Below are 57,671 nucleotides of genomic sequence, written 5' to 3'. Positions count from 1 at the left end.
TCTCCGATGACCCATGATGATATCGTTCAATGGACGGCTGAACTGGGCCTCGAAATGAGAGGCGTTACCGGCATTCGTGTTTTTCATGATTATCTTAGAGAAAAACACCCCACCGAAGATGATCTGGAAATGCTGAGGCAGTTGGAGTTTGCATATTGTCGTAAAGAGCCATATTGGCGTCTGGGGCGTTATCTCCATTACACACTGTATCGTCCACTGGGTTAGGTTCTGTCAGTAAACTTGCTTGAATCTTTCGGCTATTTAAAAGATTGCCTTTATATGCCGATAGTATTGTTCACGTGGGCGAATGAGTCGTCACGTGATTCATCGTATAAAAAAGGATATGTCGGTGAGAACCGATAAATCGTCAGTCAGGAGTTCTCATGAGTGTTGCCCCACCTGTTTGTCAGTTGCTTCAGCGTCAGCCTACCAACCGGTATGACGAGTGGTTGCACGTTGCGCTTCCCAGGGATGCTGCTCAGGCTTTGGAGGGTGTATGTTCCTGTTGGGTGACGGATATCACCATAGCGGAAACTCTTTCCACACGTCATCAACATGTTCATCTGGGAATCGAACCGCCTGAAGCATTACCTCACGGGGCTCTATTGTATTGGCCCAAAAGTCATGCCTTGGGGATCTGGTGGTTGGAAACACTTTGTCACTGGCTTCCCGAAGGGACACCTATTGAAATCGTGGGTGAACACCACGGGGGAATCAAACGGGTGCCCAAGGTTTTAGCTGCTGCTGAGCTCCCCTGTTCTCGGGTTGATAATGCTCGTCGCTGCTCCCTGTTCGCGACGACAGCTTCTCCACATGTTCCACTTACCCTGGGATGGGGTGAGTATCAGGTTGGAAATATCCGATTGGCATCGCACCCGGGGGTGTTTGCCAACGGCAGGTTGGATGCAGGCACTGAAATCCTGCTGGATCAGCTCGCGCCCGTATTTGATAAAAAAGAGCCGAATACAGCCTTGGATGCGGGCTGTGGAGACGGCATCATTAGCGTGTGGTTGGCACTCAGGGGAATTGACGTTAGTGCTTTGGATGCTGATGCATTTGCTGTGGAGGCCACTCGCCGTAGTTTGGCACTGAATGGTGTGTCAGGGGACGTCGAAATACATGACATGTTGTCCGGTATCGATCGAAAATTCGATGTAATTGTGTCAAATCCCCCATTTCATCAGGCGCAGGATATTGATTACGGGCCAGCTCGCAGGCTGATTCGTGATGCAGTACGCTGCCTGATGCCCAAGGGGCAGCTGTTTATTGTGGCGAACTCCTTTTTGCCTTATCGCGCTCCTCTGGAAGAGGTCTTTAGGCAAGTTGATGTGCTAGTGGACAATGGGCGTTATCGCGTGTATCAGGCTTCTCAGCCTAAACCAATACGTTAAGGTGCTTTTATGTCGAGGTATTTGGGCAAGAGACAGGAGAAGGGGAGCTCTTTGACTGATTATGTCGCACAATAGCCCTCATCCAGCTGATAGTGGCTAGGTGAAATGGAGGGATTATCGGTGTTGTGCTGCTTATACTCATGCGGTCTTGGTCTTTCAGGTATGAATAATACGTGATTCCAGCAAGCTAGCTGCGTATGTTTTGATGGTGAAAAGCAGCGCTTGTTCCTGACGAGGGAATGAGATATAAACATAGTCAGGTGTTACCCGTGCCTCCCCCCTCCCTTGGGAAAGTAGTTTTACGCATGCAGGGCAAGTCCCCACGAATGATCTATTTCGAGCGGCACATAAGGAGGGATTGTGTAATCAGCTCGTTATGGAGCGTTCACAATGAAGACCTCTATATCACTATATCAGTTGAAACGGCGTGCCAAAGGTTTGGCGCGTGAGCAACATATCCCTTTGCATGAAGCCCTTGATAGGGTCGCCCGCCACGAAGGCTATTCACGCTGGAGCCTGTTGGCCAGTAAACATCCGCAGCACTCTGTTCCCGAAATTTTTTCCCGCTTGAATGATCACGATATGGTTATTCTTGGCGCGCGTCCCGGCCATGGCAAAACGCTGCTAGGTATCCGCTTATTGCTGGATGCCATTCAAGCGGGGTGGAAAGGGGTGTATTTCACGCTTGAATGGACAGAAAAAGAGACTCACAAACGGATCCGTGCACTAGGAGGTAACCTTCATTGCGATGCTCTTCTACCCACGGTCGTTACTTCCGATAAGATCAGCGCTTCTTTCATGATCGACTATTTAGAGCATTTTCCTCGTAAAAGTGTGATCGTGATAGATTACCTACAGTTATTGGATCAGCAACGGCATAAGCCGATACTCTCCATTCAACTTGCCGAGTTGAGAGCTTTCGCAGATGAAACTGGTTCGATCATTGCCATTATCTCTCAAATTGATAGAACCTACCGACCCGAAACCAAATCCGTGCCTGATATGAAGAATCTACGCTTGCCGAACCCTATCGATCCGGGGGTGTTTACGAAAGCCTTCTTTTTGCATGCCGGTAAGCTAGGGATCCGAAATATCCCCTGATCATGGCGGGTGAAGCCGAATGTCTCCAAGGCGCAATGCATTGGCTTGTTTGATGATGTTATGAGGCGGCTGCCAACTACTGTCGTAGTGCCTGATGGTTGAACAGCGTTCTATGGCGTGTTCTCACATGATGCGGGTTCGATAAGGGCTATGCTAAGAAAATGGCCTGATATTCTCAGGCCATTGTGTCGGGAGTAGGCAGTTGGCTTTCTCCCGACGGTCATTCTTGACGAAGCAAGGTCGCGAAATGTCTCTAGGGCGGTGGATACTTGGAGAGAACGCCCTGTACCAGTTCAGCAATGACTTTACTTCTTTGTGCAGGGTCTGAAGGATCTCCCGACGGCTCCGTTGCTCGACCACGCCATACCAGTCTTCCATCATGCGTGTCATACATGTCCAACTGGAGTACGGTGCTCATGTATTGGACGGTCGAGGTGCCATAATAACCGCCTCCCCACGGCCCCCATGGCCCGCTGCCCCATCCCCAGGGACCATAATATCCCCACGGGCCACCACCCCAAGGGCCGCCCCATGGCCCCCCATCATAATAATTGGGTACGTTGTCGGTAGTTTGTACGTTAGCCAACGTTACCTGCAATGTCAGGTCCGAATGCGTACCTGCTGGCGCAAATGAGAGGCCTTTGCCTGGTAACTGTGCCTGTAACGCAGTATTAATGCGTTCGGCGGTCAGTCCACTGCGGGTAAGTGAGTTGTCAGGTGTAAACAGCACCGGCGTTTTTGCCCATGACCACGTATGGTAATCGGCAAAGTTGCGGCTTGGGTCATAATCTTGCTGTGTTACCATACTGCTGCATGCTGATAATGAGAACAGCAGGAACAGTACGCTCAAGTAGCGCAAATAGCCGAGCGCTTTGAATTTTGTAGGATTGTTCATGCAAGGCTACTCCAAAGCGATATAAATGATATGAGTTATCATTAAACCCTATATTCCATACTATCACCAGAATACGGTGTTCGGTTAGGTAATAAATAAGGAAAACACGGCATGTACCATGCATTATGGTGCGTATTCTTTATTGATCGAATGCTCGGTCTCAATAATGAATAGCGGTCACAATATAGTGCTGGTCGCCTCCCGGCGCTTCGAAAGTAATGTCGTCGTCCAAACGTTTTCCCAAAATAGCGCGTGCAAGAGGGGAATCCACGCTGATCCACTTTTTGTCTGGCGCTGTTTCGTCGGGGCCCACAATGCGGATATGCAATTCATCACCATTATCATCCTCAAGGCAGACATACGCTGCAAAGAACACCCTATTTGGATCATCTGGCAAGCGATCAACCACCTTGAGTTCATCCAGACGTTTTTCCAGATACCGAATGCGGCCAATGGTTTTGTTAAGTTCCCGCTTGCTGTAAGTGTAATCAGCATTTTCGCTCCGATCTCCTTGCGCAGCTGCTTCTCCTACCTTGCGTGAAAGCTCCGGGCGTCTTACGCGGGAGAGATGCTGATGAAGCCCTTGCAGGTGTTCATAACCGGCACGGGTAATGACATTACTTTTGGCTTCCTGACGTGGATCCTTCGCTGGATCACGCCAACGCGTCATGTTGCGACCTTTCATTACGGGTTCTCACACGTTGAGTTGATGACGTGGTGCCTGTTCCATCTCATTCAATAATCCTCCAGGCAGAGAGGCGCATCGCTGGCCCATGACCTTTCGATTGTCACATACTGGCGATGATGTGCCTGATATGGATAGGTGGGCATGTGCCATGAATAGGCAATATATGTCATGAATAGGTGTTAAAGTGTCCTTAAATGCTTGAATTATGACTATTCAGGCGCCACCTAAAAAGCTATCTTTAATGAACTGTATCGAAAGCGGGATGATGCAGTAAACACGGTTCGTTTTACAAGGAGTTTACATGAGCGATTACGACAACCAGTGCCCGGATACTGAAAATCCAGAGAGTACGGGGCATGGAACGCTTTGCTTTACTCCTGCGGATGTAAAAATAGAAGCGGTAGAACCTGTCTATCAGGGTTTTTTTACGTTCGAAAAAATTACCTACCAACACAAGCGTTTTGACGGAAAATGGAGTCAAAACGTTGTTCGTGAAGTACAGTTGCATCAGGATGCTGTTGGTGTACTTTTATATGATCCTGATCGTGATAATGTCGTGTTGGTAGAGCAGATACGAGCAGGTGTGGTAGCGCGTCAGGATCAAAGTTCTCCATGGCTGCTTGAAGTTGTTGCTGGTTTGATTGATACCGACGAAACTCCAGAAGAAGTGGCCAGGCGCGAAGCCATGGAAGAAGCCGGATGTGAAATCCGTGAGCTTTTCCCTCTGTATTCTTACTATCCAAGCCCTGGTTCTTATACCGAACGCGTACACCTCTTCTGTGGGCTGCTGGATAGTACCAATGTAGGTGGAGTACATGGGTTGGAAGAGGAACAGGAAGATATTCGTGTACATGTCATTCCGTTTCCGCAGGCGCAAAAGCTGTTGCAGGACGGTAAGATGGACAATGGAATGATTATGATTGCCATGTTGTGGCTGATACAGGAGCGGGCCTCCCTTCGTGCCCGGATGAATCATGATGCATAAGCGGACGCCTAGAAACGCCTATGTTACCGATCTCAAAAGTTTACAGGCTGAGTGCACGAGTAATTTCGTGCGGCTCTCACGCTTGGTACAAGGTCGTTCAGCCGGTGAACAGATCGATATAGAGCTGGGCGAAAGTGATCGTGTTTTTGGTCGCCTGCACGTGGAAATTGCGGATCAGGCCCCTTACACGACGACATTGAATGTTACCCAAAGTGGTGTTCTCGAATCGTTGATCGAGTCCCCACGCATGCGGGTTCATTTGTATCATGATGTGCGTATGGCGGAAGTGGTTGATTTTCAACGCCGCCGGCATTTTGAAGGGCGGTATCGTTATCCGAATGCCCAAATGCATCAGCCGGATGAAAAACTTCAGCTTAACCGATTCCTCGGGGAATGGCTGGACCATGCCTTGGCGCATGGGCACTCCTCTGATGTGTCGTCTTCTCTGTAAAAACACACCACGTTTCACTAACAGCCTCCCTGTAATTTCTGATTTCTTCCGAATGGTTGGAGTACCCTTTCCATGACTCGGCTGATCCAGCTCGGTGATATTCATTTGTGTGCGAATCCCAAGGCATTGATTCGTGGGCATTCGCCTCAACAGCGTTTTGATGCGGCCATGCGAGTCATTGCCAACGAAGCGTTCGATTATCTGTTGTTGATAGGGGATGTGAGTGATGACGGTTCTATCGCCAGCTATCAAAGGGTGATGGCCGCCTGTGATGCGTTGGGTGTCGAATGGGGCTGGATCCCGGGAAATCACGATAACCCTAGTGTGATGAATATGCTCAAGCCCTTGCTGCGACATAAGCATTTTGACGAGCGCGTTTTATTGGGCCTTGATAGCTGGGTGGAGGGTTGGGATGGTGGTGAGGTGGGTGCCAGGCAACTGGCGCAGTTAAGAGGTCATTTACATACTACCGAGCAGCCGTTGTTGCTCGCCATTCATCATCCTCCTCTTGATGGATTACCCGCGTGGATGAGAACAATTTCCCTACGTGATCAGCACGATTTACTGGCTGTCTTGAGTGAATCCGCCATTCAGCCCGTAGTGCTCAGCGGGCATATTCATCATGCTGTTGATAGAACTCATGATGGTATTCGAGTGCTGACATCCCCAGGATGCATCGATCAGTTTTCGTTGACTCAGGATGATTTTCACACCGAAAACGCGTTGCCCGGTTTTTTAAGGCTAACGTTGGAAGTGGATCATGTTCATGCCGAGGATATAAGGTTCGACATTGCATCATGACGTATCAAAAAGCATATGAACGATTGTTCAGTTTTAGATAGCAGTGCCTAAAGAGTGGTCCCACAGATCGATGAACGGGGTGTTGTGATCATCCACGGAAGTACCATGACGGGCCGTTAAATGACTTTCTGATGGTATAGGTTAAAACTTTAGGGACTAAGACATTCCTGTCCGTTATAACCAGAACTTTTTAATACATTCGTGCTGATTCTTTGACGTTATGAAATGGTGCTTATAGGGTATAGGCATTTCCCCGTTGTCCTGTTGGGTATTCGTTGTGTGAAACAGGCGCTTTGTTATTGCTGCTACTGTGATATCGGGGGCTATTATTATTTTACGAGGTTAATGCATGACTGCTGATGCTAATAGTGCTCAATCGATGAGGCCGTCTCCTGAGAGACTGACGCACCTCAAGCAACTTGAGGCTGAATCCATTCATATCATTCGTGAAGTGGCGGCTGAATTTTCCAATCCAGTCATGATGTACTCGATTGGAAAGGACTCGTCAGTCATGCTCCATTTGGCGCGCAAGGCTTTCTATCCTGGTGTTCCGCCTTTCCCGTTGATGCATGTCGATACGACATGGAAATTCCGTGAAATGTACGAATTTCGTGATCGAATGGCGAAAGAATCCGGTATGGAACTGCTGATCCACGTCAATGAAGAAGGGCGTGCGGCAGGCATTAATCCGTTTGATCACGGGAGTGCCAAGCATACGGATATCATGAAAACTCAAGGATTGAAGCAGGCATTGGACAAGTACAAGTTTGATGCCATGTTTGGTGGCGCGCGTCGTGATGAAGAGGCTAGCCGTGCCAAGGAACGTATATTTTCATTCCGTGATCGACACCATCGCTGGGACCCGAAAAATCAGCGTCCGGAGCTGTGGAACCTTTACAACACCCGTGTCAACAAGGGTGAGTCCATTCGTGTATTCCCGCTTTCCAACTGGACGGAGCTAGATATCTGGCAATATATCTATCTGGAAGATATTCCGATTGTGCCGCTTTATTTTGCGGCGCCACGTCCGGTAGTCGAGCGGGACGGCATGCTGATCAAAGTGGATGATGACCGTATGCCGCTGGAAGAAGGGGAAACGCCCGAAGAGCGTTGGGTCAGATTCAGAACACTGGGCTGTTATCCGTTGACAGGCGCAGTGGAGTCTCACGCTAGTACGTTGCCTGAAATTATTCAGGAAATGTTGTTGGCAAAAACATCCGAGCGTGCCGGGCGCGCAATAGACCGTGATTCATCCGGCTCGATGGAGAGGAAAAAACGAGAAGGGTATTTCTAGCCATTATCTTTTTTCATGTCTGTGAAGGCAGGCCTTTTTCTGCATCGAGTGTTGAGGAATATCTGAGTTATGTCGAACGAATCAGAACTAATCGCAGCGGATATCGACCGCTATTTGCGTGAACAGGAGCAGAAGGGCCTTCTGCGGTTTATCACATGTGGTAGCGTGGATGATGGTAAATCGACATTGATCGGGCGCCTGCTTCATGATTCCAAAATGATCTTTGAAGATCAGCTGGCCGCCATTACACGTGACTCCCGTACACGGGGAACAACGGGGGATCGTGTCGATCTGGCATTGCTGGTAGATGGTTTGCAGTCCGAGCGAGAGCAAGGTATCACCATTGATGTGGCTTACCGTTTTTTCTCGACCGATCGCCGCAAATTTATCATTGCAGACACGCCTGGTCATGAGCAATATACGCGCAACATGGCAACGGGGGCCTCTACTGCTTCATTGGCAGTTATTCTGATAGATGCACGTTATGGGGTACAAACCCAAACGCGTCGCCATAGTTTTATTTGTGATCTTCTCGGCATTCGTCGTTTTGTTATTGCTGTGAACAAGATGGATCTGGTCGATTTTGATCAAGCCCGTTTTGAAGAAATTCAAAAAGAGTACTTGGCCTTTGCCGAAAAACTGAATGTACCTGACATCAGTTTTATCCCACTTTCCGCATTGGAAGGCGACAACGTTGTTGACAGAAGCGATAAAACGCCCTGGTATTACAAAGATCCCGATGCAAAACCACTGCTGGAATTGCTCGAGACCATTGATATCGAGAGCGATAAAAACTTCGATCAGACGCGTTTGCCAGTACAGTATGTGAATCGTCCCAATCTTGATTTTCGGGGCTATGCAGGCACGATTGAAGCGGGCGTACTGCGTCCGGGGCTGCCTGTCAAAGCGCTGCCTTCCGGCCAGCATTCTACGATCAAAAGTATTGTAACTTACGACGGGGATCTTGAGCGTGCCTATCCCGGTCAGGCTATTACAGTAACGCTGGATGATGAAATCGATGTCTCCCGCGGGGATTGGCTGGTAGGTGCTGATGATGAAGTCGCCCTGAATGATGCCTTCGATGCCGATCTGGTCTGGATGAGCGATCAGCCTTTAACACCCGGCAGGCAGTATGATCTTAAACTGGCGACGCGGGATGCCACAGGTGAAGTCAGTGACATCCTCTACGGTATTGATGTAAATACGCTAGGGCATTATGAGGCTGACAAACTGACGTTGAATGATATTGCGCGCGTACGTGTCGGGCTGACGCAAACATTACCGTTGGATCACTACCGGGCAGTTCCCGGCACTGGCAGTTTTATCGTTATTGATCGCTTGAGTAATATTACCGTTGGCGCCGGCATGATTCGTGATGTCGATGTTGTTGCGGAAGGGGCAGCCACAAGTGTTGATTGGGCCGGGTTTGAGATGGAACTGAATGCGCTGGTGCGTCGCTACTTCCCGCATTGGGAAGCCAAGGATATTACCCGTGTGTTGAAAGATGCTTCAGAGGCTGGTCCATCCACAGACAAAGCGGAATAATCCATTTCGTGGCAGTCTAAAAGTGTCAACTGTCCACAATAGTGGTTTAAAGGTGAAAAAGGGGCTTTCAGGCCCCTTTTTCATTGTATATTTACTTTACTTTTTCTCTTGAAAAACAGAAAAATGCTACCCATACACGCTCATGGCATTCATGGTGCTAACGGGCATGGGTTGATGGATGGCTTCGGATAGCCCGCTGATAAAACGGCCATCCTTGCTGAATGCTTCCAGCCGAGTCGTTACCCCCTCCTTGCATGGTAACGTTACCAACCACGTCTCCGCGATGGCCTCTCGATCAATCGCCAGCATTGCTTTTTCACCGGCAATTTCAATCTTTTGATGACGTTCACCCACGTGGCCAAATAGCCCGGAATGCTGATGAACAGCGCCTGCGTTGGCGATGCGCAGCCGGATCGGACTGTTGGCTTTGGCTGCCCGTTCCAGTGTTGATACAAAACAGCGTGATGACATGCGCTGAGTAAAACGATTTTCAAGTGCTTTATAGGCATCCACACGGCGCAAATGATGTTTTTTCAATAGATGACTGACTTCTGATTCATTCGTGACAGAGCGCCAGCCCGCTACAAGAGCATCCCACCCTCGTTGTTTGGGGGCTGTACTTTCGTGTACGACATCGACCAATTCCGTGAAGGCGGGTGGGCGATCAATCGCCAGTTTTTCCAAGCGTTGCCACCCTTTCCCCAAGGGTAATTCTGGGCTGTTTGAAATACAGTGCAACAGGCGTCCATAACGGTCGAAAATTTCGATCTTGTGTTGCTCGTCGTGACTCATGCATGCCCAATACCAGTGCGGAAGTAGCATACGTAAAGAGAGATTATTCGAATCCTGCCCGGCAATTTGCAGTTGTTCGGTTTTACTTAGCATATGAGCATGTGAGGAAACGGTCGAGATTTCGAGGGCTCCCAATGAAGGAAGACGCATTACCATGTCACATGGTGTTAATGCCAAACCTGTGACGCCGGAACCCAGTCGTGCAGCCTGTACATGTCCATGGCTCAGTTGCATGGTTTTTGCAAGGGCATGAATGCTGAAGTTGGGCATGCGTGTGCGGGCTTCCCGATACGCTTCCAGAATGGCCTGTTGAGGGTACGTTGTTGTGGATTTATTGCGTGATGTTGTCATTACCGGCCTCGCTTTCCTTTCAGGCCCTGAATATTGCTTCTTGTACGCATTGGTTTTGTGCTGAAGTTTCAAACTCCACAGAAGCTCAGGTTAAGGCGAATATCGTTACCGTGTTTAGAAAGTCATTACATCCGGAAACAGTGACAATTTCGCGACGAGATGTAAGTAGAGTCTTTGAGTATCACCTTATCTGCCTAAAAACACCGCCATCTCGGCTTGGACTGTTTATGTTGGATGATATTTGACTGTGGATGTTAATGAGAATATTTACTATTTGAAGGAAGGGCAACATTTGAGCCAAGATTTAATTGAAAAATTTTTTATTAGACTAAAAGTATCAATTACCAACAACTATAGTGAGACGTGAATGTGACCGCTCAACGCAGACCGAGTATTTATAATCATCGTTGATGAAAAGGGGAGAGGACTTCCATTTCAGTGAATGAACACAATATGAATGTTGAATGGGACTACACACAATGTGGTAGCCCGCTTTCTGTTATCTACACCATTCCCATGCTTTAACGTGCACGTTCCGCAATCAACACTGCTCTTCGTGGTGCCGGGTAACCTTCCAATGTAAGTGAGTGGTCCTCCGGATTCAGAAAATCTTCTAGGGATTGGAACGTCATCCACTCCGTGCGGCGTTGTTCCTCAAGGGATGTGGTCTCTTCATTAATGATACGAATGTTTGTGAATCCGCATCGTGCCAACCAGTGCTTCAATGCTCTGGAGGAGGGCAGGAAATAGACATTGGGCATGCAGGCATAACGTTCTCCAGGCATAAAAACAGTTTGCTCATCACCGTCTACAACGAGTGTTTCGAGTACCAGCTCACCGCCGATGCGCAGGGTTTCTCTTAATTGATCAAGATGCTCTAGGGGGTCCCTACGGTGATACAACACGCCCATGGAGAAGACAGTATCAAAAGCTGCAAGTTTTGCAGGAACGTCCTCAATTCCGACGGGGAGATAATGAGTCGTTTTCGCATGTTCATCACCGATAAAATGGCGCACCGCGTGGAATTGGAAGTAAAACCGTGGGGAGGGATCAATGATTATGACAAATGAGGCGCCTGCACCGGTCATCCGCCATCCGTGATATCCGCTACCCCCTCCTACGTCCAGAACGCGACGCCCTCTGAGCGGCGCGATATGAGGTTCAATACGTTGCCATTTCAGATCAGAGCGCCATTCGGTATCAATATTAATACCGGCCAGAGAAAACGGACCTTTTCGCCACGGCATCAGGTGGCGTAGCAAATTGGTTGCTCTGGCTGTTTCACCGCTTGAGAGGGAGGCATCCACGCGAAGCGTATCTTCATTCAGAAAGATCTGACGATTTTCCGGCAGCTTAGGCAGCTTTTCCACTGCACTTCGCCAGCCGGGAAGGTCGCCAAAGCGCTTCGGGTCGAGCCCTGCTTTCAACTGTTCGGGAAGTACGGCTACCCAACGTTCCAACCCCTGATCGATAAGGGCATGGTACAGCGCTTTATGCTCTGGATCATATTGTGACACCTAGGCATCCTCGCTCTTGAAGGCGATCATGGAAGCGAAATTCAGATATTCAAACCATGTAAAATGGGTCGAAAAGCCAGCCTTTTCCAGACGTTGATGATGTTGTTCCAACGTATCGGTAATCATGTAATTTTCCAGCGCGGAACGCTTTTGACTGATTTCAAGTTGTGAATAGCCATTGGCACGCTTGAAATCATGGTGCAGAGAAAAGACTTCCTCTTCGATGGCGCTCGTTTCACGTGTAATTTTTTCTGATAGTACCAATACACCACCCGGCTCAAGTGCATTGAAAAGCCTTTTTATTAGCGATTCACGTGATTCCGGTGGAAGAAACTGTAACGTAAAATTCATGAAAATCATGTTCGCCGGTTGATAATCCAGTGCCAGCACATCGCCTTCAACAAGAGTAATATCCTGCGTGCGTTGCCCAGGTACATATTGCCTTATATTGGCTCTGGCATGGTTCACCATGGCAGGTGACAGATCCACCGCGCTGACAGTGAAAGGGCGTTCAGGATTTTGTTGCAGAACAGATAGCGTGACAGCACCATGAGAACACCCCAGATCATAGATATGCCCGCCTTCAGGCAAATAGCGTTTAGCGAACAGGCCGCACATCGACACAATCTGGGAATAGCCCGGTACTGAGCGGTTGATCATGTCCGGAAAGCAGCTAGCCACACGTTCATCAAATGAAAAACGGGCTATCTTGTCGTGAGGTGTGGAGTAAATCTGGTCCTGTCGGGTTTCTTTCATTAGAGCCACTACTTGGTTGAAGCTTATGACGGCGAACATTTGCCGGGCGAAAATCCGTAGTAACATGTTCACGCCACTGGCAATGTGCAAGCATCGTAGTCAGCAAATATTCGTAAGTTGACAACGCCTCTGCGGGCTGACAAACATCCCGTCCGATGTTTCTTTGGCAGGAATGTATGCGCCTTTCGTCGGATAACCGCTGTCAATTCGATTGCTTTTGGTTACTATTGCTACCAGGCAATGGGTAGTTATTTTGCAACCTGATGCTCATGACGATGGTGTATTTTACGTTTTTAGAGCCGATTGCTCTAGTAAATTTGCGCCGGGTTGCAGCCACGATGAATGGAATTCCTGATTCCCGTTCTCTGGCGATACAACGAATTATCGGGATATTGATTCCAATACAATTGATATCGAATAAAAAGCCAACGTTTGTGTTGGCGCCACCTGCATCTGCCACGTGGTAGGTGCCTATCAAATAAATCGGGAGAGGCAGTACCATGTCGATCACACAATCAAACGCATGGAAAGCGCTTCAGCAGCATCTTGAAAGCGGTATGCGTGATGTTCATCTTAAGACTCTGTTTGCAGAAGACGGTGAGCGTTTTGGAAAGTTTTCCCGTCAGGCGGCTGGACTCACCCTTGATTTTTCCAAGCAGCGCATTACTCAGGAAACCGTCGACAAGCTTTTGGCTCTCGCTGAGGAAGTAGGTCTGGAGCAGGCTATCGCGCAGCAAATTCGTGGCGACAAGATCAATGTGACGGAAAATCGCCCGGCATTGCACACCGCATTGCGTTTGCCAGAGAGCGATGAGCTTGTGGTCGACGGCGAAAATCTTGTCCCTGAAGTGCAGGCATCGCTGGCACGCATGGGAGAACTTGTCGACAAACTGCATTCAGGTAACTGGAAGGGTGCAACTGGCAAGGTTGTCACCGATGTCGTCAACCTCGGTGTAGGCGGTTCTGATTTGGGTCCGTTGATGGTATCCAATGCACTGGCAGGCTTCCGCGTTGATGGCGAACATGCCGTGAAGGTGCACTTCGCCTCTACTATTGATGGTACTCAGCTGGCTGATATTTTGCCGCAGCTCAATCCTGAAACCACCATTTTTATCTACTCTTCCAAGTCCTTCACAACGATCGACACCAAAGCCAATGCTGATACGGCCATGACGTGGCTGAAGTTGGCAACCAAAGCTTCCGAAGAAGAGCTGAAGGCGACACATTTCATCGGTGTTTCGACTCAGTCTGACAAGATGGATGAATGGGGCTTTGCGAAAGAGCATCAGGTACTTTTCTGGGATTGGGTCGGTGGGCGTTATTCCCTGTGGAGCGGCATAGGTTTGGGCATTGCCATAGAAATTGGCCTTGATAACTTCCGTCGCCTGCTTTCCGGTGCGCATCGCCTGGATGTGCATTTCCGTGAAACACCGCTCAAGGATAACCTGCCCGTGCTGTTTGCCCTTGTGGGTATCTGGAACGTTGATTTCCTCGACATTCCCACGCTGGCTGTTCTTCCTTATGATGGGCGTCTGAAATTCCTTCCCAGCTACTTCCAGCAGCTCGAAATGGAATCCAATGGTAAATCCGTGACAAATGCCGGTCAGAAAGTGGATTACTCTACTTGCCCAATTATCTGGGGCGAAGTGGGACCGAATGGTCAGCATGCGTTCTATCAGCTCCTTCACCAGGGAACGAAAACCGTTGCCTGTGATTTCATCGCACCGTTGAAACGTTACGATGAGATTGAAAACGAAGCCCTGCGTGATAGCTTCAAGACACAGCAGCGTTTGGCATTGGCTAACTGCTTCGCACAGTCTCGTGTACTGATGTTGGGTGATGATGCGGTGAAAAGTGAGCAAACACCGCCTCCCTACCAGCGCTATGCAGGTAACCAGCCTTCATCCACTATCCTGGTCGACTCTTTGACACCTGAAACTCTGGGTGCTCTCGTTGCATTGTATGAGCAGAAAGTATTTGTACAGGGTGTCATTTGGGATATCGACTCCTTTGACCAGTGGGGTGTCCAGTTAGGCAAGAAAATTGCCACTGAAACCGAAGAAACACTGATCTCCGGTAAAGGGATTGATGAACTCGACGATTCCTCGCGCCATTTGATCGAATTGGCGCGCAAGGCCAACAGTTAAGGTTGAGTTAGGTTTTTTAGTAACAAATAACTGTAAATAAAAACAGTATTTTGCTATTATTTAGTAATTGCTGCTTATGCAGGTCGCTACCTGTCGTGGTGAATATTTTCCACGGTTGGTGGGCGGCCTGTTTTGTTATAAGCATGCAGAGTAATAAGCAGCTGGCGTTTAAAAAGTCTATCGAGTACCAATGTGTACAGATGCCAAAGTATCAGATGCCAAAGTGTCAGATGCTGAAGCGGACGAATATAGCCGATCCACTACTCGCCCTGGTTTCATTACTTGTCATAGTCCCATTACTTGTCATAGTAATGTTGCGATTACTTTTTACTTAGTACGTCATTGCGATGTGTGGTTACGGTCATTTCCAAGAGGTCGGTACAGTGCCCTTTTCGAGTTATCCTGCATTAGGTATATTGCCGAAAACCGTACTTTATTTGCATGGTTTTAACAGTCATCCTGAGTCTTACAAAGCGCAGGTAACTCGCCAAGCCTGTCTTGAACATTCGCCGTCACTGGAATTCGTTGCACCTCAGCTGTTTTCTGATCCCATGGACGCCTATAAACAGGTGGTGGAACTTGTGGATTCTCTGGGGGATGACGTGATGTTGATAGGTAGCTCCTTTGGTGGTTTTTTGGCAACGGTGATAGCTGAAAAGCGTGATATTGCGCAGGTTGTTCTCATCAATCCGGCCATTAATCCTGTCCCTTTGGCACGTACCATGTTGAATCAGGATCATGTGAACCCGTCGACAGGTAGCACTGTGCGGATTCAGCCACATTTTATTGATGAACTGGAAGCGCTGGAGCCTCCCGTACCCCGTCAGCCTTCGCGCTATAAAGTATTGTTGGGCGGGAAAGATGAGCTTCTTGATCCACGGGATGCCCTTCGTTTCTATCGTGGCAGTCGTATCCTGATGTTACCTAATGAAGGTCATGCGCTGGACAGTTATTCGTTATTTATTCCGCGTATCTTCGATCGCTCCGCAGCTATTGCTTGAATATCAGTGATTTCGGGCCATGCCTATACTCAATACTACGCTTTTAAAGCGGATATTCGAATCTGGCGGAAGACCGGTTGAAGAAGAAAACGGTTCAAGAAGTATATGCATATGCCAGCGTATATGTGGCTTGTAAGAGAAACGATATACAGCAGGGTGCGTTAATGGGTGGGAGGAACCACGATGTTTGTATATTTCTCTCTAAATGCTGATAATGCCCGAACGGTCATTACGTACCACAAGCATTGCAAGGTATCGCAATGTACCTATGACAGTTTTCAAGATTCATTCATTGAGAAGAGTGAGTGAATCCATTTTAGTAATTTTAGTGGCACTGAGGGCGATGCCCCACATTGCCAATGCCTCTGGCCTGCGCCAGTATTCAATGTCCTTGTTTATTGATTGTTCTGACTAAATGAGCCAATACAGCGCCAGTTCCATAGAAGTTCTCTCCGGTTTGGATCCCGTCCGTAAACGTCCCGGGATGTACACCGACACCGCTCGTCCCAACCACTTGGTTCAGGAGGTTGTCGATAACAGTGTCGATGAAGCCCTGGCCGGATATGCCCATGCGATAGTCGTCAGGCTGCGTGAAGATGGCGGTATCGAAGTGGAGGATGATGGCCGTGGTATGCCGACGGATATTCATCCGGAGCACGGTGTATCCGGCATCGAGCTAATCCTTACGCGCCTGCATGCGGGTGGCAAATTCTCCAATGATAACTACCGTTTTTCCGGTGGTTTGCATGGTGTTGGTGTCTCTGTCGTTAATGCCTTGTCGACCCGTTTGGAGGTTGAAGTCTGGCGTAGTGGTATCGTAAGTGCGATTGCCTTTGAACATGGTGAAAAGGTAGAAGAACTTCATGAGATAGGTACGGCGCCGAAGAAGGCAAGCGGTACACGCTTGCGCTTTTGGCCCGATGCCCACTATTTCGATAGTGCCAAGGTATCTGTTGTGCGCTTGCGGCACTTGCTACGTGCCAAGGCGGTTCTTTGTCCCGGTTTGAAAGTCACTTTGATCGATACCGATGGTTCGGAAGATGTCTGGCAATACGCGGATGGCTTGAAGGATTATCTTGTTCAGTCCCTCGATGGCTATGAACTGCTGCCGGCTACGCCTGTGTTGGGGCATGCCGAAGATGATGAGCACCATGTGGACTGGGCTGTGCAGTGGCTTCCCGAAGGGGGGGATGGGCTACAGGAGTCCTACGTCAACCTGATCCCTACACCATTGGGGGGAACGCATGTTAATGGCTTGCGTACAGGGTTAATCGAAGCTCTCAAGGAATTCTGTGAGTACCGCAATCTCATTCCCAAGAATGTCAAACTGACAGGGGAAGATTTGTGGGAGCGTATTGCTTACGTACTTTCTGTCAAAATGCATGATCCCCAGTTTGCTGGGCAAACCAAAGAGCGTCTCTCTTCCAGAACAGTGGCAGCAGTGGTTTCCGCTGCGGTCAAGGACGCGTTTTCTCTCTGGCTGAATACCCATACTGCTGAAGCCGAACAGTTGGCTGATCTTGCGATAAGTGCTGCCCAGCGGCGATTGCGCGCAGCGAAAAAGGTAGTTCGCAAGAAAGTCACGCAAGGGCCTGCGTTGCCCGGGAAGCTGGCGGATTGTTCAAGTCAGGATCCTTCTGCCTGTGAGCTTTTCCTCGTTGAGGGGGATTCAGCCGGGGGAAGTGCCAAACAGGCACGCGATCGTGAAACTCAGGCTATTCTTCCGCTGCGTGGAAAAATCCTCAACACGTGGGAAGTCGACTCCTCTGAGGTGTTGGGGTCTCAGGAAATCCACGATATCGCTGTCGCGTTGGGATTGGATCCGGGAAGCAGTGATCTTTCACGCCTGCGTTATGGCAAAGTGTGCGTATTGGCTGATGCCGACTCCGATGGGTTACATATCTCGACGCTGTTATGTGCGCTATTTACGCGCCACTTTCCAAGTCTGGTGGATGCCGGGCATGTTTTCATTGCCATGCCGCCGTTATACCGCATCGATCTGGGTAAGGAAGTTCACTACGCCCTCGATGAAAACGAGAAAAACCAGATTCTCAAACAGCTTTCCAACAAGCGGGGCACCCCGAACGTACAACGATTCAAAGGGTTGGGTGAAATGAATCCCATGCAGCTTCGTGAAACCACGATGGCTGCCGATACCCGCCGATTGGTTCAGCTAACGCGTGAAGCCGACGATGGCACCATTGAAGCACTCGATATGTTGCTGGCAAAAAAACGTTCGGCGGATAGGCGTCACTGGCTTGAACGTGATGGTGATATGGCGGAAATCGAAGTATGAGAGGCTTGGTCTTACAATATGTTTTCTTCTCTTCGTTACAGAGAGACGCCACCAGCAAAGGGTTGATTGATGGCTGATCATAATGATTTCACTCCTCCGGTTGCAGTACAGGAAGGGGATGTTGAGCGTATCCCGCTAAAGAATTACACCCGTACGGCGTATCTTAACTACTCCATGTACGTCATTCTGGATCGTGCCTTGCCGAGTATCGGTGATGGATTGAAGCCGGTACAACGCCGCATTGTCTACGCGATGAGTGAATTGGCGCTGAGTGCCAATGCCAAGTACAAGAAGTCAGCACGTACGGTGGGGGATGTTCTGGGTAAGTTTCACCCTCATGGTGATACGGCTTGCTATGAAGCCATGGTATTGATGGCTCAACCGTTCAGCTACCGTTACCCCCTGGTGGATGGGCAGGGTAACTGGGGGAGTCCGGATGATCCTAAATCCTTTGCGGCCATGCGTTATACCGAATCCCGCTTGTCGCGCTTTTCCGAGTTGTTATTGTCGGAACTGGGGCAGGGGACGGTGGATTGGGTGCCCAACTTCGATGGCACCCTGAATGAACCTTCTGTTCTTCCAGCTCGGCTTCCCCATGTCCTGTTGAATGGTGGTTCCGGTATTGCCGTCGGGATGGCGACGGATATACCGCCTCATAATGTACATGAGGTCATGAAGGCGACCGTTCATATGCTGCATCATCCCGAAGCCACGGTGTCTGATGTATGCAAGTATCTTCCTGCGCCGGATTTCCCCACTGCGGCTGAAATCGTGACACCACGTTCCGAGCTGATATCCATCTATAAAAGTGGTAAAGGGTCAGTAAAAATGCGGGCCCGCTACAAGGTCGAAGAGGGTGATATTGTTATCACCGCGCTGCCTTATCAGGTATCCGGTGCCAAGGTGCTGGAGCAAATTGCCCAGCAAATGCAGGCCAAAAAGCTGCCGATGGTGGTGGATTTGCGTGATGAATCCACCCATGAAGAACCCACACGTTTAGTCGTTGTCCCGCGTTCCAATCGGGTTGATACCGAACAATTGATGGCGCACCTGTTTGCGACGACTGATCTTGAGAAAGGGCAGCGGGTCAATCTGAACCTGATTGGTCTGGATGGGCGTCCGCGCGTCATGCCTATCAATGAACTTCTTGGTGAGTGGCTTCAGTTCCGTAGAACCACCGTGCGTAGGCGACTTGAGTATCGCCTGGGTAAAGTGAATGACCGCCTGCATATTCTTGAAGGTTTGTTGATCGCTTATCTGAATATTGATGAAGTGATTCGTATCATTCGCGAAGAGGATGAGCCCAAGCAGTCCCTGATAGATGCTTTTTCACTCAGTGAGCGCCAGGCTGAAGCCATCCTGGAATTACGTTTGCGCCATCTGGCCAAACTGGAAGAATTCAAACTCAAGGGTGAGCAGGATAAACTGATGGAAGAGCGTCAGTACCTTGAGAAGATCCTCGGTAGTGAAAAGGAAATGACGCGTCTGATCGAACAGGAACTACTGGCCGACGCTGAAAAGTTTGGTGATGATCGCCGTAGTCCGATTGTCGAGCGGGAAGAGTCAAAAGCCCTGTCCGAAGTTGAGCTGATGGGGTCTGATCCGATCACCGTGGTGCTTTCGCAGGGAGGCTGGATCCGTAGTGCGAAAGGCCACGACATTGATCCGGCTGCGCTGTCCTATAAAGCAGGTGACTCCTATCAAACCAGCGTACGCGGTAAAACCAATGAGCAACTCGTCTTACTGGACGATACGGGGCGCTCCTATACGTTAGCGGCTCACCAACTGCCTTCTGCACGTTCACAGGGTGAACCTGTTACGGGCAAGATCAATCCTCCCGCTGGGGCTCAAATGGTGGCCATGTTGCTTGATAAGCCGCAGACCCGTTACCTGCTTGCCAGTGATGGTGGTTATGGCTTTTTGACCCGATTGGAATCGCTTGTCAGCCGTTCCAAGTCAGGGAAAACGGTTCTGACCTTACCGAAAGGTTGTGCGGTGCTGAATCCGCATCCCGTACCAGAAGGGAGTCGTATCGCGGTCGTTTCCAATCAGGGGCGGTTGTTGGTGTTTAATGCCGAAGAACTACCTGAAATGGCGAAAGGCAAAGGAAACAAGATGATTGGCATTTCGGGCGCCGCGGCTGCCTCACGTGAAGAGTTTGTGCGTGACCTTGCTGTTTTGCCTGAGGGTGCCTCGTTGGTGGTACATGTAGGTAAGCGTAAATTGACTCTCAAACCCGCTGATCTGGAAGAATATGTTGCCGAGCGTGGCAAGCGTGGGACCAAGTTACCCAAGGGCTTGCAACGGGTTGATCGGCTGATGGTTGAGGGAGGCGAGGCATGAGTCACGCTTATTGCGCGTTCTTGATGGCCCCATTGCTTCCCGCCTCGGCCATTCATACGGCTCAGGTCTGGTTTGAACAGCAAGGGCTTGTTCTTCAACGAAAGGAAAGTATTGAGCGCGCCGGTGTCGAAGGAGAGTGTATCCGCTTTGATATCTCGGCAAAATCCGAATGGGAGGTGCCACGCAAAAAGGTACTGACTCTCGCCACGGAACTGGGCATTGATATCGTGGTGATGTCGGAAAATGAGGCCCGGCAAGCACGCAAATTGGTCTGTTTTGATATGGACTCTACCCTGATTCAGGCCGAAGTCATTGATGAATTGGCCCGTGACTGGGGAGTCTACGATGAAGTCGCCGGCATCACAGCGCGTGCCATGCAAGGTGAATTCGATTTCCAGCAAAGCTTTCGATTACGAATGGGGAAGTTGAAGGGGCTTCCTGAGTCTACATTGGCTTCCATTGCTGAGCGTCTTCCTCTCATGCCCGGCGTTGAGCACCTCCTTCAAGTATTGAATGAACGTGGGTATCGTACTGCCATCATTTCCGGTGGTTTCACTTATTTTGCAGAATATCTCCAGCAACGTTTGCATTTTTCTGAAGTCCACGCCAATACATTATCCATCGAAGACGGGAAGGTGACAGGCGAAGTAAATCTCCCGATTCTGGATGCAGACCGAAAAGCGCTTATTCTCAAGGAAATTGCTGAACGTGAAGGCTTTTCCCCGGGTGAGTGTGTTGCAGTAGGCGATGGTGCCAATGATTTGAAAATGTTGGGACAAGCGGGGCTAGGTATTGCCTTCCATGCAAAACCATTGGTGCGTGAAGAGGCCCGTGCGGCCATTTCAACGCTGGGATTGGATGCGTTGCTCTTTTTGTTGCCCAGCAGTGAATAAGTATTCACATTGTTAGAGGTCTCTGCTCAATTTTCTTCGAAAAACCTGACACATTTTGTGGGCCGGGTTACAGGTGGATAGTGGTGATTTGTCAGTGGTGATTTGTCAGTTGCCATTTGTGAGTCGGCATTCATTTGCCAGCTTGAGTTCGTTTGTCATTATCCAGCCACGTCCCGAACCACCTCATGAGTGCCACTGTTCCCATTGCGCCTACTTGTGTTATCAATTCTCTGTTCTTATATCCGATGGCATGCCTTTATCGCCGATGTTCCTGCATTTTCAGGTAGCCTGTATTTCTTCAACAGGACGGTTCGTTTTATAGGCTATCAGAGCCAGAATCAACGCTGCGAATGATAGACCAGCACCTGCCCAGGCAGGGGAGGCAAGTCCAAAGCCTGAATGGATGGTGAAACCTCCCAGCGCTGCCCCCAATGCATTGCCGAGATTAAACATACCGATATTGACAGAGGCCGCCAACGTAGCTGCACCCGCGGCACTGGCGCGTTCCATTACCAGTTTCTGAATCGGTGAGACTGTCGCAAAACCAAAGGCAGCCATGAAAAACACCATGATACCGACGACGATGGCACTTCTGGCATCCAGCCACATAAAGAAAAGCGCGATACCTTGTAGCAAGAGTGAAACAAGCAGTGTTCCGAAAAGGCTGCGATCAGCACATTTTCCTCCCAGATAGTTGCCCACAACAAGGCCAAGTCCAAAAAGAACCATTAATACTGTAATGTCGGACGTTTGAAGGCCCGTAATGTGAAGCGCCATGGGTTCGATGTAAGTGATGCCAATAAAAAAGGCAGAGGGGCCAAGTACTGTAATGCCCATGGCAAGTAGGACCTGTGGGTCCATGAAAGCTCGAAGTTCAGAGGTGACATCCGTCTGGCCGTGCCGTGTATCAACAGGTAGTAGAAAAAGGATTCCCAGCAATGTCAGGATGCCAATAGCACCGATAGCAATAAACACATGTTGCCAGCCTATGACCTGAGACAACCAGGTGCCGAAAGGAATACCTAGCAGGTTGGCAACCGCCATACCGGCAAACATGAACGCTATGGCCTGTGCCTTTTTCGATTTGTCGACGAGAGAAGAGGCAACGAGGGAACCGATCCCAAAAAATCCTCCGTGATTCAGCGCCGTAATGACACGCCCAATGATGGCGACTTCCAGCGAGGGAGCAAAGGCCGTTATAAGGTTGCCCAGGGTGAATAGGGCAGCACATCCCATCAAGACGTATTTTCGGGGAAACCGTGATCCAATAATGGCCACGATAGGTGCGGATATAAATACCCCGAGTGCATATGCAGTAGCTACGTATCCGGCTTGAGGAATAGTGACCTGAAAGGTATGCGCAATCTGGTTCAATATGCCACTGATAAGGAATTCGGTTGTACCAATTCCAAATGCGCCAATGGCCAGCGCCCATAAACCTAAAGGCATGAAACCCTCACTATCCATTAATTGTTTTTAAATCAACCTGTTACAGTCTTTCGTTGAAATTTGATCATCAATGCTATCGGGCTATTTGACATTCGTCATTCATCTGCATCGAGGCACGGAGCCCCAATCCACATCGCCCCTTTCCCATGTGTCCAATTATTCTTTCGGTATATGGGTTTTTCCTGCGCGTCCGCCACTGAATTCAAATATGAATTATGCAGATATTTTCATGATTTTACTTATTTTGCGGCAGTAGCGTTATCACTAATCGTAAATTTTACTGGTCACTGATGAACAGTGCAGGAGCACATAAAGAGAGAACAAATAATTTTCGATTCAGCAGGAAGTTGCTTTTACCCGTGCTTTTAATTCGGCAAGCGGTATATTGTGCGTTTGTTATATATCTTTAAAAGTTGTTTATTCGAAATATTATGACAACTTATCTTGTTTTTAGAGTATAAAATACTTTAAAGATTTTGACATGCAGCATTTTTGCGTATATATTTTTGAAATCGTGTCATCTTCTTCAGCAAAGCTTGGCAACTCATTTTTGTAGAGCTTTACGTGCAAGAATTCCGCCGGTTCTCATGTTATGGATTTTTTCGTAATGAGAGGAATTTCTGTATCAGGAAATTCAGGATTATCAAGGATTTCAAAATCATAAAGTATTCATAGCCATCGGAAATTTCGGGGTTATGAAGAGATGCAGAACATAGCACTGATAGAAGTAAAGCCCACCCCAATTGCACTGGTAATCCGGAGAATAACCATGACTACAAGCGACAACGCCCCAACGGTAGGTAAATATCGTCCGTTTGACGTGGTGACGCTTAAAAACCGCCAATGGCCTGATAAGCGCATTGAAAAAGCCCCCATTTGGGCGAGCGTTGATCTACGTGATGGCAATCAGTCTCTGGTTGATCCAATGAATTCCGAGCGTAAACGGCGTTTTTTCGATCTTTTGGTGGAAATGGGCTTCAAGCAAATTGAAGTGGGCTTTCCATCTGCATCGCAGACTGATTTTGACTTTCTTCGTGAACTGATCGAGGAAGGAAAGGTCCCTGATGATGTCACTCTTCAGGTATTGACGCCCGCGCGTGAACCTCTGATCCGCAAAACCTTTGAAGCGTTACAAGGTGCCAATAAAGCGATTGTGCATCTGTATAACGCTACTTCACCGTTGTTCCGCGACACGGTTCTCCATCTGGATAAAGCTCAGTGTGAATCATTGGCGGTAACACATGCCAAACTGGTACGCGAACTGATGGATGAGCACCCGGAGACCACCTGGACCTTCCAGTACTCGCCAGAGCACTTTACTACAACAGAACTTGATTACTCTTTGGCAGTATGTGAAGCCGTTATGGATGCATGGGGTGCCACACCCGAGCAGCCAGTGATCCTCAATTTGCCTGCAACGGTCGAAGTGGCGACACCCAATGTATATGCTGACCAAATCGAATGGTTCTGCACGCATTTACGTGAGCGCCGTCGCGCAATTGTCAGTTTGCATACCCACAATGACAGGGGGACTGGCGTCGCCGCTGCAGAACTGGGCATCATGGCTGGTGCAGACCGTATTGAAGGTACATTATTCGGTAATGGCGAGCGTACCGGTAATGTTGACCTCATCACGCTGGCAATGAATCTTTACGTACAGGGGATTGATCCTGAGTTGGATGTTTCTGATCTGACCACGGTGATGCGCGAAGTCGAGCATTGTAATCAGCTTCCTGTCCATCCACGTCATCCGTATGTCGGGGATCTGGTCTTTACTGCTTTTTCAGGATCGCATCAGGATGCGATCAAAAAAGGCATGAACAAACGGGATGCGGCGCTTGAAGCAGGGGAAACTCCGTTGTGGAATGTCCCTTATCTGCCTGTTGATCCACTGGATGTAGGACGTACCTATGAAGCGGTGATCCGCGTAAACAGCCAGTCGGGTAAAGGTGGGATTTCCTATTTGCTGGAACAGGATCATGGCATTGCGTTGCCCCGTCGGCTGTCGATTGAGTTCAGCCATGTGGTGCAGGCAGTGGCTGACAGGACGGGCAAGGAAATCACCTCTGAAATGATCCACCAAACATTCGTGGAGGAATATTGCCGTAGTGCCCCCTATCACCTGACCGACCAGCGTATTACGGAACAGGGCGATTCTGTTTCCATCCAGGCCAATATACAAACGCCGCATGAACCCGAACCCCTCGATATTCAAGGGGAAGGTAATGGCCCGCTTTCGGCACTTATTGATGGGTTGAATAATCATGGCTTTGACCTGGATGTTGTTGATTACCAGGAGAGCTCGCGGGGCCGGGGTGGGGCGCGAGCAGAGGCTGTTGCCTTTGTGGAGCTTCGTGTGAAGGGTCGCGCATTCTTTGGTGTGGGTATTCATGCCAATACAACGACGGCTACCTTGTTGGCAGCGCTCTCTGCATTGGATAGAGCTCCTTCTCTTGCAGTGAAAGCAACGGGCGTTCCGAGCGATTCAGAAGTGAAATGATTGTTCGGGATGAGCGAAACTTTAGCTACCTGAAGAAGATTTATTCACATGGTGAATTTACAGTAGCCATATCCTGTATCAGCCTCTAAACTGTAAACTAATGTAGCCGCATGCAGTCTAGAGGTTGTTACAATCATCCTTGTCCATGTTCGTAAATTTTCTGTTCATGTTGGTAAATTTTCTGTTCATGTAGCAAGTACCATCGACAGCACTTCTGAATATCCGACGAGGCTGTATTCAAGTGGTTATATATTTGAATAAGTTAACATCCGTCTGGACATGGCTATATCGTTCTTTTGAGAACGTGTATTTCTGACGCTATTTTTCAACGGGACAGTTTAACGAGTACTTTCCTGTACTGTTGAACACCGGAAGCTTCCGTAATATTCGATTATGGGGGCTTTTTTTTCGAATTATTACCTGGAAAGTCCCCCTTGTATTCATGCATGTGAGAGCCCGTTGAACGTCCCAATGGAATTATGCCAAGACGAAATCAGGGCAGGGGAGAACAAACGAAGCGTTGCTATCATTTGCTATAAAGAACCAGTTTCAACGTGTATCAGGAATCACTGCCCATATGACTTCCAAGACCGCCTGCCGTACACGAGGCCCAAGTCCGGATAAAACGGCTCGTACACGCGCCGCTATCGTCAAGGCTGCCCATCGTGAATTTTTGAATAATGGGTTCGCGCATACCACGATGGCGGGCGTCGCCAAAAGGGCCAAAGTGGCCAAGGGGACTCTCTATCTTTACTTCAAAACGAAGGAAGATATGTTTATCGCCATGGTACGCGAAGTTATCTTCGATCCTTTCAACCTGGCCAATCAGGCGGTTATGGAAGAGTCGGAAAGCGTTTCCGATTTTCTCAAGCGCATTATCCTGCCTATTATTCGTAATATCGAATCGTTTGAAACGCCTACGGTAACGAGTTTCGTATTATCTGATGGTGGGAAATTCACTTTCCTTGCTGACGTTTATCGGGAACAGGTTTATGAACCATTCAATCAGTTTTTTGAACGATATATAAAACTGGCGGACGAAAGAGGGGAGCTCAGAACCCCTGTGCTCATGAAACACCCGGAAATAGCTACGGCTCCCATGTGGAGCAGCTTGATGAATAACGGCATCATTTCGCCCAAGAAACCGATTGACCTGGCTTCCGTCATGGAAGCGCAAATAGAGCTTTGTTTCATATAGAACTTTATTTCATATAAGTTCGACAATCCTGCGCCGAAATTGTTTGTGAACGTAACGAAATGAGTGTGCAAAGTTACTTTAGCTATTGCATCGTTTTCATTTCGTGGTTAAAGTGATCGACCGGTCATTTTTGCTCCTTGACCGTTTCACCACTCTTCATGGCTTGATCTCGCGAGACGTATATGGCGCTTGTACGACATTGGTACTTCCTTTGTCGGGGATGGCCAAACGCTTGCAAGCATGTCTATTGGCTAACGTGAGTTCAGGTTGGATACTTCAGATCATGTTTGAAGAATATTCAGTGTACGGTGTTTTTGTGCCGACGCTTTTAATCATGGCGATGTTCGCCTATCTACTGTTACAACTGGTGGACTGGGGACTGACTCATCTGGATGCATACCGGTTTGTCTGGCACCCACCGCTTTTTAATCTGGCACTCTATTTTATGATCCTGGGTGCTCTGTTTTACCTACATCGAGTGATATAAACATGCCGTTCTGCCATGCGTCAGTGTATCGGTTCCAATCCATGTAATGTCCTCGTTATAAGCATGTGAATTCTGACTGTGAAAAAGCTATCAACCTTCCTGACCTTTCGCGTCGTGATTACCCTGTTTGTGGTGATCTGCGCGTTATTCGTACTCCACGCTTTATGGCGGTATTACATGGATCTTCCGTGGACGCGGGATGCGCATGTTGCTGAAGATATCGTCACGTTGGCGCCGGACGTTTCGGGGATTGTTGAACGAGTGGATGTCAAGGATAACGCCAGTGTCCAAAAAGGGCAGGTTCTCTTTACGATTGACCAGTCGCATTACCGGATAGCGGTTGCACAGGCCAAAGGTCAATTGGATGAAGCAAACGCAGGGGTGGTGCAGCAACAGGCTCAGGTAGAAGAACTGGCACGCGAAGTGGCTCGTGACCGTGCCCTGGGTAATTTGGTCTCTACTGAAGATGCACAATCGCGCCGGGCAAAGCTTGCTTCTGCCAAGGCTGATTTACAGGCAGCGCAAGCAACGGTGCAGACTGCTGAAGCCAATCTGGCAAAAGCCAATCTGGATTTGCGCCGTACCGTGGTACGTGCGCCGAGCAATGGCCGCCTTAACGATGGCATTATTCGCGCAGGTAGTTATGCGCACGCAGGGCAAAATGCTCTGGCCATTCTTGAAACCTCTACGTTGCACATCGAGGCCTATCTGGAGGAGACGCGTTTCAGCCATCTGCATGTTGATTCGCCGGTTAAAATTCAATTGATGGGGCAGTCCCAAACGCTCCACGGTCACATAGAGAGCATCGCAGCGGGCATCGTTAATCGATATAGCTCGCAAGGTTCCGATCTGATTCCCAACGTGACACCCCAGTTCGAATGGGTACGTTTGGCGCAGCGTATTCCTGTTCGCATTGCTATTGATAGTGTGCCGAAAGGTGTTGAATTGGTCGCCGGGCGCACGGCAACGATTTATGTCCAATCCGATGCTCAAGCCCATGCTTCACGTGATGGAGCCTCTCATGATTAAAGCAGGGATGCGCCGTGTGGGCACAATGGGTGCTCTATCGCTACTATTGTCGGCCTGTCATCCTGTAGGGCCAGATTATGTGCTTCCGCATAATGCGGATTACAACAAGTCGAGTGCCAATGGTGATTTTCATCATGTCCATAACCCGGCAATCGCAGCAGATAAACCGTTACCGTCACAATGGTGGATGCTCTATCACGATGCGACGCTGAATGATCTGATTGAATCTGCATTGGAAGCGAATACGGATCTACGTATAGCCCTGGCCAATCTTAAAAGCTCGCAGGCTGTGTATGATCAGGCACTTTCAGCTGGAGGGTTCAGCATGGGAGCAACGGCCGGAGCAGATCGAGCGGCTCGGTCCGGACAGGCCTTTTTGCAGGATGCACGTATTCCTCCAGCCAATGTTGCTTCGTTGGTAGGAAATGTGTCCTATGATTTCGATTTTTTCGGCAAAATCAGTCGAGGCGTAGAAGCGGCCCGTGACAATACGCAGGCGGTGCAGGCAGCTCTAGACATGGCTCGCGTGAATGTTGTGGGGGAAGTCACGGGTAGTTACATGAATATCTGTAACGCCAATAACCAATTGGCCGTCATGCGCGAGACACTGGCTATTCAACAGCGTTCACTGAATGTAGCTCAGCGTTTGGTCGCGGCCGGACGTGGTACGGTGACCGATGTGGCCGGTCAGCAGGCATTGGTGGATCAGGTTCAAGCCAGCATACCGCCATTGGAAATCAGTAAGCAGACGGCAATCAATCAACTTAGTACGTTATTGGGAAGAACCCCCGGCGATATTTCGGCCAAAGTTGTCGCGTGTCAGCGCCCACCCCAGCTCACCCAGCCACTACCCATTGGTAATGGACGGATGCTGTTGGCACGTCGTCCTGATATTCGTCAGGCGGAACGCCAGCTGGCCTCTGATACCGCACTGGTGGGTGTCGCGACTGCTGATCTTTATCCGCAAATAAGTTTCGGAACATCCGGGGGATATGTAGGACGCATCTCCTCTTTTACACATTCGCCTACGCGGCAATGGTCGTTTGGTCCTCTGATCTCCTGGCAGGTGCCCACCTCGGGCGCCTATGCGCGCGTACGTGAAATGCGTGCCAATGCACAAGGAGCTTTCGCACGCTTTGATAAAACGGTGTTGAGCGCTCTTCAGGAAGTCCAAACCTCGCTGGATCAGTATGCGGAAGACCTTGACCGCTTACAGTCATTGGAAGGTGCGCGTGATCAGGCGCAGTTGGCTTCCACGCAGAACCAACGTCGCTACCAGTTGGGGCGTGTGCCTTACATCTCCAGTCTGGATGCCCAGCGTGTCCTCGTGCATGCACGTAATGCGGTTGCGGCACAGGAAGCGCAGGTCACGAATGATCAGATCCAGCTCTTCATGGCGTTGGGTGGGGGATGGCAACACTCTGCCATTCGTGGGAATTCACCACAAAACCATAACGGAAACAAAGATCAGCCGAATACGGCTCATGCTTCCCGTGGTATCGCTACCTCCCATGGAGATGCTCATGGGAATGATTCGATTATCGATGAGGGCTGATTCTTGCTGATTTTCGATCGACAGGCGTGGCTGGTTTCCATAAAACTGTATATTGCGGCGATGGCGGCGCTCTATATCTCCCAGGTCAATGCACTGGATCGCCCTTATTGGGCGATCATGACGGTGTACATTGTTTTCAACCCAGGGCTTGTTGGCGCGATTAATGCCAAAGGGTTGCATCGTTCTCTTGGTACACTTTTAGGCTGTGTAGCAGTTCTGATATTGGTTCCCAACTTTGTCCAGACACCGTTGGTGCTCTGTTTTTTTCTCTCCCTTTGGTTGACAGCCTGCCTGTTTGTCTCCCAACTCAACCGTTCCCCCATGGGGTATGTGTTCATGTTGGCCGGCTATACGGCCTCCTTTATCAGCTTTCCATCCGTGGATGATGCCAGCAATATCTTCCAGACAGTGGTCTCCCGTGCAGAGGAGATCATGTTGGGAGCTATACTCTCTGCCGTTGTTGCAGCCGTTGTTTTCCCCAAACGTGTACGTACTACGCTGACTGAACGGGCTGACACGTGGCTTTCCGGGGGGCAGCAGTGGATTCATCATGTGCTGATGGGAGATAACGAAATTTCGGCTTCGCGTAACCGTATGGCTGCTGATCTTTCCCAGCTGGATTCGATGATTCATGGCCTTCAGCATGATGATCGGCGACTTGCAACCGAAATCAGCTTGTTGGAGCGTATGGGGGATCGACTCAAGGTCCTTCTGAATATCCTGTCATCCATTCATGATGCACTTATGGCCTTGTCCGAAGGGGCTAAAGGTGTTCCTGATGAGTGGAAAACGCTATTGGATGAAATTGATGACTGGATCATGACGGATGAACCTCTGGATGAAGATTCATTGAATCTTCTGGTCCATAAAGTTGAAGCGCGTACCATTGAAGGGGCCGTAGCGCTTTCTGACTTGATCAACAATGCACTGAGTCTCCGTTTGGTTCAATTGCTGAAACTATGGTGGGATTGCTGCGAAGTACGCGATACGTTGGGGCGTAGCTCGAAAGCCCCGCGGCGCCGTATCAAGTTGCGCCTGTTGGTTCCGCGGATACCTCACAATTATCATTTTGATTTCAGTATGATCGTGTTCTCGTCCTTGGCCGCAGGCCTTTCGCTGATGGCATACTGCATCGTATGGATCGAGTTCGGTTGGACGACCGGTGCCAATGGCGCCATGATTGCAGCAGTAGTAGCCGCCTTCTTCGTCGGCATGGACGATCCTACGGTAGGTATGCGGATGTTCCTTTCCGGAAGTGCTCTTGCTTGCCTGATGGCAGGCATTATCGTGTTTGGTGTCTTGCCAATGGTCAGCAGCTTTGCCGCGCTCGCGTTTGTGCTTGGTGTCGTATTGCTTCCACTCGGCCTGCTGATGGCCAAACCTGCCACGTTTCTCTATTCCCTAACGTTGATTGTTAACCTGTTGGTACAGTTGACGTTGCGTGATTCCTACAGTGCTGATTTCGAAACCTTTGTAAACAGTTCCCTGGCGATGTTGATCGGTATCATTTTCGTCATGGTGATTACGCGTATAGTGCGTACCTTGGGCGCTGATGTCACTGCACGTCGACTGGTTAAGCAAACATGGGGGCTATTGGCCGAAGCAGCAGCTGGGCATGGTCTTCAGGATCGCCTGCAGTTTACTGCTCGTATGTTCGATTTATTGAATTTGCTGGCGCCTCGCCTGGCTCAGGCCGGTAAAACGTCTCATGAGCTAGCTTCCGTCGATATGCTGAAGGAGATTCGGTTAGGTTTGAATATTCTTCAAGTTCGCCAAATCAGGGGGGATCTCCTTCCGGAAACTCGCCATCAAGTGGATGAGATCCTCCACGGAATTTCAAGCCACTATCGACAGCAATCGCGTGCTGGTAAAGAACTGCCTGTACCTGATTTACTGATCAGCAAACTGGATATGCTTTTATCGCAATTGAACGAGGTCAAAAAACAAAGCGTACGTGATGAAGCCTTGTTAGGGCTTTACGGTATGCGACGAACCTTCACCACGGCCGAGCCGGAGGTATCATGAATACGTTTCGAGTAGAGTGGAAGTCGCAAATTGACCGATGATAGCTGCTGTTTTCTATAGTAAGGGCGTTTTCGATGCTTCTCCGGGGATTTCCCTGACCAATCGAGGCACCAGGAATCCGGATATTTCCTTTCGTAAAGCAGCTACCAGCGATTTTGCCTCTTCATCCGGCACATCGAAATGGGCAGCGCCTGCCACTGGGTCCAGTACATGTAAATAATAGGGCAGTACACGAATGGCAAATAGTGTCTCCGATAACATCTTAAGTGTCTCGACCTGATCATTCACTCCCCGTAGCAAAACACTTTGATTAAGTAGTGTGACTCCTGCTGTGGTTAGCCTTTTACATGCATTTTCGACCGCGCGATCAATTTCCTGTGGATGATTGATGTGCAATACGAGGACGGTTTGAAGACGTGTGTTCCGCAACCAGTCGAGCAATGCTTCATCCACGCGATCGGGTATTACCACCGGAAGGCGGGTATGAATACGCAGCCTGATTAAATGGGGGACGGACTCAAGTGCCGCCACCATTTTGGCCAAGCGCTTGTCACTGGAGGCCAGAGGGTCTCCACCAGAGAGAATGACTTCATTGATTTCAGGATGTGCCTTCAGATAGCTCACGATCGTATCCAGTGATTGCTGTGACAGCGTGTTATCCGAGTAGGGGAAGTGACGGCGGAAACAGTAACGGCAATTGATGGCACACGCGCCGCTACCTATCAACAGGACACGGCTTTTATACTTGTGAATCAACCCGGGGCAGGGCCGGTGTTCGGCTTCATCCAGAGGATCAGATACAAATCCTTCCAACACCTGGCTTTCTTCATTCAAGGGAAGTACTTGCCGCAATAATGGATCGTTTGGATTTCCAGGTTTTATACGTTCAAGGTATGCGTGGGGAACACGAATATTGAAAAGCGCGTGACCACTGTCGGCACCGGGTAGCCAGGCGGGATCCAATTGCAGAAATTCACACAGTGCCTCGGGTGTTTTAATGGCTTTTGCCAATTGGGTCTGCCAATTCGATGATGGCGTCTTGATCAATTCGGCAGAGGCTAAGCCGATGTCATCTGTACCTGTTTCATGTGCCGGTTGCTGAAAGTGGCGCGTCGTGGTTTCTTCCGTCAGTCCACTTTTTTCACCCTTTGCGGATTTATCTGCCGCAATGGCCTGCAATTGTTGTGAACTTCGGGGTATCATTGGGTTCCTCCTGTCGTGTATGTCCCAGTGTCCAAGGGCGGGATATACAAGCATCAACGGGCAAAATATGAGATTATACGCTTAGTGTAATCGATAACCTCCCCCAAGTGAGTAATATCGACAGTGAGTAACATCGACGTACTCCTCTTCATTCCGGGCTCTCTTTCTGCAAGTGCGCGAGTGACTTTTCCGGATCAACGTCAATGTTGCCGCTGTGTGGAGGCTCTGCGTATATCGCAGTTATCACATCATTGAGTATCATGGCCACAAGGGTCATTTTTTGAGAGGCATGCATGGCAACTTTTTCTACCAATGAATTCAAGGGCGGACTCAAGGTAATGCTGGATGGAGACCCATGCTCCATCGTTGACAACGAGTTTGTAAAGCCCGGTAAAGGTCAGGCTTTCAACCGAGTAAAACTGCGTAACCTGATGACAGGCCGTGTTTGGGAACGTACGTTCAAATCCGGTGAATCACTGGAAGCAGCGGATGTTGTCGAGCTGGATATGGAATATCTTTATACTGACGGTGAAATGTGGCACTTCATGAAAACCGACGGTTCCTTTGAGCAGTTCGCTGCAGACAAGAAAGCAGTAGGCGATACCGAGAAGTGGCTGAAAGAGCAGGTCTCTTATATCGTTACCTTGTGGAATGACAACCCTATCTCTGTCACACCGCCCAATTTCATTGAATTGGAAGTGACTGAAACGGACCCGGGGTTGAAAGGCGATACCGCGCAGGGTGGTTCCAAGCCCGCTACGCTCTCCACCGGTGCCGTTGTGCGTGTGCCCCTCTTTATCAATCAGGGAGAAGTCCTCAAGATTGATACACGTACGGGTGAATACGTAAGCCGTGCCTAACTGTCAGGACCACTCTTCGAAGCGATGAGTTCCTGAGGAGCATGATGCCGAACGCCGACGTTTCCGTCGGCGTTTTGCTGTTAGCGCCACCCATAAATGGCCATACAAGAAGCAAGAGCAGGTACGACGATATATGACAAAGGCACCGCAGACTCAATCTACACTGGCAGCAACATGGAGGCCTACAGCCTCTTTGGACGTATTACGATTCAGAGCTGAAAAGCTGGCGATCATTCGTCGTTTTTTTGCCGAACATGCTGTGTTGGAAGTCGAGACACCGATTGCGGCCCATGGAGGCAGTGTCGATCCGCAGCTGGATTCATTGAGTGTGAAGGCACTGACGCCTGCCGGGCGTGAGACACTGTGGCTCCAGACATCACCTGAATTCCACATGAAACGTTTACTTGCCGCCGGTAGTGGGCCTATCTACCAGTTGTTTCGAGCCTTTCGTGATGGTGAATCGGGTGGCCGTCATAATATCGAATTCACGATGTTGGAGTGGTACCAACCTGGCTATGACCTGAGTATGTTGCGGGAAGAGTGCATTGAGTTGATGGAGCGTGTGCTCAAGCGGCCCATTCAGTTACGTGTCCGCCGGTATCGGGAGCTATTCCAACAATGGCTCGATATTGATCCTTTCACGGTAGAGGGAGCAACCCTCAGTGCACTCACGGCGCAGCATGGTAAAATTGATACGACCGGCTTTACCCGCGATGATTGCCTGGATTTGCTGTTCAGCCATGTCATTGAACCGCGTTTGGGTGAATTGATCGACGGCCCAGTTGTATTGATGGATGCGGTGGTAGATTATCCTGCCTCACAAGCGGCGTTGGCAAAAAAACATCGCGATCCAGAGGATGGTGTTGAGCTGGCTTCACGGTTCGAACTCTACTGGCAAGGTGTTGAGCTGGCCAATGGCTATCACGAACTTTCTGATGCGGATGAACAATTGGTGCGGTTCGACGCAGATAAACAAGCGCGTCAGGCCTTGGGTAAGGATGAAATTCCCCATGATAGTTACCTGATTGAAGCGTTGCACGAGGGATTACCGCCTTGCAGTGGTGTCGCTTTGGGAGTAGATCGACTGATCATGCTGGCTGCAGGGAAAACGCGGTTGGAAGAGGTGATCGCCTTCCCGACACCGAGAGCTTGATGCTTTCAGATACCTACACTAAAGCTGACAGGCTCTAATTATAGGACTGAATTATATACCTGAAACGGCGCATGGCGGATCGAGGAAGGGGAAGTGTTGCCAAGTAGCCAGTGAAGGCCACATCCCTCTAAAACACCAGACCCGCAAGTCACTTCTACTACGATGATGCCTTGATAGCGATTCTGTCATTACCTGGTTTTTTGTATCTGTGGATTGGTATAAAGAGGGTAATGGCTATTGCATTTGCGGCCGAACAGCCAACTTATTATAGAGAATAAAGTGGCCGCGTTTATGCCCTTGGCGGAGAACGCGGCTTTTTTATGAAGGTGAATGGCAATCACCGTCATCGCCATGTGCCTGGATGTTATCGACACTGGGCTGGATGAAGCTCGATTGCGTGCCCGATCACGCCGCCATAATGATAATGGTAAGCCGCGTAGATACTCGTGTTATGGTTCAGCACAGTATTGAAAAAAGTACCGCTGCAATAAAGCTTCAACATGTTTGATTGCATTGAATCCGTAAACTGGTTTTCATCCACGCCCAGTGAATCGAATCCATCGACATCATAACGCATCACAATCGTGTTTCTGGGAGCATTGTATTGGATGCTCGAAAGCTGTGTGTACTGATCCAATCGTTTTGGTAATTGACGTGAAATCGCATTGGTCCATGCCTGTACCTGATGTTGCCCCTCGTTGTTTTCACGCGTGTGTGTGGAGGATTGCTCGGATGCTCTCCGCGGTGGCTGGTGTTCAGAACGAGCGGGCACGTGTTCCCTTTCATGTTCGGTAGAAGAGCTCCCCATAATTCTGTCGGCAATAGAACTCCAGCCAGTCGTGATTCTGCTTTGCGCCTCCCTTAACCACTGCGGGCCATTGTCATGGATCCAGCCCCCTTTGAAGACGCCAAATCCGGCCATCAGCAAGAAGACGATGAGCGCCGTATTGGCAAAGGCTCTATCTTTCGATTTGTCCTGGGTAAATAGGCTGACGATAAGAGCGGCAGCCAAACCAATAACTAGAGCCACCAAATAAAGCGGCAAATAGTGAATTGCCTGCTGAATCCCCCCTGAGACTGCATTACGTCCGTTTGGCCCGAGGATGTAGCCTGTTCCACACAATACGATGATGAAAGCAAAAAAAATGGGGAAGTATCTGGATTTCAGCATGAGGGCCTTGAACAATAGTGAGGTTGAGAATGCATGTTGGTATCAGTACTGGCTGACACTTTTTTTATCTGAGTGCTGTATATTAAATCAGTTATTCACATGTGGGTCATGTCAATTTATCGGCAAGATCGCTTTAAAGAGTCATATTACGCCTGTTCATGATAAGTTTAATCTACATGATGCTGATGTCCGGCCTCGGTTACAAAAGGCTGCCATTTAGTGGATGAGTCAGGCGTTGCAAAATGGTTATAGTAAAAATTGTTGATCATTACTCTCTTATACTCTTTCGATAACAATTTATAGAAGACAGCCACTGGATCATCAATGCCTATTCTCTCAACATTTGTATCCCTGTGGGGAAATATTCCTTCCTTGCGATTGGCTACCTACGCCATCATTGCCATTTTGCTTTCCATCATTTTGAGAATGATGGTGTTTGCTGTCGCTCGGCGATTACAGAAGCGGCATGCTTCCCTGAAGCCTGTCTTTGATAATATTGCCCGACCCTTGAAGTGGCTGGTGCCCCTGATCGTCTTTGCTGTCATTATCAACTCAGCTCCTTCACTGGATGATTTGGGATGGTTATCGTTGTTAAGGCGCTTGTTACTCTGCGCCATGATAGGGTCGGCCGCCTGGTTGATCGCTGCTGTCATCAAAGGGTTCGAGCAGTCCTATTCTTCGTCTTTCTCCCGCCATAAAGATACCTCTCAGTATTCACGGCGTGTTCTTACGCAAGTGAGTCTGATCAGCCGTATGAGTATGGTTGTGGTAACGATTATTGGCTTATCCGGCATGCTGATGATGATTCCTGCTGTGCGGCAGGTGGGAACCAGTCTGCTGGCTTCTGCAGGGGTTGCTGGTATCGTGGTAGGTTTTGCTGCCCGCCCTGTCCTCAGCAATATAATTGCGGGTATCCAGATTGCACTTACCCAACCTATCAGCCTGGATGATCTCGTGGTGATCGAAGGCGTTATGGGGTACGTAGAAGAAATTAATACAACGTATGTGGTGATTCGTACATGGGATGAACGCCGCTTGATTGTGCCCTTGACCTATTTTGTTGAAAATCCCATCTCTAGCTGGACGCGTACGGATGAGCACCTGACGGGGACGATCTACCTGTGGGTGGATTATCATTTACCACTTGAACCGTTGCGGGAGGAGCTGAAAAAGCTGGTCAAGGTCGCTCCCCATTATAATGGACGTGATTTACAGCTGGACGTGAGTGATACCAACGAGAGAGCCATGCAGCTTCGTATTCTGGTTTCTGCGGATGGTATGCCAGCCTGGTGGGCGGTTTCCTGTTTTGTTCGTGAAGGGCTCATTCGATTTATTGCATCGAATTATCCCGGGTACTTACCGACCGAGCGTACCCAATTGCAGTCGGGGGAGGGGTTCAGTTCTCAATCGTTCGGCATGTCACTCTCTTCGGATGGGTCTTCATCTCATCCATGAATATATGTAGAAATATCCGTGAACTCTTATAAGCATGTCGCACCCTGCGCGCAAGGAAAGGTTGAGGATACGATGACGTCTTTGGTATATCACTCATCAGGGCGCAGTAATACGTTCGCTCATTGAGGTTGGATTGTTCGCGACAATTGATGATTATTCGTCTGGAAGCCCTTTTTGCATCAGTGCTTGCCCTTGCCGAAGTGTGCTGCCTGCTATATGCGCTGGCAATGTATTAACGCCTTCAGGAAAACAGAGGATAACCGTCGATCCCAGTTTGAAACGTCCCATTTCTTCGCCTTTCTTTAATGAAATGGATGCGTCGAAATCACTTCGTTGAACATTATTGGCATGGGGAGGAACCTGACCACTCCATACCGTTTCAATTCCAGCAACAATCATTGCGCCCACCAGTACCATGGCCATCGGGCCATATTCGGTCTCGAAATGGCAGACTAACCGTTCGTTTCGAGCAAAGAGATTGGGAACGCGCGCAGCTGTTGTGGTATTGACCGAGAAAAGCTGGCCGGGAATGTAGACGGTTCGTTTAAGCGTCCCATCGCAGGGCATATGGACGCGGTGGTAATCCCTGGGGGAAAGATATACGGTCGCGAATTGACCCTGTTTGAACGGCGTGCTGTATTGATCCTGCCCTCCCAATAGATCCTCAACCGTATAACTATGGCCCTTGGCCTGTACCATGGTTGAATGAAGGATAGCGCCGGATTGGGAAAGCGTGCCATCAGCAGGGGAGACAATACCTTCACCCACAGGACGGGCACCCGGTTTCAATGCACGCGTGAAAAAGGCATTGAAGCTCTCGTAACCGGTCGCATCTTCTATGACAGCATCACTCAGATCAACGTTATAGGTCGCACAGAAACGCCGAATCAGCAGATTTTTCAGCCAGGGTGTTTTGGTATCTGCAAGCTTTCCTGCGAGGCGTGAAAGTAGCGCCTGAGGGACTACGTATTGCAGTGCTGTAAAAATGACATCATCGGGATTTGAATGCATGAACCAACCTTGCTGGAATCCGAGTGTGCGCCTTGGTCGCTATGTTATGGTGCGAGTCATGGTGCGTGTGAACATGTAAATCAGCTGCATTTTACCGTGCCACGCGGCAGTCGGCAGCTGTTTTGATAAAGCGCAGACACAATGCGTCAATAGGCCCCTTTTTTACGGGGCAAACATCGTTTTGGATACTATTTTTCGATAGGCGTATCGTCGCGGTTTCCCCATTCCTTCCAGGAACCGGGGTAGGCACGAATATTAAAGCCGAGTGCACGACCTGCCAGCCAGCTGAGGCCACTGCGGTGATGAGTTTGGCAGTGTGTAATAATCTCGGCTTCAGGATTAATTCCACGCGCTTCTGTCAGCGCAATCAGCTCATCGTTCTGTTTCAAACGCAGGTGATGTTCTGGGTCCTTGAGCTCTTGCCAATCGATATTGATGGCACCTGGGATATGCCCCAGATGTTTGTTGTCACCTTTTTCGCCACTAAACTCAGCAGCACTACGGGCATCCCATACTTGTACCTGATCCAGTTGTCCCGCTAGCGTTTCTCGCGAGACAGCCAATTCAGGATGAATGATCTCGGCTCGATAATCACTTGGAGTAGGGAGCGTATCGTCTGTCTCTGTCGTGTATCCCTCGGCTCGCCATGCATGAATCCCGCCATTCAAATAGGAATAATGGCGGTGTCCAATGAGCTCCAGCGTCCACAATAGACGACCTGCCCATCCGCCACCTTCATCATCATAGGCGACGACATGAGTATGGGGAGTGAGACCCAGCGATGAAAAAAGTTGGCTCAGCTGTTCAACGGTAGGCGCATCGTTGGGAATGTCACCACTGCCTTTCAGAAGACGTTTGCTCTCCAAAAAAACTGCTCCGGGCACGTGGCCTTCCTGATAACTTTCCGCCTTGAGGGGCACATCGATAATCAGTAGATCAGGATTGCCGAGTACTGCATTCAGTTGATCAGGTTCAGCAATTAGCGGAAGTAGTGGTGTGGATGACATGACTTACCTCCATGGGGTGTATGTAATAACGGTTTGATGGCAGCGTCCAAAGGGGAAACATGGTGCATCAACATGAGACCATTTGCAGTTCGGGATTGTTCAATCGGATTGAACATTTCAAATGGGTAACGGGCGCTTCCCAATGCTTAAAAAATATCACGTTCCCGTATATTTAGCAGTCGAAGATATTGTTTCAAAAAGTTACTATATGCAGGCTGCTATTCAACAATAATGAAAAATGGCAACTCTGTACCCAAGGAGAAGCGCGCGTGTTGGAACAATTGTTTAAAATCAAAAAAGAGGGCAGTACTCCAAAACGGGAGATACTGGCCGGTATTAGTACCTTTCTTGCGGCCATGTATATTATCGTGGTCAACCCTACCATCCTTGGTGGGGCAGGTATCCCTTTCTCACAGGCGCTTACAGCCACCGTCCTGATCAGTGCATTCGGTAGTTTCGCCATGGGGGCCTATGCACGTAGCCCTGTATTGGTGGCGCCGGGGATGGGCGCTAACGCGCTGTTTACCTATACCATGGTGGTAGGCGCGAAAATCCCACTAACAATTGCGTTAGGATGCGTGTTCTGGTCGGGGGTATTGTTTTTCATCATGTCCGCATTTAATGTGCGCCAGTATGTGATTGATGCGATACCCCGTTCCCTGCGCCATGCAGTAGCTTGTGGTATTGGTCTTTTCATTACTGTAATCGGGTTGGTAAATGCGAAGTTTTTGGTAGGTAACCCCGATACCGTGCTGGGTATGGGGCATTTGACGCCTGCTGTCGTTACCTTCCTGCTCGGGTTGGTCATCACCGCGGCACTGGTTACCCGCAAGATTCCCGGCGCACTGATTATCGGAATCATTCTGACCACTATCATGGCGATACCCATTGGGCGTTGGTGGGGGGATGGCGCGGCTTATGCTCCCGGATTGCATACATTGGTCAACTACAGTGGCATTTTCGCACTGCCCGATTTCAGTGGCCTGTTCCACGTGAACGTATTGGGTGCGCTCAAGATCGCTTACTGGCCCTTTATCTTTGTAATTTTGTTCACCACCTTTTTTGATGCATTGTCTACCTTTATGGGGCTTTCTCAGGCAGCCAATCTGCTTGATGAAAATGGACAGCCGCGCAATATGCGTCGCTCCATGGTGGTTGATGCCACCTCGGCCTTGATTTCTGCGCCTTTGGGGACCAGCCCGGCGAATGCATACGTCGAATCGGCAGCGGGTATCAGCCAGGGGGGGCGTACGGGGCTCGTCGCGGTTGTGTGTGGGCTTTTGTTCATTCCGTTCCTCTTTCTTTCACCCTTGTTGTCACTGATTCCCTCCATTGCTACTGCACCTGCGCTCATCATGGTCGGGGTATTCATGTTGGGGCCGATTCGCCTGATCGAATGGAAGGAAATGGAAGAGGCCATTCCTGCCTTTATCGCCATGGTGCTAATACCGATTACCTACTCCATTACCGTAGGTGTGGTCTTCGGTTTTCTGGCATTGGTGGTTTGCAAAACAGCAGCAGGCAAGGCGCGTGAAGTCCATCTCACCATGTGGATTTTAGCCATTCTGTCACTGTTACTTCTGTTTGAACTTTAATACAGAAAATAGCAGTAGGATGGTATGAAAAAGGCGAGCTTATGGCTCGCCTTTTTGTTGGTGTGAGTGAGATAAAGTGAGCTGATAGATTAAAACGTTAGAGATCTAATGTTTAATTACCGGTGTGAAATTTTCCAGTGCAATATTCAATCCGGAAATATATTCAGCTCCTACGACAACTTCCAGACTCGAACCTTCAAGGTCATTTCCTATCGGTTCTACACGACCGCCGAGATACTTCGCCAGAAAGGGTTCCACAGTCGCAAAAAACGCCTTGTTGTTTTCTGGTCGTTGGAAGCCATGTCCTTCATCCGGGAAGAGTTCATAAATAACGGGGATATGATTCTCTTTCATCGCCGCGACGAGTTGATCGCTCTCTGACTGTTTGATGCGCGGATCATTGGCTCCTTGTGCAATCAAAAGTGGATTTTTTATATTTTTAACTTTGGACAACGGGGACCGTGACCAAAGGAACTCTCGGCCATCCTCGGTTCGCATATCGCCGACACGATAACGGAAGAAGTCCATTTCAGTCTTCCAGTATTCGGGAATGGTATCGATGAAGGTCAATAAACTGGAAGGGCCCACTAGATCGATGCCGCAAGCAAAGCGGTCTGGCGTAAATGTCATGCCAACCAGTGTGGCATACCCCCCATAACTGCCTCCAAAGATACCTACCTTGTTGTGTGTAGTAATACCTTGCTCAATGGCCCAATCAATGGCATCAATCAAATCGTCATGCATGCGACCTCCCCATTCTCTATTGGCCGCATTGATGAATTTCTTGCCAAATCCTGTTGAGCCTCGAAAATTGACTTGCAGTACGGCATAACCGCGATTGGCTATCCATTGTACCCAGGACTGGATCATGGGGTGATAATCCATGATATCGCGAGACCAGGGGCCCCCATGAACGAAGAGGATTAATGGCTGTGGCGTTATCGGATGGCCGGTTTTATCTGGATCAGAGTGCGCTGGCAGGGTCAGATAACTGACCAGTGTAAGACCGTCCCGTGAAGGAATTTCGAGTGGCCACATGGGAACCAATGGTGCATCTACCAGTTTGGGACGTGATACGCAGATCAGGGATAGCGCTCTGGTTTCTCGGTCAAACAGATAATAGTTGCCGGGAGAATCGATGGCATTGTCATGTACTATCCAGCGTTGGTCGTCCAGGGTACGGGAATCGATCCCAAAGCCAGAGGGGAAAGCCTTGTCAAGTTGTTCGAAAGATGTCTTGTAATCCGGCTCCAACGCATGCCATTCACCTTTAAGGTAATTGGTATAAACAGCCTTGATTTCCCCTTTGTCCGTTGCGCCTATAGCCTTCTGAATGTCGGAATGTTGATCCGAGTAAAGGGTCGTGCTTTCCCCCGTGGCGATATTCAAACACGTGAGTTCGGCAGTATCATGCTTGCGTGTGTCCGCGATATACAGGTAATTCTTTTTGACCTGCTTAATAAGCGGAAAGGTAGTAAGAGAATCCTCTGCGCTGATATCCAATAAACGAGACCATTCCTCAGAATTTTTCTTCAGCCACCTCATACCGCCGTCATCAGTCATGGAGAAAGCTATGGCGGGTGCAAGTTCTTCATCTACGAGGTAGCTCATGAATCCTTGAGTATTCTCTTCCAGCAGGAAACGCTCACCTGTGGTGATATTGACGGAATAGAGGTCATGGAATTTAGGGTCTCGATCATTCATTGCGATGATGACGTATTCGGGATGTCTATGACTCCTGCCAACAAGTTGGGCCTGTGTTTTCTTGAATGGCGTAAGGTCTATAACTTTCTTCGTAGCCAGGTCCAGTGCATAAAGCTGATAGTTCTCATCACCTCCCTGATCCTGATAATAGAGAAGCACATCGGGTTGATATGTCCAGACATAGCGTTTGATACCTCGTTGGATATCATGAGTAACGGGGCGGATATCATGGGGGGAATCTGTTGGAGCCAGCCAAATATTGGCAGTTCCTTTATTATCGGCAATCCAACTGAAATAACGTCCATCCGGGCTGATTTTGATATTGGTACGTTCAGCGGGGCCAAAAAGCACATCGCGGGAGATAAGAGGAATATCATCGATAGAAGGCATGGAAAGGGCTCGATCCTGATTATGTATTTATTATTTAACCAATGCATGGCGAGTATTGATTGTTTATATATGAGCTATGCCGGGTCTCACAGGTTGCGTTTTAATTGTATCTGCTTTGCGAAAAATATCACCTCTATTGCCCAAGTGAACCGCTGGGTGTTTTTTAGTCTTTTCTACTTTTTACTCCCTCTCCCCGAATACAGCCAAACGGTTGCGCCCATGCACACCAGGTTAGTCACCACCAAATAATATGCAGGTGCTATGGCCGTTCCCATCACATCACTTAGCCATGAAAAAACAAACTGTGCGGTGCCGCCAAAGAGGGTGATACCCAAGGCATAGACAATGGAAAATCCCGTTGAGCGGAGGGGGCGAGGGAAGCTTTCGCACAATGCAACCAATAAACCGGAGCCACTGATGCACTGGAGTGCCGTCAATACGCTGATCAGGACAAAAAAGAGCCAGGGGGCATGGTATTCACCAATCAGGATAAGAGCAGGGAAGAGGAGTAAGGTCAGCACTACCCGCGGAATGATGATCGTTTGGCTACGTCCCCAATGATCGGCCAGATATCCACCTAGTAGTGAAAACAGCATCACGCCCACACCGATCACGATAGGAGCGAGCATGGCGATCTGGGTGGGATAATGCAGCTCACTTAGCGCGTAGGTGGTCATATAGTTGAGGAAATACTGGGTGATGGTGCTCCCCGAGATGATCAAAATACCGACAATCACCAGCGCCCGATAATCTTTCAATACCATGCTCAATGGTGTTTGGGCAGCGCTAGGCAGCGGGTATTCGAGAGTAGCCGATGATGTATGGTTAGTTAGCGTCGAGTCAGCGGTAGCAGGTAGCGTTTCGTTGAGATGCCGACGCAGGTAAATAGCCACGGGCAATACCAATAAACCGATAAGGAAGGGGACTCGCCAACCCCATGCGAGGAGTTGGGTGTGGCTGAGTTCACGGCTCAGGGCAAAGCCTATCAAACCAGCTGCCAGCCCAGCAGCCCCTTGTGCAACGATTTGCCAACTGGTGTACAACCCTCGGCGATGAGGCGGTGCGGCTTCCATGATGAACGTGGTGGCTGGCCCGGCTTCTCCTCCCCAGGCGATACCTTGCAATAAACGGCATATCAGCAGGAGGAGAGGCGCCCAAATGCCCCAAGTGGTATACCCCGGCAGCAATGCCATGCCTGCTGTCCCGATAATCATCAATAGCATGGTGAGTAGCATGGCCGGTTTGCGACCTGAGGTATCCGCATAAGTACCAATAATTACAGCACCCAGCGGACGTGCCAAAAAGCCCAGCCCGAAGACAGCAAGAGACGAAAGCAGGCTGACGGCATTGCTACTGGAAGGGAAAAATACCTGTCCGATCATGACCGAAAAGGTAGCATAGGCACTGAAGTCAAAAAACTCGATGGCCGCACCAGAGGCGACGGCAAACACTTCTCTGAAGCTGACATGGGCAGGTGTAGCAGAGGGGGCTGTTGTGGGCATACCAATCACTCAAATAAATAACCCCGCTACCCTAGCGATTTCTGCGCCGCATGTCATGAATTAATTATGGAATCGATTTTTCAGCAACCGATACCAAAAATGCCCGTCCAAAATGACGGGCATCGTTTTGCGAACATAGCGTGTCATTACATGAATTTCACCATGAGTGACATTTGATCAGCATGAAAATAATCAATTCAAATAATTATGTTTCACCAGATTAACGACATCATTCATTCGTCCATTCAGCATGGCTTTGGATGCATAAAGTAACGTGCCGGTAATCATTGAAGGCTCGATATGAGGCGGCATGACCAGTTCTTCCCGGTTGGTAATGACGTCCAGCAGGGCCGGCCCAGGGTGAGCCAAAATTTCCTCCACAGCGGCTTCCAGATCTGCGCCCTGTTCGACGCGTTTGCCGAAGATTCCCATGGCCGTTGCCATCGCGCCGAAATCAGGATTTTCCAACGTTGTATAGTTATCCAGAAGTCCTTCGACTTTCTGCTCCAGTTCGACAAACCCCAGAGAGCTATTGTTGACCACAATAATCTTCAGAGGGATTTTTTCCTGTACCAGTGTCAGCAGGTCACCCAGCAGCATCGTCATTCCCCCATCACCGCACAGGGCAATCACCTGCCGGTCAGGGTAGGCCTTGGCAACACCCAACCCTTGTGGGTAGGCATTCGCCATGGTGCCGTGTCGCAGGCTAGTGAGCATGCGGCGTTTACCATTGGCGGCAATGTGACGTAGTAACCAGACCATGCAACTGCCGCCATCACCGGTGAATACAGTATCTTCATCGGCATGTTTATCGATCAGTTCGGCGAGATACTGAGGGTGAATGGGGGATTCGTGGCGCGCATCCTTATATTCGGACGCTACGGCTTTTTCATGCAACTTGAGGCAGGTCTTCAGCCATTTATCGTCACTGCGTGCCTCTACCCGTGAGGCCAGTAACCCCGCCGTACTGGCAACGTCACCCACCGCACCAAGGTCGATAGGATGCCGCCTGCCAATATGTGTTGCATCAACATCAATCTGTATGATGGTCGCTTTATCCGGATAGAATTGCCCCCAGGCAAAGTCACATCCCAACAAGAGCAGGACATCGCATTCCATGACGGCATGGAAACCGGACACCAGCCCGAATACCCCCGTCATCCCGACATTGAACGGATTGTCGTATTCGATCGTATCCTTGGCACGGGAAGTATGAACGATGGGCGCTTTCAGCCGATCAGCGAGAGCAATCACCTCTTCGCGACCCGCACCCGCGCCTATCCCCGCATAAATAGACACTTTTTTACCGCTATTGAGTATCTCGATAATAGCTTCCAGCTCTTCATGACTCGGCAGTACACGTGGATGAAATTGGCGTGTCTTGAACGCCTGATCCTGCTCTACTTTAGTGGGGAAGGTGTCACCATGGACGATTAATACGGCAACCCCGCCCTTGTTAAGGGCAGCCTGCGCCGCCATCGCAGTAAGACGGCGTGCTTCCTCCGGATGATTGAGATACTCGCAAAAGACACTGCACTGCTCATAGATTTTCTTCTGATCGACATCCTGCGGAAAACCCACACCGGTTTGGCGGCTATCGACCTGCGAGGCGATCAATACAACTGGCGAGCGGTTGCGATGTGTTTCAAACAGGCCATTCACGAAGTGGAGACTACCCGGGCCACAGGTCCCCGCACAGACGGCCAATCTTCCGCTCACATAGGCTTCTCCCCCTGCTGCGAAGCCGCCCACTTCTTCATGACGAACGTGTACCCATTGCAGAGGGCTTCGAGACATGGCATCAGTAAAGTGATTGATGGTATCGCCGACAACACCATAACAACGGCGTGCACCAGCCTGATACAAAGTATCGATAATGATATCGGAAACGGTTTTGCTCATTTTCTCTCGGCTCCTGGGTGATCAAGTCATTATTGAAAACGGTCCATTAGACTCAGCTCGGTTATTTTGGGGTTGAGCTATATGAGCTGGCTGAGTGATGTACCGATGCTTCAGGGTAAGGCGTATGAAGTGAAACCGTTCATCCGAGTAGGGCTTGGATGACGCAAAAAGTGATAATCAGGAAAGTGGCTATCCCTATCTTAAGACATTTTTAAGTATTTTTACCACACTTGGTCTACATATGACCACTGTACGCCATAAATATGAACGTGCCATCAATATAAAAGTCGAATCAAATGATGATATCGAGCTAGCGAGAGAGAATTTGTCTAAAACTGGTGAAGCGTGCTGTCGAGATGTAGCCGCTCTCGTAGGCTTCGAGAATTGCACAGCCAGGTTCCTGAGAATGGCGGCAATTGCTGAATCGGCAATGTCCTATAAAAGGACGTAGTTCTACAAACCCTTCGATCACCTGGTCTTCTTCCAGATGTTCCAGGCCAAATTCACGAATGCCGGGGGAGTCAATAAGGTGACCGCCTTCTGGGAGATGGTAAAGCCGCGTCGTTGTTGTCGTATGCGTACCTTTGCGGCTATCGGGGGAAAGTGCGCCGATCTTGAGTGAATGGTCGGGGAGGAGCGCCTGAATCAGGGAGGATTTGCCCACTCCGGATTGCCCGACAAACACAGATGTGTGCTGTGTTAATGAGGCTTTCAACGTCTCCAGCCCATGTTGCGTTTCTGTCGACGCCTGTACAACGTCATACCCCAGCTGTTGATAACGTTCCAGTAGCGTAATCACTTCCGCATCCGGCTGAAGCAGGTCGATTTTATTCAACACCAGTGCGGGTTGAATGCCCGTTGCTTCGGCGGCGACCAGATACCGGTCGATCAGGTTGGCAAACGGAGCCGGCTCTACCGCAAAGACGATCATGATACGGTCGAGGTTGGCGGCAACAGGCTTCAGTTGCCCTTGAAAAGTAGGGCGCTCCAGCAATGATTCACGCTCATGGCGGGCAACCACGATCCCCGAGCCATCCTGACCTTCACGCCAACTGACATAATCACCACTGACGAGTGAATCGAGATTGGCGCGCAGATGGCACCGATGCAGCTCACCTGAAGAGTCTTCTACTTCGAGGGTTCTTCCAAAATGAGCAACGACCCTACCCGGTTGCTCCGGGCCGTAACTACTGGCATCCAGCTCTTCCGTGCTCTGCGTGTCGCCTTTTGTGGCACGCTGGTTACGTTTTGCATGGATGTTTTCGATACGACGACGTTGTTGCCGAGTGAGTTTGCGTCCGCTCATGTCGCTCCCGAGGCTGAAACAATAAAGGGATCGTTTTTAACATTGATATTCAATACCGGAAGATCCCTGTAGGATATAGGATACAGAAGTGTGCCCCGCATTGAATATTGAATGATGACGATGAGTATTATTGTACAGGTTTCTTCAGGATGAGGGCGATTGAATTCCTTGTTTGGATTCCTTTGCCTATTTTCGGTATGGTGAGTGTTTATCTGCCCGTGCAACCCTGTTTGGCCGGCGCGTGGTTGTTTATTAGTGTGGGGGGCGGAGAATTCTGTATCCCGTTACTCCGAGGGAGTCTTGTTGCATGAGCCAAGTGGCTGGAGAAATTGATCCGAAACAGGATCGTTTGGCATGGATTGATCTGGAAATGACCGGATTGGATCCTGACGTTAATCGTATTATCGAAGTGGCCACCATCGTGACAGATGGCAACCTGAATATCATTGCTGAAGGCCCAGTGATTGCCGTGCATCAGCCTGATGAATTCCTGAATGCGATGGACGAATGGAATACGCGGACCCATGGGGAGTCCGGTCTGATTGACCGTGTTCGTGAAAGTGCGGTGGATACCGAACAGGCTGAGCGCATGACGATTGAGTTTCTGTCACGCTATATGGCGCCGGGAAGTTCGCCCATGTGTGGAAACAGCGTGCATCAGGATCGCCGTTTCATGCTGAGTGAAATGCAGCAGTTGGCAGCCTTTTTCCACTATCGCAATCTCGATGTCTCCACCCTGAAAGAGCTGGCGCGCCGTTGGAAGCCCTCCATTCTGGGTGGAATGAAAAAGCGTGCAACGCATCAGGCACTTGATGATATTCGCGAGTCCATCGAGGAACTCCAGTATTATCGCGAACATCTTCTTGCACTTTGATATGGAAAACATGCCTACGGCGCTGTTTCTTTCTCTCTATATTCGCATAGAGGCTATATCTGTATAGAGGTTTTTATAGAGTGATATAGAGGAAAATCCGATAGGCGCCGCGAAGCAATATGCGGAGAGGGTGAGGGGTACAACATCATTAGGGGGCACGAACGCTGTTACGGTTGGCTTACTAGGTTGATTCAGTCTTCGTAACTGCTTACGGTCCTGTACCAATAGCCAGGCTATATCCGGTTGTGTTCCCGGGTCCATAGCCATAAGGCCCAATGCTGTAAGGGCCGCTGTCCGCATCATATCGGCCGTAGCGATGACCTGTCATGTGCATCTGTGTTGCACCGAAGCTGAAGTACGTCTTGCCACGGGAGACCGTTACCCACCCTGCCGTATATTCACCACTGGTGTGATGTGAGCCTGCCATCACCCCCGTAGATACACCGCCATGCACATTATAACCCTCGGTTCGAGCAGGCATGAAAACCAGGGGGCGGTGTTTGGGTTGCGCCTGAGTTTGAGCATATGCTTTGGCCGCCTCGGCATAATTCGGGCCCGGTACGCTTAGGTTTACTCCTTGTGCTGCATATACGGTTGAGCTCAATACGCCACACGTACATACCCCCAACACCAGCCCTTTCCGAGTGAGGGACATTAGGTGCCTTGGGGAAAAAATGTGTGTGTATTGGCGCATGTTCATGGTGCCAGAAGCTCCTTGTGCAATGCTTTCCAACTGGCTTCATCCGGCGCATAGAGTATCCCGCCGGTGGTGTGATATGGGCGATAGGGCGTACCATCAAAATGAGCAGAATATCCGCCTGCCTCCTGATGGATCAGCCATCCGGCCGCATGGTCCCATGGCATCAGCTTGTAGTACATCAAACCATGGCGATAGCCTTCGCCCAATAACCTGTAATCGTGTGCCGAACAAAGGAACATGCTGACTGCCCCCACATGGGAGAGTCTCGAATTCACTCGGTCACGTAATTCCTGGGGCATGAACCCCGTCGATATATGGACTTCCATTTGATTTACCGGGACAGGCTTGGCCACTTTGAGAGGAGTTCTCTCCCCATTTGAGAGTTGGCTCCACGCGCCTTTCCCCTTCAATGCACAAAAACGGCGTTGTGTTATCGGTTCAATAATGACGCCGGCCGTAATTTCCCCTTTTTCGACCACAGCACCGATCAAGCCAAACAGGGGCGTTGCTGTCGCGTAATTACGAGTGCCATCGATAGGGTCGATAATAAATGCCAGCGTTGCCTCCTTGAGTGAATCCAGATTCGTTTCGCCTTTTGCAACGGCTTCTTCACCAATCACAATGCTATCCGGAAAAGATGCCAGCAAGCGCTCAGTAATCAAACGTTCAGAGGCCTCGTCTGCATCAGTGACCAAATCGGTAGGACCCTCCTTGGTACGGATAGCGCCCTTGCCCAAGTGACCGAAGGCAGGCATGACTTCTTTTTTTGCAGCTTCTTCAAGTATTAAAGCAAAGTGATCAAGCTGGGCATCACTAAAGGCCATGGCTGGTTTTTCTCCTCAAGGCAGTGTCACAAGTGAATTCACATGGGGTGCAGGAGGAAATGAAGGGGGCGTATGTCAGCAAACCCCTCTGCTGTCTTGCCAATACGTTCTGTCACATCCTGCATGCTGTAGTTCATCTCACCAAAGAGTAACACCAAAATCTTGAAGGGACGACTGGATTGCATTACGGGTCAACGCTGTTTCCATAAATGTCATTTATATGCGATTTCATGGTTTCTCTTGTGATGGATTATTTACCACTGTAGACGCAGGGCATCAGGATACGATTTTCTCTGAAAGAGAAGCTGTGCCCCTCTTTTATATAACTGTCACATAGTTGTCTTAAATTAAACTTTAGGAATGGTTATGTATCCTTGATCTCCATCAATTGGTCACATGTAATGAAATTTTATCCCAAAGAACTTAGCTGGCTTTCATTCAATGAACGGGTATTACAGGAAGCGGCAGACAAGACTGTGCCCATTATTGAACGCGTTCATTTTTTGGGGATTTTTTCCAATAATGCCGATGAATTCTTTAGCGTTCGTGTGGCAGAGGTACGTCGGGAAATAGAGAATACGTCATCGAAACATCATCGTAAAAAGGCGGAGGCGTTACTGGCGGAGATCCACCAGCAGGTAATGGCGCTGCAGGAGAAATTTGAGCGTATTCACGTCGAGGTATTGGCTGAGTTGGCGCGTAAAAACCTGATGCTGATTGATGAAAAGGAGACAACGCCCCGCGAGCGTGAGTGGCTCCGCTGGTTTTTTCATACCGAGATCAAGAAGTATCTGGTGCCGTTGATGATTGGTGAGGGAATCAACCTGGCCAAAACACTGGTGGAGGATTCCACCTATTTTTGTATCGAGATTGCGCATAAAGGGCATATTCATTACGCCGCCGTTGAGCTGCCTCGTGACGCGCTTCCCCGTTTCATCAAAATGCCCTTTCGTTACGAAAAACGTAACAAGCGCATCATTATGTTGGATAACGTAATTTCACTATGTCTGGAGGAATTGTTTAAAGGGCTAGTGCCGTATGATGCGTTGAAAGCCTATGAATTCAAGCTGACACGCGATGCAGAATACCGCCTCTCTCACGATATCGAGCACAGTATTCTTGAGCTGATGGAGGAGGGAATTCGCCAGCGTGAACAAGCGGAAGCGGTGCGATTGGTATACGACGCCGATATGCCTGAAAGCATGCTCGATTTCCTGATCGCGCGCTGCGATATGTCTTCCAATGATTCACTGGTGGCCGGCGGGCGTTATCGTAACACCCGTGACTTGACCAGCTTCGCCAATTGGGGGCGCAAGTCCTATGAATATCTGCCCTTGAAAGCGCTTACACACCCTGATTTTACTTCTCATCATAATGTGTTTGAGGCGATTGCCGAGCGCGATATTCTGCTGAATTATCCCTATCACCGTTTTGAACAATTAACGGATTTTGTGCGTCAGGCATCGTATGACCCGCATGTCCATGCGATTCGAATCTGCTTGTATCGGGTCGCTCGGCACTCTGTCATTATCAAGTCATTGGTCGAAGCTGCCCGCAATGGCAAGCAGGTAACGGTCATGGTAGAGCTACAGGCCCGTTTTGATGAAGAAGCCAATATCGAGTGGGCCAAATATCTGACACAGGAAGGCGTGCGTGTCATTTTTGGGATTCAGGGGCTTAAAGTCCATTCGAAACTGATTCTGGTGACGCGCAAGGAAAAAGGTAAGTTGCATCGTTATGCGCATGTGGGAACGGGTAATTTCAATGAAAAGACAGCTCGTATCTACACGGATTTTAGTCTGTTCACTGCACATTCTGACATTACCAGAGAAGTGGAGCAGGTGTTCCGTTATCTGGAAAAACCCTATCGGCCTCCTGAATTCAAGCATTTGCTGGTCTCCCCGTTGACCACGCGTCAGCGGCTACTGGAAATGATCGAAAATGAAATGGAATCGGCGCGTCAGGGAAAAAAGGCAGAGATATTCATCAAGGTGAATAGCCTTGTGGATCACACCATGATTGCCGCATTGGAACAGGCATCCCAGGCAGGGGTAAAAGTACGCGCTATTGTACGTGGCATGTGCTGTTTGATACCGGGTATCAAGGGAATAAGCGAAGGGATTGAAGTGATCAGTATCGTGGATCGCTTCCTGGAACATTCCCGTGTATATTGCTTTTATAATGGCGGTGCCGAGCGGATTTACATTTCATCGGCTGACTGGTACGGGCGTAATCTTGATCAACGTGTTGAAGTTGCATGTCCGCTCTACGACAAGCGTATTGCCGAACAGGTAAAGTCGATCATGGAGCTTCAGTGGTGTGATACCACCAAGGCCCGAGTTATCGACAAGGATCAGGTAAACCACTACCGACGCCGTGGAAATCGCAAAAAGGTCAGATCGCAAATGGCGATTTATGACTACCTGAAACAACTGGGTGGTGTGCAATGAGTGAAACCGAACCTCTGACTCCTTTAGCGCCTTTGGATGAAGGGGCGGCCGCTGCCCCCGCACAATTTGCGGCGCTGGATCTTGGTTCCAATAGTTTTCATCTGATTACGGCCAGGGTCATTGATCAGCAACTGCAACCGCTACTGCGTTTCAAACAGCGAGTGCATCTTGCGACTGGCCTGGATGAAGACAATTATCTTGATGATGAGTCCATGCAGAGAGGTCTGGATGCGTTGCGCCTGTGTGCCCAGCGTTTGGAGGGCTTTTCACCTGACAAGGTGCACATTGTTGCGACACACACACTCCGTGAAGCAAGAAATCGTGATGAATTCATTACTCGTGCGGCTGAATTCCTGCCTTATCCCATCGAGACAATTTCTGGTCGTGAAGAAGCTCGCTTAATCTATAAAGGCGTGGCACAAACCACGCCTACCGATGCGCAGCGTCTGGTGATCGACATTGGGGGTGGCAGTACCGAGCTGATCTCAGGACATGCCTTCACGGTAGATTTTCTGACTTCGCGTCTAATGGGATGTGTCAGTTTTACCGAGCGCTTCTTCGGTGATGGAGAAATTACGGCGAAGCGCTTTGATCGTGCCTGTTTGGCGGCACGCAAAGAACTTGAACCGGTTGTACAACAGCTGACTCACTACACCTACGATGTTGTTTATGCGACTTCGGGTACGGCCAAGGCCATTGCGCATTGGGTCAATCAACAAGAGGATGCGGTAGAGGGCGTTATTACAAAGGCGCAGCTCCAGAAGTGCCGTGAAGCACTGATTGATATTGGCCGAGTGGACAAGATTTCCATTAGCGGAATGGATCCGGAACGTGAAGCCATTCTTACTGCGGGTGTTGCCATTTTGTGGGCCATCATGGACCGGCTGAAGATCAAGCAGCTCTTCATTCATGATGCCGCTTTGCGTGAAGGGGTGTTGTATGAGCTGGCGAGCCGGGTCATGGACCATCAGGATGTACGCCAACGCACTGTGGATGGCATGGCCGCCCGTTATCAGGTCGATGTCAACCAAAGCCGCCGTGTAGAGAAAACCGCGTTACGCTTTTTCAAGGATGCTGCTGAGGTCTTTGCGCTGGATGAAGGGTGGTTGAATCGCCTGCTCTGGGCAGCACGGTTGCATGAAATCGGTTTGCAGATCAATTCCAGTAGCTTGCAGCAACACTCCTCCTATATTTTGGCCAACGCGGATATGCCCGGTTTCGGCCGGGAGGAACAAGCCCTACTGGCGACACTGGTACGTGCCTACCGTAAAAAAATAAAGCTTGATTTGATACCGTCTTTCTCGCTGTATAAAAAACACGATATTTATCGCATTATCGCTTTATTGCGGTTGGCGGTACTCAATAATAGTGATCGACAGGACTCCGACCCCCGCTTTTTCATCCATGCCAAGGATGACGACACGCTTGAGGTAGACGTGACGGTAGAAGGACGTATGGACCCTGTCTTGCTGGATGATTTGCGTAGTGAAGTCAAACAGTTTGCCAAATTGGGTCTTTGCCTTGATATCAAGGAGAACTGAACCCGCGGCCTCTACAAGCGCGGTTTACACTACGCCCCCTGAACAGGCTTTACGGGCTGCCCAAGGGGCCTACTTGCATACATGAATTAATCAGAAAATCCCTGTTGTACGATATTAATCAAACGTGAGTACGATTTTGCCGATATGTTGGCTTGAATCCATCAATTGGTGTGCTTTTGGGGCGTCCTTGTAGGAAAAGGTCGCATGAATATACGGCTTTATTTCGCCGTGACTGATTTTCGGCCACACGTCCTTTTCCAGTGCTCTCACAATAAGGGCTTTCTCTTCTACACTACGCGATCTCAATGTAGAACCCGTGTGTGTCAGACGTTTTAGCATCAGTCGGAAGACTTCTACCTCGTGCGGATTGCCTTGTTGTGTCGCGATTTGAATAATGCGCCCGAATTTGGCCGCTGCCTGATAGTTTTTAGTGACGTAATCGCCTCCGATCATATCCAGTATCAGATCGGCCCCATGCCCTTGCGTGTTCTCTTTCACGGCAGAGACGAAGTCCTCTTCACGATAATTAATGGCAATATCCGCGCCCAGTGAACGACACGCCTCTGCTTTTGCTTCATTCCCTACCGTGACCAGGATCTGCTTTGCCTGAAAAGCCTTTGCTAACTGAATGGCAGTAGTGCCAATTCCCGAGCTTCCGCCATGTATCAGGACGCGATCCTGATCGCTCAACTTGCCGTCTTCAAATAGATTGGTCCAGACCGTCATGAAGGTCTCCGGAAGGGCCGCGGCTTCCTGCAGGCTAAGGCCTTCCGGTACAAAGAGCGCATTATCTTCATGCACGACACAATATTGTGCGTACCCACCACCAGCGACCAGACCACAGATCTTGTCCCCCAGGCTGAAACGGCGCACCTGATCACCTATTGCAACAACTTCACCGGCTATTTCCAGGCCGGGGATATCCGAGGCACCGCTGGGTGGCGGATATTTGCCTTCGCGCTGCATGACATCCGGACGATTGATACCGGCTGCCGCTACCTTGACCAATACTTCGTTTTCCAAAGGTACAGGCGTAGGGCGATCTTCCAGTGCGATAACCTCTGGCCCGCCAGCGGCTTGATATACCACGGCTTGCATGGTGGCAGGTATATGTGTTTTTTGAGAAATGGTGGACATTGGTGACATCGGGGTGGCCTTGTAAATTCAGTATGGAATCAGGCTATGACGTTCCAATGGCTATTTCAAGGTTGTCTCCTTCAGGATCACCAGACGCCGGTGAAATATGAGCAAGAAATAAAATCAAAGCTGGATCAGCTCTACCGACTCATTGGATAATAGGTTTTTCAACACTATTACATTGATGGTGCGTTCGGTTCTGATATGGAGAGGGTGCCTTCGGTTCTGATATGGAAAGGTGGATATGTCTGCTGATATGGAAAGTCTGGCAATGATGCCGTTGAGTGCATTAATAGAGGCATACCGGACTCGGCAATTGACACCCAGTGAAGTGGTTGGCAAGACGCTGCAGCATATTGATGAAGTCAATCCGGTGATCAATGCGCTTTATGATATTCGCTATGAGGACGCACTTTACGAGGCCGAACGGGCGACCCAGCGTTGGCATTCAGGGCAAGCGCTTGGACCCTGGGATGGTGTGCCTGTGACAATCAAGGATTCGATTCACGCAATCGGCAGTCATTGGCATCATGGCTCCGTAGCCCACGGTGAAGGTGTCCTTTCACAACACGATGCACCGCCTGTGGAACGATTGAAGGCTGCTGGCGCTGTTGTTGTAGCCAAAGGAACCATGCCTGATTTTGGCATGAGTGCGTCGGGCGTCAGCTCTTTTTTCGGTATTACGCGTAACCCATGGAATACGGCGTTCAGCCCCGGAGGATCCAGTGCGGGCGGTGGTGCCTCATTGGCCGCAGGCGTGGGGTGGATGGCAGTCGGTTCTGATATTGCAGGCTCTGTCAGGTTGCCTGCATCGCATTGTGGATTGGCAGCCCTTAAGCCCACGCAGGGAATGATCGCTCATAGCCCTTCTTCTACAGTGCGCTCTGCGGGCCCTATCACGCGCTATGCCGCGGATTTGGAACCTGCGCTCAGGCTGCTGTCCGGCACGCATCCTCGGGACCGTTTTTCGGTACCGTTCATCGAAGAGGCGGCGATTTCAACGGCACCTCAGCGCATCGCTGTGTTCGACACTTTTGGCTCTGCAATGAAGCGTCGGGCCGGCCTTGATGAAGAGGCTCCACTTCAACCTGAGATACATCACCTGCTTGAATATATTGCCCAACTGTTGCGTGATGAAGGGCACAAGGTCATCCAGGGTCAGGCGGAATATCCGGATACCCTTTGGGAAGCCATTGATAATACGTTCAAACTGAGGGCCTGGCAGGAATATTTGCATGCTGATTCTCAAACGCGTGAAGGTATTCCCTTTGCATTGGCTGAGTGGTTCATGCCTGCCAGGAACTGGGATGTCAAGACTGTTCAGCAGCATCAGCAGGGGATTGAGGAGGGAGTGGCCTTTACCTCCGCACTTTTCGAAAATGTCGATGTGCTACTGACACCGGTGATGCCATGGGTTAATTTTCCGGCTGACCAGTTGGGCCCAAATACGAGTCTTCCGCTGGGGCACTGTGGCTTCACTGCCCCCTTTAATCAGTCCGGGCACCCGGCAGTGGCGATTCATGCGGGATTCGATCATCAAGGGCTACCGATAGGTATGCAATTGGTAGGGCGGCGCTTTCATGATATTGGCCTGATACGGTTGGCTGTACGAATAGAACAGCGGTTGCGGCAAGAGGGGCGTATTCATCGGCAATGGCCGCTCACTCCAACTGCTCGGAACACATAATGGTTGAATGAAGCCTCTCCCGGTCGCTCATCAGTCATCGAAAACAAAACGATAATCATGACGTTAGAGAAAAGGACATTGTGTACCGATAACCATGAGAAAAAGGTGATGCAGTGGCTGTCCGATGCATTGGGTGGCCCTGCGGAACAGGTTACAAGGCCCTTCCAACCTTGTGCGTCACCCGGTTGGCGGGGCGTGGATGCAGATATATGGGTGGGAGAACGCGCCGGACATTCATTGTTGCTCAAGTCGTGGCATCCAGAAACTTCTTTCTATATTGAGCCTTCCAATAGCGTGGTTGCTGCCGCCCATGCCAGCCAATGGGGTATTGGTCCCAAACTGCCTTCGGTGTATGAGCGTCTTTGTGATTCATCTTCTGCCGATCATTTTGTCATGGAATATCTTGGGAAGGACTGGCGGGTGGCCGGTTTGCAGGATATGGCGAGCGAGACATTCCGTGCCGCTGTGATTGCTGCCAAACAACTTTTTCAACATGCTCGTTGGGAACAGCACAGAGCATTGCCCCGTGTGGACCCCTTTGAAGAAGTAATCGGGTTGGCCGCGCGGTTGTCACACGCCTATATGTCCAGTGAATCACCGGATAAAGCGGGAATTTATTATCCCGTGCAGTTACCCGAGTGGATGACGTTTGTACAATCGGCGCAGCGTGTTATTCATACTCTGGGGCGCGATGAATGTCCGGTGCATC

The 57,671-nt window shown here is 49.7% G+C and carries 46 protein-coding genes (2 of these 46 only partly in view); 28 read left to right on the top strand and 18 right to left on the bottom strand.

All coding sequences use genetic code 11. The features are described 5' to 3' along the window. The 3 genes from LMG33818_RS03735 to LMG33818_RS03725 form a co-directional block, all read left to right on the top strand. Nucleotides 1-225, top strand: the final stretch of a protein-coding gene (locus LMG33818_RS03735) for a methyltransferase domain-containing protein (protein WP_442322002.1). It extends 543 nt beyond the left edge of the window; 225 of the gene's 768 nt are visible here — the last part of the coding sequence; its start codon lies beyond the left edge, outside the window; the stop codon is at nt 223-225. A 158-nt stretch (nt 226-383) separates the two neighbouring features. Then, complete coding sequence (locus LMG33818_RS03730) at nt 384-1,391, top strand: methyltransferase (protein ID WP_442322001.1); 1,008 nt, start codon at nt 384-386, stop codon at nt 1,389-1,391. A gap of 390 nt (nt 1,392-1,781) precedes the next feature. Further along, nucleotides 1,782-2,492, top strand: coding sequence for a DNA helicase (locus LMG33818_RS03725; protein WP_442322000.1), 711 nt, complete (start codon nt 1,782-1,784; stop codon nt 2,490-2,492). A gap of 253 nt (nt 2,493-2,745) precedes the next feature. Here LMG33818_RS03725 and LMG33818_RS03720 read toward each other — a convergent pair whose 3' ends face one another. Then, nucleotides 2,746-3,387, bottom strand: coding sequence for a DUF4136 domain-containing protein (locus LMG33818_RS03720; RefSeq protein WP_442321999.1), 642 nt, complete (start codon nt 3,385-3,387; stop codon nt 2,746-2,748). Between the two features lie 160 nt (nt 3,388-3,547). Continuing rightward, nucleotides 3,548-4,072, bottom strand: coding sequence for a GreA/GreB family elongation factor (locus LMG33818_RS03715; RefSeq protein WP_442321998.1), 525 nt, complete (start codon nt 4,070-4,072; stop codon nt 3,548-3,550). A 304-nt stretch (nt 4,073-4,376) separates the two neighbouring features. On the opposite strand from LMG33818_RS03715, the gene LMG33818_RS03710 reads away from it, so the two are divergent. The 5 genes from LMG33818_RS03710 to cysN all read left to right on the top strand — a co-directional run bounded on the left by LMG33818_RS03710 (nt 4,377) and on the right by cysN (nt 9,151). Beyond that, complete coding sequence (locus LMG33818_RS03710) at nt 4,377-5,060, top strand: NUDIX domain-containing protein (RefSeq protein ID WP_442321997.1); 684 nt, start codon at nt 4,377-4,379, stop codon at nt 5,058-5,060. After that, entirely contained in the window at nt 5,053-5,511 is a 459-nt protein-coding gene (locus LMG33818_RS03705; protein ID WP_442322179.1) for a DUF1249 domain-containing protein, read from the top strand. The genes LMG33818_RS03710 and LMG33818_RS03705 overlap by 8 nt, the downstream gene beginning before the upstream one ends. A 72-nt stretch (nt 5,512-5,583) precedes the next feature. Further along, nucleotides 5,584-6,312 (top strand): metallophosphoesterase family protein, encoded by a 729-nt coding sequence (locus LMG33818_RS03700; protein ID WP_442321996.1) that lies wholly within the window; start codon nt 5,584-5,586, stop codon nt 6,310-6,312. 349 nt (nt 6,313-6,661) lie between these two features. After that, nucleotides 6,662-7,606, top strand: coding sequence for a sulfate adenylyltransferase subunit CysD (gene cysD / locus LMG33818_RS03695; RefSeq protein WP_442321995.1), 945 nt, complete (start codon nt 6,662-6,664; stop codon nt 7,604-7,606). A 69-nt stretch (nt 7,607-7,675) separates the two neighbouring features. Next, entirely contained in the window at nt 7,676-9,151 is a 1,476-nt protein-coding gene (gene cysN / locus LMG33818_RS03690; RefSeq protein ID WP_442321994.1) for a sulfate adenylyltransferase subunit CysN, read from the top strand. 126 nt (nt 9,152-9,277) lie between these two features. On the opposite strand, the gene LMG33818_RS03685 is transcribed toward cysN, so the two are convergent. The 3 genes from LMG33818_RS03685 to cmoA form a co-directional block, all read right to left on the bottom strand. Further along, entirely contained in the window at nt 9,278-10,294 is a 1,017-nt protein-coding gene (locus LMG33818_RS03685) for a ChuX/HutX family heme-like substrate-binding protein (RefSeq protein ID WP_442321993.1), read from the bottom strand. 521 nt (nt 10,295-10,815) lie between these two features. Beyond that, nucleotides 10,816-11,811, bottom strand: a complete 996-nt coding sequence (gene cmoB, locus LMG33818_RS03680; RefSeq protein ID WP_442321992.1) for a tRNA 5-methoxyuridine(34)/uridine 5-oxyacetic acid(34) synthase CmoB — start codon at nt 11,809-11,811, stop codon at nt 10,816-10,818. Next, entirely contained in the window at nt 11,812-12,567 is a 756-nt protein-coding gene (gene cmoA, locus LMG33818_RS03675; RefSeq protein WP_442321991.1) for a carboxy-S-adenosyl-L-methionine synthase CmoA, read from the bottom strand. A 500-nt stretch (nt 12,568-13,067) separates the two neighbouring features. On the opposite strand from cmoA, the gene pgi reads away from it, so the two are divergent. From pgi to serB, 5 genes are all read left to right on the top strand, one after another. Further along, entirely contained in the window at nt 13,068-14,714 is a 1,647-nt protein-coding gene (gene pgi, locus LMG33818_RS03670) for a glucose-6-phosphate isomerase (RefSeq protein ID WP_442321990.1), read from the top strand. Between the two features lie 383 nt (nt 14,715-15,097). Further along, nucleotides 15,098-15,715: a YqiA/YcfP family alpha/beta fold hydrolase gene (locus LMG33818_RS03665; protein ID WP_442321989.1), complete on the top strand. Its 618-nt coding sequence runs from the start codon at nt 15,098-15,100 to the stop codon at nt 15,713-15,715. 415 nt (nt 15,716-16,130) lie between these two features. Continuing rightward, complete coding sequence (gene parE / locus LMG33818_RS03660) at nt 16,131-18,011, top strand: DNA topoisomerase IV subunit B (protein ID WP_442321988.1); 1,881 nt, start codon at nt 16,131-16,133, stop codon at nt 18,009-18,011. A 69-nt stretch (nt 18,012-18,080) separates the two neighbouring features. Further along, complete coding sequence (parC, locus tag LMG33818_RS03655) at nt 18,081-20,354, top strand: DNA topoisomerase IV subunit A (RefSeq protein ID WP_442321987.1); 2,274 nt, start codon at nt 18,081-18,083, stop codon at nt 20,352-20,354. Beyond that, on the top strand, nt 20,351-21,247 hold the full coding sequence (gene serB, locus LMG33818_RS03650; RefSeq protein WP_442321986.1) for a phosphoserine phosphatase SerB: 897 nt from the start codon (nt 20,351-20,353) through the stop codon (nt 21,245-21,247). The genes parC and serB overlap by 4 nt, the downstream gene beginning before the upstream one ends. Nucleotides 21,248-21,526: 279 nt before the next feature. On the opposite strand, the gene LMG33818_RS03645 is transcribed toward serB, so the two are convergent. Then, nucleotides 21,527-22,696: an MFS transporter gene (locus tag LMG33818_RS03645; RefSeq protein ID WP_442321985.1), complete on the bottom strand. Its 1,170-nt coding sequence runs from the start codon at nt 22,694-22,696 to the stop codon at nt 21,527-21,529. Nucleotides 22,697-23,465: 769 nt separating this feature from the next. Between LMG33818_RS03645 and leuA the strand changes: the two genes are divergently transcribed. The 6 genes from leuA to LMG33818_RS03615 all read left to right on the top strand — a co-directional run bounded on the left by leuA (nt 23,466) and on the right by LMG33818_RS03615 (nt 31,490). After that, nucleotides 23,466-25,196, top strand: coding sequence for a 2-isopropylmalate synthase (gene leuA, locus LMG33818_RS03640; RefSeq protein WP_442321984.1), 1,731 nt, complete (start codon nt 23,466-23,468; stop codon nt 25,194-25,196). A gap of 577 nt (nt 25,197-25,773) precedes the next feature. Continuing rightward, nucleotides 25,774-26,394 (top strand): TetR/AcrR family transcriptional regulator, encoded by a 621-nt coding sequence (locus LMG33818_RS03635; protein WP_442321983.1) that lies wholly within the window; start codon nt 25,774-25,776, stop codon nt 26,392-26,394. 85 nt (nt 26,395-26,479) lie between these two features. Then, on the top strand, nt 26,480-26,881 hold the full coding sequence (locus LMG33818_RS03630) for a DUF1656 domain-containing protein (RefSeq protein WP_442321982.1): 402 nt from the start codon (nt 26,480-26,482) through the stop codon (nt 26,879-26,881). Between the two features lie 78 nt (nt 26,882-26,959). Further along, entirely contained in the window at nt 26,960-27,910 is a 951-nt protein-coding gene (locus LMG33818_RS03625) for an efflux RND transporter periplasmic adaptor subunit (protein WP_442321981.1), read from the top strand. Then, the gene (locus LMG33818_RS03620; RefSeq protein WP_442321980.1) at nt 27,903-29,465 is read left to right on the top strand and encodes an efflux transporter outer membrane subunit; all 1,563 of its coding nucleotides are present in this window, start codon (nt 27,903-27,905) and stop codon (nt 29,463-29,465) included. The genes LMG33818_RS03625 and LMG33818_RS03620 overlap by 8 nt, the downstream gene beginning before the upstream one ends. A 3-nt stretch (nt 29,466-29,468) precedes the next feature. Continuing rightward, entirely contained in the window at nt 29,469-31,490 is a 2,022-nt protein-coding gene (locus tag LMG33818_RS03615) for an FUSC family protein (RefSeq protein WP_442321979.1), read from the top strand. A gap of 54 nt (nt 31,491-31,544) precedes the next feature. On the opposite strand, the gene epmB is transcribed toward LMG33818_RS03615, so the two are convergent. Beyond that, the gene (gene epmB / locus LMG33818_RS03610; protein ID WP_442321978.1) at nt 31,545-32,693 is read right to left on the bottom strand and encodes an EF-P beta-lysylation protein EpmB; all 1,149 of its coding nucleotides are present in this window, start codon (nt 32,691-32,693) and stop codon (nt 31,545-31,547) included. Between the two features lie 293 nt (nt 32,694-32,986). Between epmB and efp the strand changes: the two genes are divergently transcribed. Together efp and epmA are read left to right on the top strand one after the other, a co-directional pair. After that, entirely contained in the window at nt 32,987-33,553 is a 567-nt protein-coding gene (gene efp, locus LMG33818_RS03605; protein WP_442321977.1) for an elongation factor P, read from the top strand. A 133-nt stretch (nt 33,554-33,686) separates the two neighbouring features. Then, a complete protein-coding gene (gene epmA, locus LMG33818_RS03600; RefSeq protein ID WP_442321976.1) occupies nt 33,687-34,706 on the top strand; it encodes an EF-P lysine aminoacylase EpmA in 1,020 nt (339 codons plus the stop codon). A 364-nt stretch (nt 34,707-35,070) separates the two neighbouring features. Here epmA and LMG33818_RS03595 read toward each other — a convergent pair whose 3' ends face one another. After that, on the bottom strand, nt 35,071-35,877 hold the full coding sequence (locus tag LMG33818_RS03595) for a hypothetical protein (RefSeq protein ID WP_442321975.1): 807 nt from the start codon (nt 35,875-35,877) through the stop codon (nt 35,071-35,073). Nucleotides 35,878-36,201: 324 nt separating this feature from the next. Here LMG33818_RS03595 and LMG33818_RS03590 point away from each other — a divergent pair, with 324 nt between their 5' ends. Next, entirely contained in the window at nt 36,202-37,332 is a 1,131-nt protein-coding gene (locus LMG33818_RS03590; protein ID WP_442321974.1) for a mechanosensitive ion channel family protein, read from the top strand. Nucleotides 37,333-37,485: 153 nt separating this feature from the next. Here the strand turns inward: LMG33818_RS03590 and asd are convergent, their stop codons facing one another. Together asd and LMG33818_RS03580 are read right to left on the bottom strand one after the other, a co-directional pair. Beyond that, nucleotides 37,486-38,343, bottom strand: a complete 858-nt coding sequence (asd, locus tag LMG33818_RS03585; RefSeq protein WP_442321973.1) for an archaetidylserine decarboxylase — start codon at nt 38,341-38,343, stop codon at nt 37,486-37,488. 188 nt (nt 38,344-38,531) lie between these two features. Further along, on the bottom strand, nt 38,532-39,350 hold the full coding sequence (locus LMG33818_RS03580) for a sulfurtransferase (RefSeq protein ID WP_442321972.1): 819 nt from the start codon (nt 39,348-39,350) through the stop codon (nt 38,532-38,534). Between the two features lie 269 nt (nt 39,351-39,619). Between LMG33818_RS03580 and LMG33818_RS03575 the strand changes: the two genes are divergently transcribed. Next, complete coding sequence (locus tag LMG33818_RS03575; RefSeq protein ID WP_442321971.1) at nt 39,620-40,945, top strand: NCS2 family permease; 1,326 nt, start codon at nt 39,620-39,622, stop codon at nt 40,943-40,945. Between the two features lie 105 nt (nt 40,946-41,050). Here the strand turns inward: LMG33818_RS03575 and LMG33818_RS03570 are convergent, their stop codons facing one another. The 4 genes from LMG33818_RS03570 to rsgA all read right to left on the bottom strand — a co-directional run bounded on the left by LMG33818_RS03570 (nt 41,051) and on the right by rsgA (nt 47,749). Next, nucleotides 41,051-43,039 (bottom strand): S9 family peptidase, encoded by a 1,989-nt coding sequence (locus tag LMG33818_RS03570; RefSeq protein ID WP_442321970.1) that lies wholly within the window; start codon nt 43,037-43,039, stop codon nt 41,051-41,053. 173 nt (nt 43,040-43,212) lie between these two features. Beyond that, complete coding sequence (locus LMG33818_RS03565; protein WP_442321969.1) at nt 43,213-44,541, bottom strand: MFS transporter; 1,329 nt, start codon at nt 44,539-44,541, stop codon at nt 43,213-43,215. Between the two features lie 192 nt (nt 44,542-44,733). Then, nucleotides 44,734-46,443 carry a thiamine pyrophosphate-dependent enzyme gene (locus LMG33818_RS03560; RefSeq protein WP_442321968.1) on the bottom strand — a complete coding sequence of 570 codons (1,710 nt, stop codon included), beginning with the start codon at nt 46,441-46,443 and terminating at the stop codon, nt 44,734-44,736. 310 nt (nt 46,444-46,753) lie between these two features. Then, nucleotides 46,754-47,749, bottom strand: a complete 996-nt coding sequence (gene rsgA, locus LMG33818_RS03555) for a small ribosomal subunit biogenesis GTPase RsgA (protein ID WP_442321967.1) — start codon at nt 47,747-47,749, stop codon at nt 46,754-46,756. Between the two features lie 307 nt (nt 47,750-48,056). On the opposite strand from rsgA, the gene orn reads away from it, so the two are divergent. Continuing rightward, nucleotides 48,057-48,623 (top strand): oligoribonuclease, encoded by a 567-nt coding sequence (gene orn / locus LMG33818_RS03550; protein WP_442321966.1) that lies wholly within the window; start codon nt 48,057-48,059, stop codon nt 48,621-48,623. 208 nt (nt 48,624-48,831) lie between these two features. Here orn and LMG33818_RS03545 read toward each other — a convergent pair whose 3' ends face one another. Genes LMG33818_RS03545 through LMG33818_RS03535 form a run of 3 tightly spaced genes read right to left on the bottom strand, consistent with a single transcriptional unit; the run spans nt 48,832 to nt 50,332 of the window. Further along, nucleotides 48,832-49,278 (bottom strand): hypothetical protein, encoded by a 447-nt coding sequence (locus LMG33818_RS03545; protein ID WP_442321965.1) that lies wholly within the window; start codon nt 49,276-49,278, stop codon nt 48,832-48,834. Between the two features lie 41 nt (nt 49,279-49,319). Continuing rightward, nucleotides 49,320-50,147 carry an inositol monophosphatase family protein gene (locus LMG33818_RS03540; protein WP_442321964.1) on the bottom strand — a complete coding sequence of 276 codons (828 nt, stop codon included), beginning with the start codon at nt 50,145-50,147 and terminating at the stop codon, nt 49,320-49,322. Between the two features lie 38 nt (nt 50,148-50,185). Then, on the bottom strand, nt 50,186-50,332 hold the full coding sequence (locus LMG33818_RS03535; protein ID WP_442321963.1) for a hypothetical protein: 147 nt from the start codon (nt 50,330-50,332) through the stop codon (nt 50,186-50,188). Between the two features lie 216 nt (nt 50,333-50,548). Between LMG33818_RS03535 and ppk1 the strand changes: the two genes are divergently transcribed. Both ppk1 and LMG33818_RS03525 read left to right on the top strand, forming a co-directional pair. After that, a complete protein-coding gene (ppk1, locus tag LMG33818_RS03530; protein ID WP_442321962.1) occupies nt 50,549-52,597 on the top strand; it encodes a polyphosphate kinase 1 in 2,049 nt (682 codons plus the stop codon). Continuing rightward, complete coding sequence (locus LMG33818_RS03525) at nt 52,594-54,138, top strand: Ppx/GppA phosphatase family protein (RefSeq protein WP_442321961.1); 1,545 nt, start codon at nt 52,594-52,596, stop codon at nt 54,136-54,138. The genes ppk1 and LMG33818_RS03525 overlap by 4 nt, the downstream gene beginning before the upstream one ends. A 114-nt stretch (nt 54,139-54,252) precedes the next feature. Here LMG33818_RS03525 and LMG33818_RS03520 read toward each other — a convergent pair whose 3' ends face one another. Next, nucleotides 54,253-55,275 (bottom strand): NAD(P)H-quinone oxidoreductase, encoded by a 1,023-nt coding sequence (locus tag LMG33818_RS03520; protein ID WP_442321960.1) that lies wholly within the window; start codon nt 55,273-55,275, stop codon nt 54,253-54,255. 244 nt (nt 55,276-55,519) lie between these two features. Between LMG33818_RS03520 and LMG33818_RS03515 the strand changes: the two genes are divergently transcribed. Beyond that, nucleotides 55,520-56,962: an amidase family protein gene (locus LMG33818_RS03515; RefSeq protein ID WP_442321959.1), complete on the top strand. Its 1,443-nt coding sequence runs from the start codon at nt 55,520-55,522 to the stop codon at nt 56,960-56,962. A 57-nt stretch (nt 56,963-57,019) separates the two neighbouring features. After that, nucleotides 57,020-57,671 carry the 5' portion of a phosphotransferase family protein gene (locus LMG33818_RS03510; RefSeq protein ID WP_442321958.1) on the top strand. 368 nt of this gene lie beyond the right edge of the window, so only the first 652 of its 1,020 coding nucleotides appear in the window; its start codon is at nt 57,020-57,022; its stop codon lies off the right edge, out of view.

The organism is Cernens ardua (genome assembly GCF_051251085.1).
GTDB lineage: Bacteria > Pseudomonadota > Gammaproteobacteria > Pseudomonadales > Halomonadaceae > Cernens > Cernens ardua.
This window is presented reverse-complemented; position numbering and strand designations above follow the sequence as displayed.

Excerpts from the sequence above, each read along its gene's own strand:
- LMG33818_RS03730 (WP_442322001.1), top strand. The coding sequence starts at position 384 with ATGAGTGTTGCCCCACCTGTTTGTCAGTTGCTTCAGCGTCAGCCTACC.
- LMG33818_RS03725 (WP_442322000.1), top strand. The coding sequence starts at position 1,782 with ATGAAGACCTCTATATCACTATATCAGTTGAAACGGCGTGCCAAAGGT.
- LMG33818_RS03720 (WP_442321999.1), bottom strand. The coding sequence starts at position 3,387 with ATGAACAATCCTACAAAATTCAAAGCGCTCGGCTATTTGCGCTACTTG.
- LMG33818_RS03715 (WP_442321998.1), bottom strand. The coding sequence starts at position 4,072 with ATGAAAGGTCGCAACATGACGCGTTGGCGTGATCCAGCGAAGGATCCA.
- LMG33818_RS03710 (WP_442321997.1), top strand. The coding sequence starts at position 4,377 with ATGAGCGATTACGACAACCAGTGCCCGGATACTGAAAATCCAGAGAGT.
- LMG33818_RS03705 (WP_442322179.1), top strand. The coding sequence starts at position 5,053 with ATGCATAAGCGGACGCCTAGAAACGCCTATGTTACCGATCTCAAAAGT.
- LMG33818_RS03700 (WP_442321996.1), top strand. The coding sequence starts at position 5,584 with ATGACTCGGCTGATCCAGCTCGGTGATATTCATTTGTGTGCGAATCCC.
- cysD (WP_442321995.1), top strand. The coding sequence starts at position 6,662 with ATGACTGCTGATGCTAATAGTGCTCAATCGATGAGGCCGTCTCCTGAG.
- cysN (WP_442321994.1), top strand. The coding sequence starts at position 7,676 with ATGTCGAACGAATCAGAACTAATCGCAGCGGATATCGACCGCTATTTG.
- LMG33818_RS03685 (WP_442321993.1), bottom strand. The coding sequence starts at position 10,294 with ATGACAACATCACGCAATAAATCCACAACAACGTACCCTCAACAGGCC.
- cmoA (WP_442321991.1), bottom strand. The coding sequence starts at position 12,567 with ATGAAAGAAACCCGACAGGACCAGATTTACTCCACACCTCACGACAAG.
- pgi (WP_442321990.1), top strand. The coding sequence starts at position 13,068 with ATGTCGATCACACAATCAAACGCATGGAAAGCGCTTCAGCAGCATCTT.
- parE (WP_442321988.1), top strand. The coding sequence starts at position 16,131 with ATGAGCCAATACAGCGCCAGTTCCATAGAAGTTCTCTCCGGTTTGGAT.
- parC (WP_442321987.1), top strand. The coding sequence starts at position 18,081 with ATGGCTGATCATAATGATTTCACTCCTCCGGTTGCAGTACAGGAAGGG.
- serB (WP_442321986.1), top strand. The coding sequence starts at position 20,351 with ATGAGTCACGCTTATTGCGCGTTCTTGATGGCCCCATTGCTTCCCGCC.
- LMG33818_RS03645 (WP_442321985.1), bottom strand. The coding sequence starts at position 22,696 with ATGCCTTTAGGTTTATGGGCGCTGGCCATTGGCGCATTTGGAATTGGT.
- leuA (WP_442321984.1), top strand. The coding sequence starts at position 23,466 with ATGACTACAAGCGACAACGCCCCAACGGTAGGTAAATATCGTCCGTTT.
- LMG33818_RS03635 (WP_442321983.1), top strand. The coding sequence starts at position 25,774 with ATGACTTCCAAGACCGCCTGCCGTACACGAGGCCCAAGTCCGGATAAA.
- LMG33818_RS03620 (WP_442321980.1), top strand. The coding sequence starts at position 27,903 with ATGATTAAAGCAGGGATGCGCCGTGTGGGCACAATGGGTGCTCTATCG.
- epmB (WP_442321978.1), bottom strand. The coding sequence starts at position 32,693 with ATGATACCCCGAAGTTCACAACAATTGCAGGCCATTGCGGCAGATAAA.
- efp (WP_442321977.1), top strand. The coding sequence starts at position 32,987 with ATGGCAACTTTTTCTACCAATGAATTCAAGGGCGGACTCAAGGTAATG.
- epmA (WP_442321976.1), top strand. The coding sequence starts at position 33,687 with ATGACAAAGGCACCGCAGACTCAATCTACACTGGCAGCAACATGGAGG.
- LMG33818_RS03595 (WP_442321975.1), bottom strand. The coding sequence starts at position 35,877 with ATGCTGAAATCCAGATACTTCCCCATTTTTTTTGCTTTCATCATCGTA.
- LMG33818_RS03590 (WP_442321974.1), top strand. The coding sequence starts at position 36,202 with ATGCCTATTCTCTCAACATTTGTATCCCTGTGGGGAAATATTCCTTCC.
- asd (WP_442321973.1), bottom strand. The coding sequence starts at position 38,343 with ATGCATTCAAATCCCGATGATGTCATTTTTACAGCACTGCAATACGTA.
- LMG33818_RS03580 (WP_442321972.1), bottom strand. The coding sequence starts at position 39,350 with ATGTCATCCACACCACTACTTCCGCTAATTGCTGAACCTGATCAACTG.
- LMG33818_RS03570 (WP_442321970.1), bottom strand. The coding sequence starts at position 43,039 with ATGCCTTCTATCGATGATATTCCTCTTATCTCCCGCGATGTGCTTTTT.
- LMG33818_RS03565 (WP_442321969.1), bottom strand. The coding sequence starts at position 44,541 with ATGCCCACAACAGCCCCCTCTGCTACACCTGCCCATGTCAGCTTCAGA.
- LMG33818_RS03560 (WP_442321968.1), bottom strand. The coding sequence starts at position 46,443 with ATGAGCAAAACCGTTTCCGATATCATTATCGATACTTTGTATCAGGCT.
- rsgA (WP_442321967.1), bottom strand. The coding sequence starts at position 47,749 with ATGAGCGGACGCAAACTCACTCGGCAACAACGTCGTCGTATCGAAAAC.
- orn (WP_442321966.1), top strand. The coding sequence starts at position 48,057 with ATGAGCCAAGTGGCTGGAGAAATTGATCCGAAACAGGATCGTTTGGCA.
- LMG33818_RS03545 (WP_442321965.1), bottom strand. The coding sequence starts at position 49,278 with ATGTCCCTCACTCGGAAAGGGCTGGTGTTGGGGGTATGTACGTGTGGC.
- LMG33818_RS03540 (WP_442321964.1), bottom strand. The coding sequence starts at position 50,147 with ATGGCCTTTAGTGATGCCCAGCTTGATCACTTTGCTTTAATACTTGAA.
- LMG33818_RS03535 (WP_442321963.1), bottom strand. The coding sequence starts at position 50,332 with ATGCAATCCAGTCGTCCCTTCAAGATTTTGGTGTTACTCTTTGGTGAG.
- ppk1 (WP_442321962.1), top strand. The coding sequence starts at position 50,549 with ATGAAATTTTATCCCAAAGAACTTAGCTGGCTTTCATTCAATGAACGG.
- LMG33818_RS03525 (WP_442321961.1), top strand. The coding sequence starts at position 52,594 with ATGAGTGAAACCGAACCTCTGACTCCTTTAGCGCCTTTGGATGAAGGG.
- LMG33818_RS03520 (WP_442321960.1), bottom strand. The coding sequence starts at position 55,275 with ATGTCCACCATTTCTCAAAAAACACATATACCTGCCACCATGCAAGCC.
- LMG33818_RS03515 (WP_442321959.1), top strand. The coding sequence starts at position 55,520 with ATGTCTGCTGATATGGAAAGTCTGGCAATGATGCCGTTGAGTGCATTA.